We start from the raw sequence: 56231 nt of genomic DNA, 5'->3' as shown, positions 1-56231 counted from the left end.
GCCTTTGTTACCGGAAGTTACCGTAGACGGGGCCGATTACATATTTAAAGTTGAAGAAAAATACGCAGGAGAATTTGAAGAAGACCCCGTCGCTTTTCTCGAAAAACATTGTAATATAGAAGCTTTTCTTGATCTCGTTCGGGATGATAAGAACAGACATTACCAGTTAGAGATAAAAAGTACCAAAGGTAAAATGAAGGCCAAATACTGCAAGGAAGGAAATCTCCTCATGCTTTCCTACAGGTTAAAAGATGTGCTTTTGCCTATAGATCTGCAAAAGGAAGTTTACCGTCAGTATAAAGGCTGGAACATGACCCGTAATGTGCATGTTGCAAAAGGTAGAAAAGGAATTGTGCAGGAAGAATACTACAAAATCCGTCTTGAAAAAGGTGATGAGGTACAAAACCTGAAAATAGCTGTAAACGACTCAGAAGCTGTAGAAGTTGCGAGCATTTAAAAGTTGATAGTTGAGGCTCGAATAGAGACTGCCAAAGAAGAAATTCATTTTGCACCTGTAAAGGTGCAGGGTCTCTGCAATAGCAGGGATGAAGGGGTGTGAATGGCTTTTTTGACAGTCTCAAATTTTTTATCAGTATTGTCGAGTTAAATAAACTTTACAGGAGGCAAGGGGTTCTTGCAGCCTGCCTGCCGTTAGGCAGGCGAAGTTATCTAGCCCCTTTTCCCGTGCAACGATTACGCTGTAAGTTCCAGGTTTAGCACTACATATTCTTTGATTTTTAACAGCCAAAAAGGGCAAAATTAAAAGGTTTTTTCTGTCCTGTTTCTTCCATTTTAGGGGCAAAAAACGTAAATTTGAAGAAGTAATTTCAAAAAAGCTTCGCCCTTTGAAAGCTTTAATAATAGACGATGAAGCCCTCGCGAGAAAGCGGGTGATCAACCTTCTCAACAAGGTTCCGGAAATAGAAGTTTTGGGAGAATGTTCTAGTGGAATATCTGCCGTTGAGCAAATCAACTCCCTAAAACCCCAGGTGATTTTTCTGGATTTGGAGCTTAAAGATATGGACGGCTTTAGTGTGCTCGATAAAATTAGGATTGTTCCCCGGCCGGTCATCATCCTTCTCTCTGCTAATACTCCCGATGCCTGTAAAGCTTTTGACGCCAATGCCTGCGATCTGCTCTTAAAACCTTTTAAAGAAGAGCGGTTCTATAAAACCGTTTCAAAAATATTAAATACGGGGCTGCCCAAAGAATTAGACATAGACGAAAAGATCCAGAATCTGCTGGGTTTTTACAACAACCGCTCTACCGGCACAATCTTTAAAATCCCGGTGAAGCAGGGAAATACCACCATTCTGTTAGATCCACGGGATATTCTGTACATCATATCCTCGGGCTGTTATGCCGAAATTTACACTCCGAACCACAAATATTTGCTCAGGGAATCCCTCTGTGCCCTTGACGAAATCCTCGATCCCAACCTGTTCTTCAGAATTCATCGTTCTGCAATTGTCAACCTTGATCACGTGAAAGAGCTGGTGCATTCTGAATATGGTGAAATTGATGCAAAAATGGCCGACGGCCGACTCCTTCATACCAGCAAGGCCCAGAAAAAACCATTCCTGGAAAAGCTGGGAATTTAAAACTTTCACTTTACTTGTTGTAAATACTTCAGGCTAAGACGCATTAGGCTGAATATGACCCGCCTCATAAGTGAGTTGTTTTTAATTGGACATATTTGTCCTAATTAAGATTTTGATCTTCATTTCTGAAGCTCAAAAACATTTGAAAGTTTCCGAAGCAGCCAAAATAATGCTGAAGGATTCAGTTAAGTATAAATTTTATCCCAACCACAAGCTATGGAAAAAAAGAAACCCATAAAACGCCACGAATCACTCAAACCCCTTAGTCGCGACCACCACCACGGCCTGCTGCTCACCTGGAAGATACGGCAGGGAATAAAGCTAAATATTGAACCCCGGCGCATGAAAAGTTATACCGACTGGTTTAAGAACGAATACCTGTATCCGCATTTTGAAGCTGAAGAAAAGTTCGTTTTTCCGGTGTTAGGCAGTGAAGACCTGTTGGTAAAACGAGCTTTGGCCGAGCACCGCAGGTTGAGGAGGCTCTTTGATCAAAAAATCCATATTCTAAAATCGCTGAGCCTCATTGAAGAAGAGCTTGATAAACATATAAGGTTTGAAGAGCGCGTGGTGTTCAATGAGGTTCAAAAAATAGCAAGCCCAGGGCAATTTGAGGAAATTGAAAGAGAGCATCACGCCCAGCCTTTTTCCGACGATGACTGGCAGGATCATTTCTGGAATCGCAAAAAATAATAAGATGGCAGCAAAATACCCGGCTTTAGAGCCTTTGTCCGCAGAACACCGGCAGGTACTTCAGCTCTGTGAAAACATCAGGATTGGCCTGCGAAACAATATTCCAAAAAAGCGGATAAGAACTTATACCAACTGGTTTAAAACTAATTTTCTAGACCCTCATTTTGAACTGGAAGAGCAGCACATTTTCCCTCTTTTGGGCAACAATGTGCGCGTTAAAAAAGCCCTGGCCAATCACAGGCGCATCCATAAACTGCTTAGTTGCGATTGTGATAACGAAAGGGTGCTCAATTTACTGGAAGAAGAACTGGCTACCTACATCAGGTTTGAAGAGCGGGTTTTGTACAAAGAACTTGCTCAAAACCTTCACGCAGATGATCTTGAAATCCTGAAAAAATACCACGCTAATATCTCTTTTTCTGAAGAAGCCTGGAAAGATAAATTCTGGCTTTCATAAACTTCGGATGTAAAATTTTACTTCAAAATATTCTTTTTTCAGCATTACAAAGTTCTGTTAAGTTATTAGTTTTTTATAGATAAACTTCTGAAATTGAGGTTGTAAATCAAAAAAAAACAGAACCTTATGCTAAGTACAAAAGTTCACGCTTACCTCGATTATCTTATGGGCCTCCTGTTAATATTGCTGCCGTTACACCCGGTAATTCCCGAGGCAGCTTCCACTTTACTCGTCATTTTGGGCGCGGGAGTGATTCTCTACAGCCTTATCACAGATTATGAACTGGGCTTGCTCAAAATCCTGGCCATGAAAACCCACCTGGTGCTTGATATTTTGGGCGGCTTGCTGCTGGCCGTCTCTCCCTGGCTTTTTGGATTTTCAGATCAACTCATCTGGCCTTTCTTGGTGCTGGGAATTTTTGAGATAGGAGCAGGGCTTTTTACCGCGAGAAAACCACCTTTTGAAGCTAATCCCGCCCACAAAACTGCTTCAAAATAACAGGGTTCAGGCTGTGCGTGCTTTTTCTTCGGAAGATGAATTTCAGCTTTTAGATGCGGTTCTCTTCGGAAAAACTTCCGGCTGAAAATGCCATTTTTGGCAGCCCTTATTTCTGAAGCTTACATCTTCAGCTGAAATAATTGGAAATTTTTCCGAAGAAAAATCCTTCAAAAGTTACCTCAATAATCTGCGGGTAATAAAGTTGGTCTTTTGAAAATAACTGCCGTGGGCTGCGCCAAGGTTGAGTACGGTAGTGTAAAAGCCTGCCAGAATGAACATTGCAGCATAAGCAGGCGCAGTATAAACCGAACTGAGCAGGTACAAAGAAACCCCGACAAGAAGTACCGTGCAAAAGAAGGAAATCCACTGGTCGTCATCAACTTTCAGCTTTCTAAACACGAACCTAAGTAGCGGGTTGTTCTCTTCATAAGAAGTAGCCGATGAAAAGGATGCGATGTAAGAAAGTAGGAATTTAGAGGCAATTACTTCTAAAGCAACTAGAGTTGTGATTAGATCCATAGACGCTAAGTAGTCTGAAAATGAGGAAGCTAAATTAAGCTAAAAAAATTATTCTGCAAGTTTTTTTCTTCATTTTAAGTCGGTTACCTGCTTAAAATTGTTTTTCATCGAGAATTTACTGCTAAGGGTGTTGATACTCGAAAGAAATTTCTGTCGATTGTTATCGGGAAGCGCTTGAAAAAGCTCGCAGATAGGCGTATTTTTACGGAAGAATGAACCCCCATGAAAAAGCCTGTAAAGATTAGATTTTACGCTCCCCGGGAGGAGTTTTTAAACGTAATTACCCATGCCGCCGGACTGGTTTTAAGTGTGGTGGGGCTTTTTCTGTTAATCTTTAAAGCCCTCAAATTTGATGATGCGAAATTGTGCCTCAGTTTTGTCATTTTTGGGGCTTCGCTCATCCTGCTTTATTCGGCCTCCACGCTTTATCACAGCACCACAAACCTTCGAAAAAGGTTTACTTTTAAAGTCTTTGACCACATTGCAATTTTCATCCTTATCGCGGGCACTTACACGCCTTTTGCCCTGGTAACGCTGCAGGGGCGTACAGGCTGGATCATCCTGGGCGTGGTGTGGACCATCGCCCTGTTGGGTACAATCTTAAAGCTGTTCTTCACCGGCCGCTTTAAGATATTTTCTACCTTGCTCTACGTTGGTATGGGCTGGGTGATCGTTTTTGCCATTGAACCCCTTATGGAAAACCTTTCGGGGCCCGGCCTGTGGTGGCTTTTAGGCGGCGGACTCGCATACACGGTTGGTGCAATACTCTACAGCATTAGCAGGATAAACTACAACCACGCAATTTTTCACGTGTGCGTTTTGCTGGGAAGTTTTTGCCATTTTATGTCCATCTATCTTCATGTGCTTCCTTAAATTAAGCTGAAATTACCCTTTTTGAGAGGCTTAATGTTTACCTTTATGGTCAATGGGTTTCAGGTTTCAGAAATCCACTCTTGAAGTCCCTTAAAAACTGTTTTTACTGAAGCGATCCCAAAGTTCGGCAATATGAAGACATCACGGAAAAATGTACAGGTTAAAGAAGATCTTATCACCCGTGACTGGCTGGCAATAGACCGTACCCGCATGGCCAATGAGCGCACCTTCCTGGCGTACCTCAGGACTTTTATCGTGGTGTTGAGCTCGGGAGTGGCAATTATAAGGGTAGAAGCCCTGCAGGAGATGTTCGACCTCGGAATTTTCCTTCTTGTGATTGCACCTGTAATTCTGTTGATTGGTATTGGGAGGTTCCTGTATGTGAAAAGGCATATCAGGAAATATTTTCAGAAAAAAAAGGAGTGATATTTGGAATTTTTAAAAGCTAGGGTATATTCCAATTCTTCCGAAGTTTTTCTTGGCAGCAAAAAGGAGCTGTTTCTCAATTTAGAAGCCGTTTTATTATTTGCGAACTTTTGTTTTCTTTCCAAAGAGTTTCATCATGCTGGTCGATGAAATGAACCATAAAAGAAAACCGCTTAAAACGGTGATTAAACCCAGGAGGGAAAATGCGCGTAAAACATTCGTGTTAAAGTTATCGCGGGTGTCGTAATCCATCGTGTGGGTCATCCACAAAAAATCAAACCAACGCCAGTCTTTATGGCGTACCGATTTAAAACTGCCATCAGCGGCCGAAATGTAGGCTTTTACCTCATCCTGCCCGGCGTATGAAATAACGTAAGCCGGTAAGGGGCCAGCTCGGTATTCATGATGAGCTCCGGTTTTTGTGATTTTTTCAATTCCAGTGATCTTCATCCTGTCGAGCATGTGTTTTCTAGCAATTTCTACTGCTTCTTCTTCAGAAACTTCCTGCTTTTGCGCTCCACTTCGGGCGTGGATTAGTTTTTCATTGTTGACCCAGTAATAAGGTTCTCCTGCTATATCTTTTAGCTGAAGGGAGTTGATGTTCAGGCTGGGAGCCAGTTCAGAAATTCCTGTGAGCCCCGAAAATGCAGGATTTTGTAAACGGGTTTTTCTGAAGTGGTCGCCGTGAATCTCATCAATGTCTGTCCAGCTGAAGTACATTCCGCTAATGGTCCACATTAAAAACTGGATTCCCAGAAAGATCCCAAGGTACCTGTGAGCTTTTCTAATGGAAGAAGCTGTTTTTCGTCTTACAAATGGCATTTTACAGGTGCTGATTTTTTACAAGTATACTAAAATCTGTTTCAGCTGAAGGGGTCTTCTAAAAAATGCCTTCAGAAATTCCCTTTTTTGAGAGGTAATGATCTATGGCATCATTCAGGATTAATACGGCGATCTGCACCATATTTCTAAGTTCGTAAAAGGCCACTGTGCCTAAATTGAAAGGCCGGTAGTTTTCCAGCATGTCCTGCATATTCCGAAGTTTTTCAAGGGCTTCTAATTTTGCCATTTTTGGCGCCGAATGCAGGAGGTCATAATCCATAATCTCGTTTAGCCGCTGCCTAAGGCTGGCAATGATCTCATCATCTGCTTCTTCCGAAGAGGTCTCTTCCGAAATCTCCTCAAAATGCCGGGGAGCAGGGAGAAGGTCCAGTTCGTGCGTCACGGTTTTATAGGCTTCATGTGAATACACGAGGGCCTCGAGCAGCGAATTTGATGCCAGCCGGTTAGCACCGTGGAGACCGGTATGAACGCACTCTCCCGAGGCGTAGAGCTGCTTCACCGAAGTCTTTGCCTGCCGGTCTACCTCAATGCCCCCGCACTGGTAATGGGCTGCGGGTACAATGGGGATAAGCTCTGTGGCCAGGTTGATCCCAATCGAGCTACAGTAGGAAACTATAGTGGGAAATTTGGCTGCAAACTTTTCCTGGTCGAGGTGGCGGCAATCAAGGAATGCGTGTTTCTCTCCCGAATTTTTTAGTTCTTTCACTATGGCCTCAGAGACTATATCGCGGGTGGCGAGCTCTCCGCGCGAATCGGTTTTATAGAGAAACCTATTGCCTTTGTGGTTCACCACGTAAGCTCCAAAACCCCGAACCGCTTCAGAAATAAGGAAAAGCGGGTGTTTACCTGCTTCGTACAGGGCCGTGGGGTGAAACTGTATGTAATTCATGTTCTTTACTGCCGCCCCGGCACGCCAGGCCATTGCCACGCCATCACCCGTGGCGACAGTTGGGTTAGTAGTATTGCCAAAGACCATCCCGCAACCCCCGCTTGCCAAAAATGTGATTTTTGAGGTGATCCTGGTTTTTTCTGAAGTTATTTTATTCAATGCATAGATCCCCATACACCTGTCTTTTTCGGCATTCAGCAGGAGGTCTACCACAAAATAGTGGTCGTAAAAGTGGATATTGGGGAGCGATTTTGCATGAGAGATCAGCTTGCGCTGAATTTCAAACCCGGTAAGGTCGCGATGGTGCACAATCCGGCGGCGGGAATGGCCGCCCTCCAGCCCCAGCTCGAGAATTCCGTTCTTTCCGGAGTCAAAAGAAGTGCCCCAGGCCATGAGTTCCAGAAGTCTTTCGGGGGCCTGAGATACCACCATTTTAACCACTTCAGCATCATTGAGTCTGCGCCCGGCTTCAATGGTGTCCTGCACGTGCAGCTCAAAACTGTCCTGCACGCGGTCTAAGACCACGGCAATGCCGCCCTGGGCCTGGGCGGTGTTGGAGACCTGCATATTTTCTTTGGAAATAACAGCAACCCGAACGCTTGGCCGGGCTTCTGCAATTTTTATGGCAAAGCTCAAGCCTGCCACTCCCGATCCTATTACCAGTACATCTGTTGTCATCTAAGAAAGTTCTAACATGCGTTCAATGGGCCGCAGGGCCTTTTTCATAAGGTCTTGAGAAAGTGTTATTTCGGGGGTTTCTTCTGCGAGGCAGTTGTAAAGCTTTTCTAGGGTGTTCATTTTCATAAATGCACATTCGCTGCAGGCGCAGGTGTTGTCTTCTTTGGCAGGAGCCGGGATAAGCGTTTTCCAGGGAACATCTTTTTGCATTTGGTGAAGTATCCCGGCTTCGGTGGCTACGATAAAAGTGTCGTGTTCGGTATTCTTAACAAAGTTGAGCATGCCCGAGGTAGAGCCTATGTAATTTGCCACTTTTAAGATGTGATCTTCAGATTCGGGGTGCGCTATGATCTTTGCCGAAGGATGCTGCCCGTACAATTCCAGCAATTTATCAAGCGAAAAGGCTTCGTGAACTATGCAGGCACCATCCCACAGCAGCATTTTTCGGCCGGTCTTCTGCATAAGGTATTTTCCCAGGTTCTTGTCGGGCGCAAATATGATGGGCTTTTCGGGCGGAATGGAGTTGATCACCTTTTCGGCATTTGAAGAGGTGCAAACAATATCGCTAAGGGTTTTTATTTCGGCCGAGCAGTTAATGTAGGTCACCACTACATGATCTGGATATTGCTTTTTCAATTCCCTGAAGGCTTTTGGCGGGCAACTATCGGCAAGGGAGCAGCCGGCATTAAGGTCGGGTAAAAGTACCTTTTTTGAGGGGTTCAGGATCTTTGCGGTCTCAGCCATAAAATGTACCCCGGCAAACACGATGATATCGGCCGGTGTTTCAGCCGCTTTCTTTGCCAGTTCGAGTGAGTCGCCAATAAAATCAGCAACTTCCTGTATTTCGGGTTCCTGGTAGTAGTGTGCCAGGATTACCGCATTCTTTTCTTTTTTTAGTTGAGCCAGTTCCTCTTGTAACGTAAATTCAGGCGGTGTGCTTACTGTCATAAATTATCATCTGGGGATTCAAATTTTCAAAAAAGTATCTCCCGAAACCAGTCCGGTAGTGAGATCCTGCAGGCTTGTTTTTTCCACGACTTCCTTCAGGCTGTTGCGCACAGGCTTAAAACGGGAGTGAAAAGGGCAGGGGTGGTCTTCGCTGCAGTTGTGCAGCCCAAGGCTGCAGCGGGTATAGACTTTGTCTCCATCTATAGCCAGCACGATTTGGGAAACTTTGATGCTTGCAAGTTTTTCTTTTTCCACCTGGAAACCGCCATGGGCTCCTTTTGTGGAAATGATGATGCCGCTGCGCGATAACTTCTGAAGGGTTTTTGCCGTAAAAGCTTCGGGGGAATCAATCTCCCGTGCAATGTCTTTGAGGCTTGACCTTCTCCCTTTCTCAGATTCTGAAGCAATAAAGATAGTTGCCCTTATGGCATACTCGCAGGCTTTTGAAAACATGGTTCCTAATTTCAGTTTAGGTAACAAAAATAAGGACACTATAGTCTCTTTTTTATGACCACTGTCAGTAACCGGCACTTTTTACCCTTCTGGTTTCATGGATTTCAGAAGCAAATATTTGCGGGATGCTGAGCTTCAGTTGAAAAATGAATTTTAATATCGCAATTCAAATTTTTCCGTAGCTTAATTGCTGAAAAATAGCCTTTTACTGAAGTATTTTTGCTCCTTAATTCATAAATTTAAAGTAGCGGAAGGCTGGCAGGAATTGTGCTGAAGGTTGGGGTTGTGCCTGTATTTTCTGCCTGAGATTAATGCTTATCTAAAATGAAGATCTCTTTTAAAAAGATCATGCTTTTCCTGGGGCCGGCAATTTATTTGTCCCTACAGGCAATAGCACCCCCGCAATCTATGCCGCCCTTGGCCTGGGAGGTGTTGTGTGTCACCATCTGGATGGCACTCTGGTGGGTGAGCGAAGTGGTGCCTATCGCAGTTACTGCCTTACTGCCCATTGTGCTGTTCCCACTTACGGGAGCTTTATCTATTGGTGCAACCACAGCGGCTTATGGAGATAAATTTGTCTTTCTTTACCTGGGAGGCTTTCTCCTTGCCATTGCGATTGAAAAGTGGGAGCTGCACCGAAGAATTGCCCTTAGCATTATAAGCCTTATTGGTACCAATTTAAAGCTGATCATCCTCGGATTTATGATAGCCACGGCTTTTTTGTCTATGTGGATCTCCAACACGGCTACTTCCGTAATGATGCTGCCCATTGGGGCTGCGATCATTGCCCAGTTATGGGATGACCCACAAACAGAGCGCAATGAAAAAGCCATTTTTGGAAAGGCGCTCATGCTGTCTATTGCTTACAGCGCTTCTATTGGGGGAATTGCCACTTTAATTGGAACCCCGCCTAACCTGGTGCTGGCCGGGGTGGTTCAAAAATTCTACGGAATTGAGATCAGCTTTTACCAATGGATAAAACTCGGGTTGCCTATTTCCATAATGCTGCTGGCGCTCACCTGGAAATACCTCACCACATTTGCCTTTGACCTAAAAGGCATGAAACTCCCCGGAGGAAGAGCCGAGATTTCAAAACTGCTGAAGGAACTGGGAGCCATGAGCCGACAGGAAAAAATGGTGCTCGCTGTTTTTATACTCACGGCTTTAGGCTGGATCACCCGATCGTTTTTATTACAGCCTGTAATCCCGTTTATAGATGACACCATTATTGCCATTTTTGCCGGGATAGTGCTCTTCATGCTGCCGTCGGGTAAAGATAAGGGCCGACTTTTAGTATGGGAAGATGCGGTGAAAATTCCGTGGGGGATCATCATTCTCTTTGGAGGAGGAATGGCTTTGGCAAAAGCTTTCGAGGAAACCGGCCTAGCCGTGTGGATTGGAGGGCAGCTTAGCAGCCTTGAGAACCTGCCTCTCATCCTTTTGGTACTGGTACTTGTAACGGCCGTGAATTTTCTTACCGAAGTCACTTCTAACCTTGCAACCACCGCCATGCTACTGCCCATTTTAGCTCCCATGGCGCTTGCAATGCATATTCACCCTTACTTTTTACTTGTAGCGGCCACTTTAGCTGCATCATGCGCTTTTATGTTGCCCGTGGCTACACCTCCCAATGCAGTGGTCTTTGGGTCGGGACACCTAAACATAAAAGACATGGCAAAGGCAGGTATTTGGATGAACCTGTTGTCTATTCTGATCATCACTCTTATCATCTACTTTTTATTACCCGTAATTTGGGGAGTAACGGCAGATGAAATTCCTAAAGTCTTTTTCTAAGCTTTTTGAGGCGGCAGGTAGGAATTTTTGTCTTCTTCAGTAATCGCTCTTATCACTCTACACGGATTGCCGGCTGCAAAGACATTGGAAGGAATATCTTTGGTCACCACACTGCCCGAACCAATAACCGAATTCTCCCCAATACTTACCCCCGGGTTGATCACTACCTGCCCTCCAATCCAAACCTTATTCCCAATGGAAATAGGATATGCATGTTCCCATTCCTGAATTCTGATTTCGTGGTGTAACGGATGTCCTGCAGTAAAAATCCCCACGTTAGGGCCAATAAGTACAGAATCCCCGATGCTCACTTTGGCGCAGTCTAACACCACGAGATTGTAGTTGGTATAAAAATTATCCCCTATCTCAATATTATAGCCGTAGTCACAGCGAAAAGGCGGCTCAAAATAGTAGTTGTCTCCCATGCTCCCCAAAAGCTGCTTTAATATCTCATTCCGTTTTTCTACTTCGGAAGGAGGCAGGTTGTTGAACTTAAAGATGTGTTCTTTAACTGCCTGCCTTTCTGCAACCAGTACAGGGTCAAAGGCCTGGTAAGGCTCTCCTGCCAACATTTTTTCCTTCTCAGTTTTCATGAGCGGTTGGGAATTTTAATTTATCTGAGACCTGATTATCTGTTATTAAACAGTTTCGGGTACGCCTGTTTCGTAAGGATTGGTGGGATCATTGCTCCACTCAAACCAGCCGCCGTCATAAACCGAAACATGCGGCCAGCCCAAAAGCCAGGCGTTGAACCAGGCTTCACTGCCGCGCCAGCCCGTTCCGCAGTAGAAGGCGAGATGTTTATTGGGAGTGATTCCGTTTTGTTCCCAGTTTTCGATGATTTCGTGGAATTCCCGGGTGGTGTGGTCTACATTCCTATAGTTTTCCATGTGGTAGGCATCGCTTCCACAATCGGCAAAAATGGCTCCGGGAATACGGCCTTTGGCTTCAATATAATTGTAGCCGCTTACCTCGCCAATATATTCGGGGTAGCTGCGCACACACACCAGCTCGGCATCGGGTGAAGCTATGATTTCCTTGGCTTCGGGCACGTCTACGGCCAGCTCTGGATGCGCCGGAATCTTCACCCCAAACTCTTTTACGGCCTGCTTCGGAACATCTTCCCTGCTCACCTCAAAGCCCGCATCTTCCCATGACTGAAAACCGCCGTTGAGCACCCTTACGTCTTTTACCCCGGCGTACATCATGATAAAAGCATTTCTTATGGCTCCAATATCCCCGGCTGCACTTCCGGGAAATTCGTCATCATTATCGGGGAACATGAATTTTCCGTAGAGAATAACGGTGGTATCGGCGGTAATGCCGTGTTCTTCCAGGGCTTTTTTCAGTTCTTCGGGGCTGCGACGGTTCCAGGTTTCAGGTGATTCCAGGGCGTTGGTATCCATGTCTATCGCTCCGGGTATGTGGCCTGTTAAATATGCGTCCCTATTGCGGTAATGCGCATGTACCACCACATATTTATCGTTGTCATATTCAGCCGGTTTTCCTCCCGAGATCAATTCGTTCACCCAATGCGCCGATACCAGCTGTTTATACTTAGGAAGATAGCTCATGGGCAAGGTTTCATCAGAAACCCACTCATCAAGAAAGTGGTTAAAAACTGCTATTTTTGAATAGCCTGCTTTTTTAAAACTTTCGGCTACATTCTGCGCTTCATCACGATTGTACCCGTAGATGATAATTTCACGGGAAGCCTCAATTTTTTTGTGCCGCACAATCTCGATCCAGTCCATATAACCCGTCCATTTTGCCGGTAGCGATTTTGCGCCTTGTATATGTCCGCCGCGAGCTTCATTTTTCAGTTTCCAGCCGTTATAGGCATCAACCGGCCGCACGTCAATAACTAATGCTCCATTATTTTGTCTGTCTATAAGTTCCTGAGTAGTTACTTCCCTGAAGTTTGTCATTTTTCGGATTTTATGAGCAAAAAAAGAACTTCCGAAGAAGCTCTTATTTTTTGGTTTTTCCGAAGATAGCTAATTTCCCATTTTTTTGGAGCAGGCGGTGGCTTAAGAAATTCCTAAAACTTGCCGGGCGCAACTCTTTGTTACAAATTGATCTCCTTTTTATAAGATTTCTGGTGTTTTATACCGTCTTTATCTTCATGAGTACTCACTTCTATGATAAGTTTTTGATAAGCGTCAAAATTGCTGATGCCTTTTTTGGCAACAGCCTCAATTTCATTGGTTACTTCAGAAAAATCCCATCCTGAAGGCAGGCTGTCTCGCGTGATTTGGATGAAAAGCGTATTGTGAATTGGCGCTCCCGATTTTTCTGATTTTGAAGAACTGAAGGAAATTACTTCCGAAGGAATTATTGCTGAAATTTCCCTTTTTAGGGACTTTTTGTCTACTGCAAATTCCGGGGGAATACTGTCGTGAAGAACAATTGAGGTAGTGGTTTCCACGCAGCCACTTAGGCTTGTGAGCAGCGAAAACAGGATGAAGAAGCTCTTGATTTTCATATTTTGAGTTTAGGTGTGGCTGAGTTTGACCTTGCTGCAGTCTCTCTACTCTTTTTTCGATTTAGAAAAAAGGAATAGGCTAAGAACCCACAGCCTGCACCAAAAATACTTCCAGCTATGGAATTGAGGTTTTGGCTACCGAAAATGTACAGGGCTAAACCGGGCAGTATAAAACCTATCCCAATAGGGGTCCAGTTCTTCATTTATCTCAAAGTTTTATGGTAAGTAGCCGTGACAGGAATTTCGTTACAATTTTTTTCTGCGGAAATTGGATGAAGAATTTTAAGTAATATGAAGAATTATTCATAAAAATTTAAATTTCCACGGTATTAATTCAGGATGTGCGAAATCTTTGGCTCTTTGTCGGGAGACCTTCTTTGTGTGCCTGAAAAAGCTTAGTTTTGGGGTGATATGATTTAATTTCAGCATGAAGAATAACAGGCATTTTGTAATAGATTTTGACAGCACATTTACCCAGGTGGAAGCGCTCGATATTTTAGGGGAAATTTCCCTGGAGAACCACAATGAAAAAGAGGAGCGGCTTCAACGCCTTGTCGAGCTTACCAACAGCGGGATGGCCGGCGACCTCTCTTTTAGGGAATCTCTTGAACAGCGCCTGGCCCTGCTCAATGCCGAAGAAGAACACCTGCCACAGCTGGTAAACCGCCTGAGGAGCAAGGTCTCTACCAGTTTTATTAGAAACAGGGAATTCTTTGAAGAAAACCACGAGAATATTTATATCATTTCAAATGGGTTTAAAGAATTTATAGTGCCCATAGTAAAAGAATTTGGGGTGAGGGAGGAGAATGTCTTTGCGAATACTTTTAAACCTGATCATGAAGGCAAACTTACCAATTTTGATACCGATAATGTGCTCTCTTCAAACAACGGAAAAGTGGAGATGCTCAAGCGGCTTGACCTGCAGGGCGATGTTTACGTGATTGGAGACGGCTATACAGATTACGAGATCAAAGCCGCGGGCCTTGCCAATAAATTCTATGCTTTTACTGAAAATGTTGAACGCGGCAATGTTTTGGAAAAAGCCGATCATATCACACCAAGTCTTGACGAATTTCTATACCTGCATAAAATGAACAAAGCTATTTCTTATCCCAAAAATCGTATTAAAGTGCTGCTCCTCGAAAATGTTCACGAAGACGCCGTAAAGATCATGAAAAATGAAGGTTACAACGTGACCACTATTGCAGGTGCGCTGGATGAAGACGAACTTGCCGAAAAGATCAAAGACGTTTCGGTGTTGGGAATTCGCTCCAAAACGCAGGTGACCCAAAAGGTGCTTAAAAATGCCAACAGGCTTATCTCTGTGGGGGCTTTTTGTATTGGCACAAACCAGATTGACCTGGAGGCCTGCCTCAAAAAAGGCATCGCGGTTTTTAATGCCCCTTTTAGCAATACGCGCTCTGTTGTTGAACTTGCCATAGGCGAAATCATCTTTTTGATGAGAGGCCTGCCCGACAGGCTGGCCGAGATGCATGCCGGTAACTGGAACAAATCGGCTAACGGGAGCAGGGAAGTCCGCGGAAAAAAACTGGGAATTGTTGGCTACGGAAATATTGGCGCACAACTATCTGTGGTTGCAGAAGCTATAGGTTTTGACGTTTATTACTACGATTTAGTAGAAAAACTCGCTCTTGGAAATGCTACCAAATGCACCAGCCTTGAAGAGCTGCTTGAGGTATCAGATATAGTGACCCTTCACGTTGATGGCCGCAAGGAAAACCATAACCTCATTGGAGAAAAAGAGTTTGAGCTCATGAAAGAAGGTTCGTATTTCCTGAACCTTAGTCGGGGGCACGTGGTAGACCTGCAGGCTTTGAAAAAGCATCTTGACAGCGGAAAGATTCGTGGGGCCGGGGTAGATGTATTCCCCAGGGAACCAAAAACCAACGAAGAGCAGTTTGAATCGGAGCTACGGGGTGCCAAAAATGTCATTTTAACCCCCCATATTGGAGGAAGTACCGAAGAAGCCCAGGTGAACATCGGGAATTTTGTTCCGAATAAAATTATTGAATACATCAATACCGGAAGTACCACCAACAGCGTCAATTTCCCGAATTTACAGTTGCCCATACTCGAAAATGCCCATCGCCTTATCCATATTCACCACAACAGGCCCGGTATTATCGCGCATATCAACAACCTGCTGTCCCAGCACGATTGCAATATTGTGGGGCAGTATTTAAAAACCAACGAATCTATAGGCTATGTGATCACCGATATCAATAAAGCCTATAACGAAGAGGTTGTGGAAGAAATGAAAGGAATTGAAGGCACTATCAGGTTTAGGGTCCTCTATTAAAGGATTGATATTCAGTATTCAGTGAGCAGTGCTCAGTAGGCAGTGGTTCAGTTAAAAATATTCAATATTCAATATTCAATATTCAATATTCAGTGGGCAGTGCTAAGTAGGCAGTAGGCAGTGAAAGAATATTCAATATTCAATTTCCAATAAACAATATTCAACACCTTCCCGTTTGCAATTTAAAACATGACCAGGATCATGTTTTTGCTGTCATGTAATCTGCATCTTTGGGGTTTTGCCTTTAAAAACCTTAATACATGACATATAATTTAACGCCCCACCGGTTTCATATCCCGGTTATGGGGATAGCGTTTACCATAGATACGCCAATAAAGGTGGCCCACTACGGCATAACCTCGGCGCTGTCTATCATTGAAGACAATCTCATCGAAATGATGAGGAAGCATTACTACCAGGAGAACAATGAGACCTACGTTCCCATTGAAAAGCATGAAGAAAATTACCGCGTGCGCCGCATTACCGATTACCTCAACCTGGTAAACCGAAATGTGCAGTCAAAATTTGAAAAGCTCAAGTCTTCGGCTTTTGAAAAGGGCTCTGAGATCGTGAAGTATTTCGAGATGCTGCCCGAAGAAAGCGGCCTCAAAGAGAAATACCACCAGTTTTTGCAGGCCCATGGCGAGGCAAAAGCCGAGCTGGAAAGTTTTCTGAGGAAGCACATGAGCCCCGGTGGCATCGAGGTCAATATCATGACCAAAGTAGACAAGAACAATACCGGCAAAAGCGGGGAGATCTTACCAGATGGTTCTGATGCTCTTGGCGCCCTTAAAGCTTATGCCAAAAGTGATCTTGAAAATTCGGCTGTGATCTTTTCTGCGGGTATGAATCCGCGGTTGTTCAATTATCTTGAGAACTTCAGGGAATTTGATGCTCTGGGCTGGGGCCGGTTCAAAAAGAAGGTGATCATCAAGGTGAGCGATTATCGTTCGGCCTTAATTCAGGGGAAATACCTTGCCAAAAAAGGCATTTGGGTGAGCGAATTCAGGATTGAATCGGGCTTGAATTGTGGCGGACATGCTTTTGCCACCCAGGGATATTTGCTGGGCCCCATTCTGGAAGAATTCCGAAGTAAAAAAGATGAACTGGAGCAGGCGCTTTTCAGCCTTTATAATCCGGCGATACAGGCCAGGGGGGAAGAAGGTTTTGATAAGCCCCACCCCGTTAACATTACGGTGCAGGGAGGCATAGGCACTGCAGCCGAGCAACAGTTGCTTTACGGTTACTACGGCGTTAACGGCACCGGCTGGGGCACGCCATTTTTGCTGTGCCCCGAAGCTACAACTGTAGATGCGGGCACGCTTGAATTGCTTCGGAAAAGTAAAGAGAATGATGTGGTGCTTAGTAAAGCCTCCCCGCTGGGAGTGCGTTTTAATTACCTGAAAAATACCACAGCCCACGAAGAAAGGCAGCAAAGAATTGACCGCGGAAAACCCGGAAGCCCCTGTACAGAAAAGTACCTGGTCTCCAATACCGAGTTCACCAAAGAACCTATTTGCACAGCCTCGAGAAAATATCAAAAGCTTAAGCTGGAGCAGCTGGCAAAGGCCGGTTTGCCTGAAGAAGAATATCAACTGCAGGTAGATGACCTGCTAAGCAAAGAATGTCTTTGTATTGGCCTTAGCAACTCGGCCGGGATTAACTATAAGGTGCCAATTGTAGAAAAACTTGATGCCGTAACCATTTGCCCCGGCCCAAATATTGTGAACTACAGCAAGGAAGCCAGCCTGCAGGAAATGACCAGTCATATTTACGGAAGGCAGGAGTTGCCGGTAGATCCTCAACGCCCTCATATGTTCGTTAAGGAACTGCAGCTTTATGTGGAGTACTTAAAAGAGGAAATTAAGAACACCTTTAATCCGGTGCCCAGAGATATTAAGGGCTGGACGGGCTTCTGCAATAATTTGTTAGATGGTGTTTCTCATTACAGGAAACTTGCTGAACAGGAGCTTATTAAAAAGAAAGAAGCTTTTGAAAATGGCTTAAACAGATGGGAAGCAGCTGTGCTCGAGATCAAAGCCGGTCTGGAAAGCAGATAAAAAAGATTCCCTCCAAAAATGGCATTTTTGGAGGGAATCTTTTTTTAAGTCGTTCGTATTTAGTTTATGGCGAATAGCGCCTGGACGAGAGTTTAACCCTTATTCATTGATTTGAGTGAAGCGATCATTTCGGGGGCGGTGTTCACTACTTTTCTAATCTTTCCTGAAGGTTCAACAATAATATGTGTTGGATAGATGGAAAAACCCAAAGTATCTTCAATAAAAGCTTTTTGTTGGGGCACAACCGCATATTTGAATTTTCTTTCAGAAAGGAATTTTTGCAATTCGGTTTTGGTGTCGAGAGAAAGGCTTAGAAAAACCACATCTTTATTCTCGCTGTACTCTTCAACCAGTTGATTGAGCTGCGGCATCTCTTCAATACAGGGTTTGCAGTTAAGAAACCAGGTTTTTACCACCAAGGTTTTGCCTAAAAGGGCCTCTTTTGTATACGTTTTCCCATCGAGATCTTTCAGGTTAAAATCGGGGAACTGCTGGCCTTCCATAGTAAAATGTTTGTACTCGCGGTAACTGTCGGCCGAGATGGTGTAGCTAATATCTCCATCAGATTCTTTTGTGAGCTTAAACAGCTGATACTGATCACGCGCTGCATTTGATTTCTTTTCTATGGCGATAAATTCCCCTGTCAAAAGGGCTTCAAAAAATGCCTTTTTTGAGATGCTGTCGCCATCTTCACCAAGCGGCAAGAAATCGGATGACAAATCTATGTTGGTTTTGTGGTATCGCCACCACTTTGCCTGATCGTCGTGCAGGGAGGAGAACAGGAGGTCCATCTCGGTTATTTTTTCTTCTTCCTTACAGGAATACAGGAGGAAAAAAGTGGTGACCAACAGGAGCCGTGATACAGTAGAAATAGCGTTCAAAATATACCGTTTTAGTGGGGCCTAAAGATAAGGAATCTTCCAATAGCGGGAAGGCTTCAGGTTTGCAGTTTCTCCCTTTATGTTACTTCGGAAAAAGCCGGAAATAGCAGTGCACTACAGTTCAGGGAGGAATAAGAGTTGCCTGCAATAAAGTTACCCGGAGCTCTCAAAAACCTGAAAACCTCTGTACATTTTACGGGGCAGGCTTCCGAAGTAATTACTGAAATTAAAACCCACCTCTTCAATATTCTGTTTTTAACGATAAATGCCCGGGGAAAGCCAGGAATTTGTAGGGCAAAAACGTGTGAAATACCCTAAATTTACCAAAGCAAATGCACAGCTATGCTCGAAGAAGAACTAAGAGACGCCTACCATTTTATTTTTGAGGAAGCACTGCTGCAGGAGATGCTGAAGTTTGGCAGCCTTAAAAAAGTGCGGTCGGGCGAGGTAATTATTGATATTGGAGATTACGTAAAGCAGATGCCGTTGTTGCTCGAGGGCGCCATTAAGGTGATGCGCGAAGACAAAGACGGCGATGAACTTTTGCTGTACTTTTTGGAGCGTGGCGATACCTGCGCCATGACGCTGTCGTGCTGCCTGGGCCAAACCAGGAGCGAGATACGTGCCGTGGCCGAAAAAGATACCAGCCTGGTGATGATTCCCGTAGAAAAGATGGAAGAATGGACCGCAGCCTTTAAGAGCTGGCGGAATTTTGTGTTTGAAAGTTATCACAGCCGGCTAACAGAAATGCTTGATACCATTGATACCATCGCGTTTTTGCATATGGATGAGCGCCTTATGAAGTACCTGCAAGACAAGGCCAAGATCAATAAAAACGAACAGATACAGGTGACGCACCAGGAGATTGCGTATGACCTTCACACCTCTAGGGTCGTGGTGTCTCGACTTCTTAAAAAACTTGAACTCGATGGGAAAATTGAGCTTCAGCGCAACAGCATCATGGTCTATGACCTTTAAATGTGACCTTTGTTACAGACCCTGCAGCTATGAAAAGCTAATTTTGGGCTCAAAATATTTATGATGGGAATAACAGAAATTCTTGGGTATGTAGGAGCTTTAATAATTGGTGTGGTGCTGGGGCTTATTGGCGGGGGCGGTTCCATTTTAACTGTTCCGGTGCTGGTGTACCTGCTTTCTGTAAACCCTGTAACGGCAACAGCATATTCCTTATTTGTAGTAGGGGCGACCTCTTTGTTTGGATCGGTAAAAAACTTTCAGAAAAAAAGGGTAGACCTTAAAACCGCCCTTGTATTTTCCATCCCTGCTTTTATCGCTGTTTACCTTACCCGAAAATATTTAGTTCCGGCCATACCCGAAACCATCATTAGCATTGGAGACCTCACGATCACAAAGAATATTGGGATCATGTTGTTCTTTGCGCTTATCATGGTGATGGCTTCGGTCTCCATGATTCTGGAACCTTCAGAAAAAGATGCCAAACCAAAGCGGGTGAGGTATAACTATTTGTTCATCACCCTGGAAGGAGCAGTTGTGGGGGTACTCACCGGAATTGTAGGTGCCGGCGGCGGTTTTTTGATCATTCCGGCACTGGTGCTCATGGCAAAACTACCCATGAAGAAGGCGGTAGCCACGTCACTGGTGATTATTGCCGTAAAATCTTTGATAGGTTTTATTGGAGATGTGCAAAACCTGGAGATCAACTGGGGCTTTCTCCTGGTATTTACCGCCATCTCGATTGGCGGGATCTACCTGGGAATCTGGCTCAATAAGTTTATCGACGGAAAAAAGCTGAAGAAAGGATTTGGCTGGTTTGTGCTGGTGATGGGGCTGTATATTTTCTGGAAGGAAATTTTTTAAAGGATCCCTGAAAATGGCATTTTCAGGACCTTTTGCTCAACATAAATTCAATGTTAATGGAAAATCTTGATTTTGCACGTTTACAGATGGCCTTTACCCTCGGGTTTCATATCATCTTCGCCTGTATTGGGATGGTGATGCCTTTCTTTATGGTGGTCTCGCACAAGAAGTGGCTCAATACCCGCAACCCCCTGTATCTGGAATTGACCAAGGCCTGGCAAAAAGGCGTGGCTATTTTCTTTGTGACAGGAGCAGTTTCGGGAACTGCCCTTTCTTTTGAACTGGGTATGCTGTGGCCCGAGTTCATGAAACATGCCGGCCCTATTATTGGGATGCCTTTCTCGCTTGAAGGGGCAGCATTTTTTGTTGAAGCTATCGCCCTGGGGTTTTACCTCTACGGCTGGCACAAGCTGCCCAAAAAATTCCATTGGTTTACAGGGATTATTATCGGGATATCTGGTGTGGCATCGGGAATCCTGGTGGTGTCGGCCAATGGCTGGATGAATGCGCCAACGGGTTTTGATTATGTGAATGGGGAATATATCAATATTGATCCGGTGCAGGCCTTGTTGAACCCGGCCTGGTTCACCCAGGCTTTGCACATGACCTTAGCGGCATTTGTGGCCACGAGCTTTGCGGTGGCAGGAGTACATGCTTTTCAGGTTTACCGCAATAAAAGGCCCGAACTTCATAAAAAAGCGTTTAAAATCGCCATTGTATTTGGTGCGGTAGCTGCATTTCTTCAGCCTTTGAGCGGAGATTTTTCAGCAAAAGATATTGCAGAGCGGCAACCGGTGAAACTGGCTGCCATGGAGGCGCATTACGAAACTGATACCAATGTGCCGCTTTATATTGGAGGGATAGTAGATGAAGAAACACAAACAGTTTCTCATAAAATAGCAATTCCCGGGGCACTTTCTTTTCTGGCCTTCGGGGATTTTGATGCCGAAGTTGTGGGATTAAAGGATTTCCCGGCAGATGAACTTCCGCCGGTGGCAGTGGTGCACTACGCTTTCCAGGTCATGGTGGGAATCGGGACCCTGCTCATGCTGGCCGGGTTGCTTTATTTTATTAGCCTTAAGTACAAATCACTTTTAAAACGGAACTGGTACTGGCTGCTCTTTGTCTTTCTGGCCCCTTTGGGCTTTATTGCGGTAGAAGCAGGCTGGGTGGTGACCGAAGTAGGCCGCCAGCCATGGATCATTTACGGTTTTATGAAAACCAGCGAGGCCGTTACGCCCATGCCGGGAATGGAATTTAGTTTTTACATGTACGTGGTGGTGTACCTCGTGCTTGCCCTTACCGTCACCTGGCTGATGAGAAGACAGATCAAAGTACTTAATTCCGAAAAAGATTAGTTATGCTTTATGTAGTCCTTTTCTTCCTGTTATTTTCCCTGTTGCTTTACGTGTTACTGGGCGGTGCCGATTTTGGCGCGGGGATAGTAGAATTATTTTCTTCCCCACGAAATAAAAGAACCACCCGGGACACCATCTACAGGGTGATGGGGCCGGTGTGGGAAGCCAACCACATCTGGCTCATCATCCTTATCGTGATCTTATGGATAGCCTTTCCGGTTTACTTCAATGTGATCGTGATCTATTTGCACGTGCCTTTTGTGCTTGTTCTGCTGGGCATCACCATGAGAGGCGTCGCATTCATTTTTCGGCATTACGATGCCATTGTAGACGAGTCGCAGGTGTGGTATAACTGGATGTTCAGGATATCAAGCTTTATCACTCCGGTTTTTTTAGGTATGTCTTTTGGTGCCCTCATAGGCGGAAAGATCATTCTTGCTGAAGATTTTGCCAGGTACAGCTTTGTAGACCTTTACATGTTACCCTGGTTCAATGTCTTTACGCTTTTGGTGGGGCTTTTCTATGCGGCACTCTGTGCTTTTCTTGCCTCCACTTTGCTCATTGGTGAAACTGAAGGCGAGGTGCGAAAGATCTTCAGCCGTAAATCCGCTTATTTTACAATCGCCCTGGTTGTTCTGGGTTTTATTCTGATTATTTACGGCTATGTGCAAGACGTGAAGTTTATCAGGGATTTTATTCATAATCCCGTTTCACTGGCTGCAGTTGGGCTATCGGCCTTTCTTTTGGTTCCGCTATGGCGGGCCATTAACAGGCAAAACCGCATCGCCAGCAGGTACCTGGCAGGTTTGCAGGTGGTGCTGGTACTTTTTGCTGCCCTTTATGCCCATTTCCCATACATAATCATTACGGCAGAAAAAGAGCTGAGTCTGTTGGAAGGGCTGCCGCCTCAAAGCGTAATAAGTAATCTCGGGATGATGTTGATCATTGGAGGAGGTGTGATCCTCCCGGGGCTTTTTCATTTAATGAAGTCTTTCGGCATGATCAAAATTTTGAAGACTGGAGAAGACGAGATGGGAAAATAATTTTTAAATCTTTATTTTATTCTCATTATACCTTCCGGAAGGTGAAATTTACTCAGGTGTATATATTAATTCAGAAATATGGCTGTTCCCAAAAAGGATAAGATTTTTGTCGCACTTCAGGTTTTGCTTATGCTCGTGTGGTTCATTCCGGTAGCAGCCTGGCATTTTGAATTATCAAACAACCTTCACGGGCTGGGGCTGGGATTTGCTGTGATAGGTTTTGTGCTGGTGCTTATGGCCTTTGTGCAGCTTAATTCGGCCCTATCGCCTTTCCCCAGTCCTGTAAAAGGGGCAAAACTTATCACCAGCGGGGTTTTTGCCTTTGCGCGCCATCCCATTTATACCGGGATTATTTTTATGGCTTTTGGCCTTTCCATCTGGCTGGGTTCGGGTTATAAAATGCTTATTTCTTTGCTGCTGTACCTGTTGTTTTACTTCAAAAGCAGGTATGAAGAAAAACTGCTTTTAAAGATCTTTCCTGAATACGTATTTTATAAAAGGAATACCGGCAGATTTTTTCCTAAATTTAAAGGAAGAATTTGATAAGCCATGATGAACAGGTTTGGAAAAACCCCGGCCGGCAATCGCCTGCAGCGCATAAAGAACTCACCTAATTACCGGGAGGGCAGTTTTAAGAATGTAGAAGAAACTTCGGTAAACCCCGGAGATACCTCTGTGTTCACCATTCTCAAAAAGATGATTTTCAGGCCGTCTTCGGTGAGGCCTTCGGGCGAACTGCCGCACTTAAAACCCAGTCTCAAAAAGCTCCCTCCAAACAAACCGCAGTTGGTGTGGTTTGGGCATTCGTCATACCTGCTTCAAATTAATGGCTTTAGGGTGCTGGTAGACCCTGTTTTTAGCGGAAATGCATCTCCCTTTCGCTTCTTCGGAAAAGCTTTTGAGGGGGCAGATATTTTTAATGCTGAAGATATGCCGAAGATCGACCTGCTGGTCATTACACACGATCATTACGACCATCTGGATTATCCCAGCATCAAAAAACTGCTGCCAAAAGTTGAAAAAGTGGTCACTGCTTTGGGAGTTGGGGCGCACCTGGAAAGCTGGGGTGTCAAAAATGGCAAAATTTACGAGCTCGATTGGTGGGAGGCGGTGCAGCTTTGCAAGGGGGTGAAAATGACCTCCACCCCGGCGCGGCATTTTTCGGGCCGCAGCTTTAAACGGGCTCAAACCTTATGGTCTTCTTTTGTGCTCGAACTTTTTGACTTCAGGATATTTCTTGGTGGAGATTCGGGTTACGACAACAGCTTTAAGAAAATTGGGGAGAAATTTGGGCCTTTTGACCTTGCGCTGCTGGAGTGCGGGCAATTCGGGAAGTACTGGCCTCAAATTCACATGTTCCCGGAGCAAACGGTACAGGCCGCGCAAGACCTGCAGGCAAAAAAGCTGGTACCGGTGCACTGGGCAAAATTTGTTTTGTCATACCACCCCTGGAACGAGCCCATACAGCGTTTTGTCACGGCGGCCAGAGCATCGAAATTAAATTATGTATCTCCAAAAATCGGGGAAATTGTAGATCTTTCTTCGGAATATCAACAGGAGCCATGGTGGCTTTTTGAAGAAAACAAAACTGAACAATATGAACGGGAGTCGGCAACACTGGGATAAGGTATATTCTGAAAAAGCACCTACAGAGGTGAGCTGGTATGAACCCATGCCTCAAATCTCCCTTGAGCTTATAAGGAGCTGCGGAATTTCGGAAGACGCAGCCATAATTGATATTGGCGGAGGGGATAGTTTCCTGGCCGAATTTCTTATTTCCCTCGGCTATACAAATGTGACCGTGGTTGATATTTCTTCTAAGGCCATCGCCCGTGCAAAAGAACGCATGTGTGAAAAGGCCGATGAGGTGAAATGGATTGTAGCCGATGTTTCAAATTTTGAACCCGAGAGGCAGTACGACCTTTGGCACGACCGGGCTGCTTTTCATTTTCTTACTGCAGGGCAGGAAAAGCAGGCTTATTTGGAAAAGCTGAAAAATGCTGTAAAACCGGGCGGCTATGTAATTATGGGTACCTTTTCGGAACGAGGCCCTGAAAAATGCAGCGGGCTCGAAGTGCAGCGGTATTCAGTGAACAACCTGTGCCAGCTGTTTGAGAAGGAATTCAGTATGTTAAACGGGAAGAATGTAGACCACCAGACTCCTTCGGGAAAATCACAGAACTTTACTTTTTGCAGTTTTCAGAAGAAACAATAAAACAACTACCATGAAAGAAATGTGGGATGAACGCTACAGTACAGAAGAATATGTTTACGGCGAGGTTCCGAATGAATATTTTCATTCGAGATTTACGCAATTTGACCCGGGCGAAATTCTCTTTGCTGCTGAAGGTGAAGGCCGAAATGCAGTCTTTGCGGCAAAATGTGACTGGAAGGTAACAGCGTTTGACCAAAGTGAGGCAGGTAAAAGAAAAGCTTTAAAACTGGCTGAAAAACATAAGGTAGCCTTAGATTACAGGGTAGGGGACCTGCCCTCCCTGGGGTTTGAAAAAGGGGATTTTGATGCCATAGCCCTGGTCTATGCTCATTTTCCTGTGGAAGTGAGGAAAAAATACCACGAATTATTGATTTCCTATCTTCGAAGGGACGGATTGATATTCTTTGAAGGCTTCAGCAAAAAACATAAGAAATATCAGGAGAAAAACCCGAAGGTTGGGGGACCCAAAGAGGAAGCTTTACTATTTTCAATAGAAGAAATAAAAGAGGATTTTGGAAGCCTTAACTTCCTTGAACTGTATGAAACCGAAGTAGATTTAAAAGAAGGGACCGGGCATGACGGCCTGGGGGCAGTAATTCGGTTTGTGGCCCAGAAAAAGTAATAAGCTGTGCCAGCTTTTTTATGGCAAACATCAGGTTTGGGATATTATGGGTTTAGTAAACTGCTTCAGCTTGTGATATTTCCGGGAACAAGCTTATAATTAGCAGACAGGGTTTTGGGGAGAGCCTGCTTTTAAGTAAATTAGAGGTATTGAAATTATTTGGAAACCAATATGCAACTTATGAAAACCAGATTGCTCAACACCGTATTAATTTCTGCTATATTTTTGTTCTTCGCCTGTGGTGAAAGTACAAGTGTGGTAGAATCGGGAACTTACCAGGGAACCATCCAGGAAGTAGAACCCTCCAAAACGGAGATCTATGTGGAAACTGACGACAACCAGATACTCGAGCTGTATTTTACCGACAGTACCGAGCTTAGCCGCAATGGGAGCAGGGTAGAGTTTTCTGTACTTGAAGAAGGTATGGAAGTAGAAGTTGATGTGGAAAAAAAAGGTAAACGCCTTAATCCGCTTGCTGTGCGGGTGCTGCAATAAATATGGAAGAAATACCCGATTTTTGGCGGACAGAGGTTTTTCATCCTCTGTCTGTCCATTTCCCCATCGCCCTGCTGGTGGTAGCCTTCCTCTTTAAGGTGGTTGCGCTAAAATATTCAAGAGAAGTGTGGGAAAGAGGAGGGACGGTTTTATTGATAGCCGGGCTGGTCACGCTCTGGATCTCCGTTTTTACCGGTGATCTTGCCGATGGGATTGTCTCCCGAAAAATTTGCGATCCTACCATCTTAAAGGAACATGAGAATATGGCCTGGGCCACTGCCTGGTTCTTTTCTGCAGGCCTGGGGGTAGATCTTTTAAGACAGCTCAAATATCCCATTTTTAAGAATATGTTTTTCAGGTTGATCATGATTCTCCTGCTGGCCACCGGTACCGGTACCCTTACCTATACCGGCCATCTTGGGGCTAGCCTTGTGTACCAACAGGCTGCTGGGGTTTACGTTCCTTCACAGGATTGTGCGGAATTTGAATAGCTTAAACATTGAAAACCATCATGATAGTCTTCTGTAACTCTTGTTACGGATCATCCTTCCAAAAAAAGGTATTTTTGCTTTAGTTTTTTATCGGGAATGCCCGTAGCCGAAGAATTAAAATTACAAAACATGAAAATCAAACAATTTAAAGATAGTCCTCTCGCACATTATTCTTATGCCATAGTAAGTGATGGTAAAATGGCCCTGGTAGATCCGGGTCGCAACCCGTTGCAGTATTACCGGTATGCCGAAGAGGAAAATGCAAAAATTGTCGCTGTCTTTGAGACCCATCCTCATGCCGATTTTGTGAGTGCGCATTGCCAGATCCACGAACAAACAGGTGCCACTATCTATGTGAGCAAACTTCTTGGTGCCGATTATGCGCACAAGGCTTTTGATGAAGGAGAGTCTTTTAAAATGGGGCAGGTAAGTTTTAAAGCTCTTAATACCCCCGGACATTCACCAGACAGTATCACTATTGTTGCTGAAGATAAGGGGGAAGTAGCCCTCTTTACCGGAGACACGCTGTTTATTGGAGATGTAGGCCGTCCCGACCTTAGGGAGAAAGTAGGGAACATGACTGCCAAACGTGTAGAACTGGCAAAGGCCATGTACCATACCATGCAGAACAAATACAACGATCTACCGGGTGAGGCATTGGTTTACCCGGCACACGGGGCAGGTTCTCTCTGCGGAAAGAACATGAGCACAGCTTCCAGCAGCACCCTTGAGAATGAACGTAAATACAACTGGGCATTTCAGGAGCAGACAGAAGAAAAATTTGTGCAGACTATTCTACAAGACCAGCCATTTATTCCGCATTATTTCGGGTTTAATGTTGATGTGAACAAGACCGGAGCCGAGAATGTGCAGCAGACCAAAGCGGCCGTTAAACTTCAGCTTTTGGCAGATAAAGTGGAAGAAGGAATCACAGTGGTTGATGTACGTGATGGCGATATCTTTAAAAAAGGGCATTTATCGAACAGCATAAACATTATGGCCCGCAGTGAAAATGATAAATTTGAAACCTGGCTGGGGGCCATTGTAAAGCCTGAAGAACCTTTTTACCTGGTGGTAGAGGGCGTAGCGCAGGTGGGCGATATTTTGGAGCGTACGGCCAAGATAGGTTATGAAAAGCAGGTGAGGGGTATAGTGACCTTATCCCAAAATGTCGTGGAAAACTCTGCTCAGTTTGATCTTGAAGACTTCAAAGCCCATAAAGAAAAATACACCATTGTTGACATCAGGAATGAAAGTGAAGTAGCCCAGGAGAAGATCTTTGATGCCGCGATTAGCATTCCTCTAAACGAATTAAGGGAACGCGCTAACCAAATCCCTGCAGATAAACCTATCCTGGTGCATTGTGCAGGTGGTTACAGGTCTTCAGCCGGAAGCAGCATCCTTGAAAACCACTTTCCGAAGACAAAAGTCTATGATTTAAGTGAAGACATTAAAAAGTTCAGCTAACCTTCAAAGATGAAGTTTTACACCAAAATTCCGAAGCGGCTAAAATACTTTTACTTGCGCGAACTGGTTCAGTACAAATGGGCTTTTAGGCAGGGGGATTTTATACATGCCTGGCATCATCTTGAGCGGGCGCATATTATAGGGCAGGCTTACCCATATGAACATTCGTATGCTCACTGGCTTATGCTGAAGTTTGGGATAGCTGTAAAAGATGCCAAAGAAATCCTGGGGCAGTTGCCCCGCCTGCTGGTTGGAGGTGTTAAATCTTTTGTGGGAAAGATCCCTTTGGGAAATACAGGAGGCGCCAATGTTCCGCCTTTGCGGCCCATGCCCGTACCACAGGATATTCAGGAATTGTTCAGGTAATGAGGCTTGAAATATTGAGTGAAAAAGTCACCTTTGGGTGACTTTTTTTTTTGCCTGTTATTCAAAATTTCTTAAAAATCCCGGATTATTATTTTTTATATTTACCAAAAAGCGCATAAAAACCGCAGAAATGGAAGAAAAATATAAAGTAAAGGTAAACGACAGCATGCAGTTTGAGTTTAGCCGGGAACAAATAGAAGTTCTTGATTTACAGGCTAATGCTTCGGGCGCTGGCCACGTACTCCAAAAACATCGTTCGTTTACAACCAGCATTCAAAAATCCGATTTTTTAGAACGTTCGTATACAATAAGAGTAAATTCGGCAGCCTATGAGGTGAAAATTTTCAATGAGCTCGATCTGCTCATTGAAGACATGGGCCTTAGCCTTGCCGCTGCACAGGTGATCAACGACATTAAAGCCCCCATGCCCGGCCTAATCCTCGATGTACAGGTAACACCTGGAGATGAGGTGAAAGAAGGTGACTACCTTTTGGTCCTTGAAGCCATGAAAATGGAAAATACTTTGACCGCGCCACGTGACGGGGTCGTAAAGACCGTAGAGGTTCAAAAAGGGCAAACTGTAGACAAAAACCAGTTGCTTATTGAAATGGAATAAATTTTCGTTCAGGGTTTAAAATTTATAGTTTGTCATTCCACCCAAAGGGAGGAATCTTTTATGGTCGTTTAGCAGAATCAACTAAGGAAACAGAGGTAATAAAATGAAAAAGATATTAGTAGCAAACAGGTGTGAAATAGCCTTGAGAATCATGAAGACGGCCCAAAAAATGGGGATTAAGACCGTGGGCGTGTTCTCTACGGTAGATCGTAACGCGCCTCATGTGAAATTTGCAGATGAGGCCGTTTGCATAGGAGAAGCGCCTTCAAACCAGTCTTACCTGCAAGGGGACAAGATCATTGAGGTCGCAAAAGAGCTGGGTGTGGAGGGGATTCATCCCGGCTATGGTTTTTTAAGTGAAAACGCCGAATTTGCCGAAAAAGTAGAAAAAAATGGCCTTACCTGGATTGGTCCGGGTTCAAAGGCTATCAGGATCATGGGGAGTAAGCTGGCTGCAAAAGATGCGGTGAAGAAGTACGACATTCCCATGGTGCCGGGAATTGACGAGGCGATCACAGATCCCGATAAAGCCAGAAAAATAGCTTCGGAAATCGGATTTCCCATTTTGATCAAAGCATCGGCCGGAGGTGGCGGGAAAGGCATGCGCATCGTCGAAGAAGAAAAGGATCTTGAAGACCAGATGAAGCGCGCCATTAGTGAAGCCGAATCGGCTTTTGGTGACGGTTCTGTCTTTATAGAAAAATATGTGGGGAGTCCGCGGCACATCGAGATACAGGTACTTACCGATACCCACGGCAATTTTCTGCACCTTTTTGAGCGGGAGTGCAGCATTCAAAGGCGCCATCAAAAAGTGGTGGAAGAAGCACCTTCAGTAATTCTTGATGAAGACCTGCGGAAAAAAATGGGGGAAGCCGCTGTAAAAGTGGCCAGGGCCTGTGATTACGTGGGTGCAGGTACGGTAGAATTCCTCATGGACGAAAATAAAAACTTCTATTTTTTAGAAATGAATACCCGCCTGCAGGTAGAGCATCCCGTCACCGAATTGATCACCGGGATAGACCTGGTAGAGCAGCAAATAAAGATTGCCCGAGGCGAGGCTTTGGCATTTTCACAACAAGACCTAAACATTACAGGCCACGCCGTTGAGCTTCGGGTCTATGCCGAAGATCCTTTGGAAGATTTCATGCCCAGTGTTGGCCTGCTCGAAAAGTACCAGGGGCCTACAGGAGAAGGGGTGAGGCTTGACGACGGTTTTGAACAGGGCATGGAAGTTCCCATCTATTACGATCCCATGCTGGCCAAACTCATTACCTACGGAAAAACCCGTGAAGAAGCCATTCAGCGCATGCTGAAGGCCATTAGTGAATATGAAGTAAAAGGTGTTGATACCACTTTATCTTTTGGAAAGTTCGTATTTGAACACGAGGCTTTCAAAAGTGGCAATTTTGATACACATTTTGTGAAAAAATATTATTCCGCAGAAAAACTGGAAGCTCAAACCCGTGAAGAAGCCGAGCTTGCTGCCCTTGTGGCACTAAAGCAATATTTGAAAGACAGGGAACAACTGCGATTACCCAACAAGTAAAACCGGAAGCAAAATTTATGAGCGACAATACTAAAAAGCTGGAAGAGAAAATTGCCGAAGCCCTAAAAGGCGGCGGCGAAAAAAGAATAGCAAAACAACATCAACAAAAAAAACTTACTGCTCGTGAACGGGTAGATTATCTGCTGGATGAAGGTTCTTTTGAAGAGATCGGGATCCTTGTGACGCACCGTACCACCGATTTTGGGATGGAAGAGCAACAGTACTACGGCGACGGGGTGGTGACCGGCTACGGTACCATAAACGGCCGACTTGTTTATATTTTTGCACAGGATTTTACCGTTTTTGGGGGCTCCCTGTCTGAAACCCACGCCGAAAAGATATGTAAAGTGATGGACCATGCGATGAAGGTAGGTGCTCCCGTCATTGGGCTCAATGATTCGGGGGGAGCCAGGATCCAGGAAGGGGTGAAGTCGCTTGGAGGCTATGCCGATATTTTTCACAGGAATGTCCAGGCTTCAGGAGTTATTCCGCAGATATCAGCCATTATGGGGCCCTGTGCCGGCGGGGCAGTTTATTCCCCGGCCATGACCGATTTCACATTCATGGTTCAGGATACAAGTTATATGTTCGTTACCGGCCCAAATGTGGTAAAAACGGTGACCAATGAAGAAGTGACTTCCGAAGAACTGGGTGGTGCCAGCACCCACTCCACAAAAAGTGGGGTAACCCATCGCACCGCGGCAAATGATATCAGCTGTCTGGAAGACATCAAAAAGCTGCTGAGCTACATGCCGCAGAATAACAAGCATTGCCCTGAAAAACTGCCTTATGAATTTGGGGATGAGCTGCGCGAAGAGCTGGAATCTATAGTACCCCACAGTTCGCACAAGCCTTATGATATGCACGAGGTGATCAAAGGAATTATAGACGAAAATAGCTTTTTTGAGATCCATAAAAATTACGCCGATAATATTATTGTGGGTTTTGCACGCCTGGGCGGCAGGAGCATTGGTATTGTTGCCAACCAGCCTATGAGCCTTGCAGGGGTCTTGGATGTTGAATCTTCCAGAAAAGCGGCCCGTTTTACACGTTTCTGCGACTGTTTTAATATTCCGTTGCTCGTTCTTGTTGATGTGCCAGGCTTTTTGCCGGGAACAGACCAGGAGTGGAACGGGATCATTCTTCACGGCGCAAAATTACTTTATGCTCTTAGCGAAGCAACTGTTCCAAGGGTAACGGTAATTACGCGTAAAGCCTACGGCGGCGCTTATGATGTAATGAACTCCAAACACATTGGAGCCGATCTCAACTTCGCCTGGCCTACTGCCGAAATTGCCGTAATGGGCGCAAAAGGGGCCAGTGAGATCATTTTTAGAAAAGAGATCAAAGCTGCGGAAGATCCTGAATTAAAACTTTCAGAAAAGGAAAAGGAATATGCCGAAAAATTTGCCAATCCGTTTAAGGCGGCACAACGCGGATTTATTGATGAAGTGATCAAACCCAAAGACACACGGAGAAAACTTCTGAAAGCCTTTAGTATGCTGGAGAACAAGGAAATATTGAGAATTGACAGGAAACATGGAAACATACCACTCTAAAGGTTTATAGTTTAAAGTACAAGGGCTGTGGAGCAACCCCCGCCCTTTACTGCCTCATGTCTCAAGTCTAAAATCTCAAGTCTAATATCTCATATCTCCTATCTCAAATCTCCTATCTAAAAAATGAAGTTTCAAAAGATTGTCTGTGTAGACTACACCAAACTTGAACCCTGGGCACTGGAAGAGCTTCAGGAAATGAGTGAGGAAAAAATCGAAGTGTATGATGATTTTCCAAATTCAGAAGAGGAAGTCCTGCAACGAATAGGAGATGCCGATGCTGTTTTTGTTTCCTGGAAAACTGAAATTCCGGAGGCGGTGATCAGGCAGTGTGCAAACCTTAAATATATTGGTATGGCCTGCAGTTTGTACGATGACGAATCGGCTAATGTGGCGGTTAATTTTGCACGCAGCAGAGGGATCACCGTTACCGGGATTAGGGATTACGGAGATCCGGGGGTGGCCGAATTCATAGTTGCGGAATTGATAAGACTTTTTCACGGCCTGGGAGAGCATCAATGGAAAGAAATGCCGGTGGAGCTAACTGGTAAGAAAATTGGGATCATTGGCTTTGGGGTAACCGGCCAGTTGCTGGCAAATTGCCTTAAACCCTTTGAACCACAACTGTTTTACTACAGCCGCACCCGAAAGGAAGAGCTTGAAAACGGGATAAAATACCTGCCCCTGCAGGAATTATTGCAGACGGCAGAGGTGATTTCCCTTCATCTTCCCCGAAACACCGTACTTTTAAACAGGGCCGAATTTGACATTTTTGGCACCGGAAAGATCCTGATCAATACTTCCCTCGGGCTTCCTTTTGAAGCACCTGCTTTTAAGCACTGGATAAAAAAGGAGGGGAATTTTGCCATTTTTGACGGGGATGGGAAGAAGGAACTTTCCGCAGAAACTGAAGGGCTGTCACGGGTGATCGCATCGGGGAAGAGTGCCGGCTGGGCTGCCGAAACCCAGAGAAGGCTTTCAAAAAAAGTACTGCAAAATGCAAAAGATTTCCTGCAGTAATCCCGGTATCAGGTTTTCTAATGATTTGTCAAAAAAGGTGAGTATAGGAAGCCTTATCTTTGCCTAAAATTTTTCTATGGAAATGATCCTTGAACCCTGGCCCTGGTATGTGGCCGGCCCCTTAATCGCTTTGGTGATGTTCCTGCTCATCTTTATGGGCAAAAAATTCGGGATGTCTTCTAACCTTGAGACCATGTGCACGGTTTGTGGTGCCGGTAAGGTTTCGGGTTATTTCAAGGTAGACTGGAAAGCCAGCCGCTGGAACCTGCTGGTCATTCTGGGGGCGGCAATAGGAGGTTTTGTAGGCGCACATTTGCTGTCAAACGGCAAAGCGGTAAATATTTCAGAAGAAACTGTCTCGAACCTTCAAGAACTCGGTTTTATGAGTGCCGGGGAGGCTTATCTCCCCGAGAGGCTTTTCAGCCTTGAGGCTTTAAGCAGCATAGAATCTGTGGTGATCTTACTGGTGGGCGGGCTGTTGATTGGGTTTGGTGCCCGTTATGCTGCCGGGTGTACCTCGGGGCATGCTATTTCTGGTTTAAGTAACCTGCAGTTGCCGTCATTGATCGCCGTGATCGGTTTTTTTATAGGCGGGCTGGTGATGGTTCATTTATTATTTCCAATAATTTTTTAAGATGAGAAGAACAGCAGGTTACCTGGCAATAGGGATATTTTTCGGAATTGTGATGTACAAATCGGAAGCGGCATCCTGGTTTCGGATCTATGAGATGTTCAGGTTTGAATCATTTCACATGTACGGCATCATTGGCTCGGCATTAATTCTGGGAATTATTGGAATTCAAATCATCAAAAGAAAGCAATTAAAATCCTTTTTTGGAGATTCCATAAAAATAGCCTCTAAAGAAAGAGGCTTCAAAAAGTACTTTTTTGGAGGTATAATTTTTGGATTGGGCTGGGCTCTGGCCGGTGCCTGTCCGGGGCCAATATATACGCTTATTGGCGCGGGCTACATTTCCATCATTGTGGTGCTACTGGGGGCGCTGGGGGGCGCTTTTCTCTACGGATTGCTTCGGAAGAACCTGCCGCATTAATGGCTGATACCGGCTACAGGTGATCTCCCCACTATAGAAAGCTCGTAGATAACTCCTTCACGCCATTTTGTGCCGTCAAGCTTCTGAGATTGCAGTTTTTTCCGAAGTAAATTGCAAATTTCAGGCTTTCCTGAAGCTACACTAACATACTGAATGCTTTTATCTTCAGCAACAGAAAAGAAAACAGTGACAGTACTTCCTTCTTCCAGGTTTTGGTGGGCATCCCGAAGTATATGCTCAATTTCGGCAGAAAGGCCGTTAAGGTCGTAGATCTTTTTAATCCCTTCAGCATAAATAACAGTGCCTGCACTAATTGCTAAAGTCAGCAGTAATAATTTAAAAGGTTTCATAGCGCATATTTTTAAAAGTTAGTAATCAATTTCTTCGGGGGATTTTGATCTTTACTTAAAAGACTGCCTGATAATGAAAACGTTACAGGGGCGTCAGGTAATTTATGTAAATCTTTTCCTGTTAAAAAGACGGGTAGTCAAAAATGCTATTTTTGAAGATCATTTTCCCGTGACAAGTAGAAGGAAGGAAGTGAAATGTGGAACTTAACCGCCAGCAGCCGTATAGCGATCACAGTGACCGAGGTTATTACGTAGATCACATCTTGCGGCATTCCAATTTCGTAAAAAATGACAAAAGCCAGTCCGCCCACGATACAGGCGGTCGCATAGATCTCTTTTCTGAAGATCACCGGGATCTCGTTACAGAGAATATCCCTTATTACCCCGCCAAAAGTACCTGTCATGGCGCCAAGGGTAATAGAAATGATAGGGTTGAGGTCATTTTGAATGCCTATTTCAACACCTGTGATGGTGAAAATTCCCAGCCCGATGGAGTCGAACAGGAACAGCGATTTTTTGAGGTGGTCAAGCTTTCTTCTGAAGATAATGGCAAAAATAGTGACTACGCCAATGAGGTAGATATATATGGTATTCTCCATCCAGGTCACCGGCGTGCTACCTATCAAAATATCCCTGATGGTACCGCCTCCAATGGCCGTTACAAATGCGATGATAAAAATGCCGAAAAGATCGAGCCGGCGGTTCATTGCCGAAAGTGCCCCCGAAATGGCGAAGGCCACGGTTCCTAAAAGATCAAGGATATTGAATAAGGAAAGTTCGATCATGCCGCAAAGGTAGTGTAATAGCAGGAGCTTCTAAAACGGGTTGGTAATGGCTTAAGTTATTCCTGTATAACAAATCTGTATGTTCAAAGTCTTAAGTTTTCTTTGAAAGTTACTACTTTTACCGGAAGAAATTTTAATATCATGAGTGAAACCAGAGAGAGAATCAAGTGCCTTATTATAGGTTCGGGTCCTGCGGGTTATACCGCGGCCATATATGCTGCCAGGGCAGACCTTAAGCCCGTAATGTATACCGGAATGGAGCCCGGCGGACAGTTAACCACGACTACCGAAGTTGACAATTTTCCTGGCTATCCCGAAGGTGTTGATGGCCCTGCCCTTATGATGGACCTTCAGAAACAGGCTGAAAGATTTGGGACACAGGTGCGCATGGGAATGGTGACCGAGGTGCAGTTTAGTAAAGAACATGGCGGGGTTCACCAGGTATGTGTAGACAACTCAAACTGGATAGAAGCCGAAACCGTGATCATTTCGACGGGAGCTACGGCCAAATACCTGGGGTTGCCTAGTGAGCAACGTTTACGGGGTGGCGGTGTTTCGGCCTGTGCTGTTTGTGACGGTTTCTTTTACAAGAACCAGGAAGTAGCCATTGTTGGAGGAGGAGATACAGCTGCTGAAGAAGCCACTTACCTTGCAAATATTTGTACCAAAGTGACCATGCTGGTTAGAAAAGATGAACTTCGTGCTTCAAAAGCTATGCAGCACAGGGTATTTAATACTAAGAACCTGGAAGTGAGATTTAATTCTGAAGTTGATGAGGTGCTTGGAGAGCAGGTGGTAGAAGGTTTGAGAATAGTGAATAACCAGACAGGTGAAAAAGAGGACATCAAGATCACCGGATTATTTATTGCTATTGGGCACAAACCAAATACTGAAATCTTTAAAGGGCAACTTGATATGGACAATACAGGTTACCTTATCACATCTGGTAAAAGCACCAGGACCAATATCCCGGGAGTTTTTGCATCGGGAGATGTGCAGGATAAAGAATACCGACAGGCCATCACCGCTGCCGGTACCGGATGTATGGCTGCACTGGATGCAGAAAGATATCTTGCCACCGTAGAGAGCAATGAAGAAGTGAGTACAAAATAATTTTCTACCTAATTAAAACGAGAAAGGCTGCCAAATTTGGCAGCCTTTCTCGTTTTATTGAGATTATATTCAGCAATCCCGGGAAACCGAAGTTGAAGAAATGTTTTCAGTTGCGGCTTTATCCGGTAGCTCGTGTTTCACTTCCTCTTTGGTAGAAATCAAAATGGCGAGGAAGCCGGCGATGATAATTTCAATAAGTACACTCATTCTACAGAGATTGAATCGGTTTCAGGAGTTGATTGTTCTGTTTCAGGGAAATCTTCTTGAAAAGTATCCTCATTTGTTTCTCCAGTATCCCAGTCGGTTTCAGGTTCGCCCCAGGGGTCTTCTTCTTCGGCGGGGCAGTCAAGGCATTCAGCTCCCTCCCGGGTGATCTTAAGGTACTGTTCTTCATACCCGTTGTGCAAAATATCGCCAAAGTAATCTGAATTCCTGTGGAAGGAGTAAGTATTATCGGCAGCGTATAACACCGTGCCTACGGGCAGGAACAGGCTAACCTGTACCTTTTGCTCCCGGTATTTTTGTTCGGGGTTTGTGGTTAAGATACCGCTAAGGTCCAGGTTTCCGTTCGAGTAATTAGTATGATATTTTATTGCGGAAGCTCTTTCCCTGGCTTCGTCATAAGATTTGCCTTCGGCAATTTTGATGATCTCCATTCTTCCGGTTGAGTCTGTGGTAGATTTTACGATCAACTGTACATTCTGCGACCAGATCACTTTGTTTTCTTTGTCGTCATAGGAAATATTGAAATCACCAGAACGATAGGGAGTAGAATTGAACTGCGGATCTCCTATCATATTCACGTACAAAGTATCATTTGCCGTTACAGGAAGGTTTTCAGAAATTCTTACCTCGCCGTCAAAAGCCCTTTCGGTAGCCTGCTGAATTCCGAAGAAAATGAGTCCGAGTACAGAGATAATCCACAGGCCTAAAAGTACCAGTTTTGCCGTTCTTCCAATTGACCTCAGGTTTTTAACCAGGATCTTTAACCCTAGGATAAAGAGGAAGAAGAACGGGATTCCCACGGCAAAGAATGCGAGTAAGGAAATGAACCAGATACTATCGGCACCCGGGCCGGCAATTTCCACAAAATCTGTCCATGGTGCTTCAATGATTCCGAAGGTTCCTATGGAAAACAGCCCTATGAACAAACCTATAAGCGTGGCCCCGGCAATGAGGATGAGGAATATCCCTATGAGCTTTACGAACAGGTTGAGAATGAATTTAACGACATCACCTACTGCGGTCGCGGCCGAGTTTGCACCCGAGCGGGCCTTATAACCGTACTTCTCGTAGTTGATGTCTTTCATCTTTCCCGACACATCATCGAACCCCTCCCTTATTTTGCGTTCAATGTTGCTTATGGTCACCGGTTCGCCACGCATGGCGAGTTTATCGGCAGTGGTTCTGGCTTCGGGAACAAAGATCCAGAGGGCGATATAGATAAGGATGAAAGCACCTGTAGAGAAAACAGTGAGCAGGATCCAAAGAATTCTTATCCATAAGGCACTTATGCCGGTGTAATGACCAAGCCCAGATGATACTCCGCCAATATAACTGTTCTCGGTATCCCGGAAGAGTTTTTTGCCACGGGTTTTCTTATAGACCGGTTCATCTTCAAAAATTTCGTCATCTATAACGTAATCTTCAGGTTGCCCCATTACAGAAATCACCTCGTCAACTTCCCTAATGCCTATAACCTGTCTTTCATTTTTGATCTTTTCAGAAAATAGTTCGGCTATTCGGGCTTCAATATCATGAATGATCTCCTCCTGGCCAGAGGTGTTGGTGAGAGACCTTTTAATGGCCTCCAAATAGTGCTGCAGCCTGGCATAAGCATCTTCATCAATATGAAAGAAAATGCCGGCAAGATTTATATTGACTGTCTTATTCATGATTTTTAGGTTTTTGGGTGGTTACGATTGTTACTGCGGTTTGCAGTTCTTCCCATGTGTGGGTGAGTTCTTTAAGGAATATTTTTCCGGTCTCTGTGAGTCCGTAATATTTTCTTGGTGGCCCGCTGGTTGATTCTTCCCAGCGGTAGGAAAGCAGACCGGCATTTTTGAGCCGGGTAAGCAAAGGGTAAATTGTACCTTCTACCACCAGGAGTTTGGCGCCCTTCAAGGTGTCCAGAATTTCGGCTACGTATGCATCATTGTCTTTTAAAACAGACAAAATGCAGTATTCCAAAACACCTTTTCGCATTTGTGCCTTCGTGTTTTCAATCTTCATAGTGTTGGGTTTTGAATGTTGTTGAACTGTTCATTTTTTGATTGATTGATGATTGGTAAATAATTGATGAGATTATCTTTAAGCAGTTTCATTTTCAGGATCACCTGAAGCTGTAAATAAATCTTTTGGCTTACCGGCGTTTAAAAAATTTATGGCCAGTGGGTATTTGAAGTATTTCCCTTCGCCAGCCTTGATGGTAGCGGAAACTACTCCATAAATATTAAGTACAAAAAGAGAAATAAGCAGGAATGCCATCACCATAATATAAATGGTAACAGGGCCAGCTTCAACAGGGTTTCCAATCCATTGATGGTGATCATTAAAGTAGAAGGAATCTTCAAAGTTTATATTGAGCCCAATAAGAATTGCTCCTGCAACTCCTAACATAAGAAGAAAGATCGCATAGAGGAACAGGCTTATTTGGAAATTTAGTGCCTGTTTGCCATGCTCGTTTACAAAAGGATCATTCTTTTTTGCGGTCCAGAAGATCAAAGGGAAGATGAAATTTCCCAGCGGAAAAAAGAATTGGGTAAAGGTAGATAAGTGGATTAAAGCAGCCACTGTCTTGTCGGGATTTGTTGATTGATTGTTCATTATGATTGATTTTCTATTACAAATATATATCTTAAAGATGGTATTATGCAAAACAAAGTACTATAATTTTTTTCCGGAAGAGGAATTTAACATTTGAGCATGTTATTAAATTTGAATACTTTTAGAGAAATCTTTAACAAGTATGGAAGTTTCCTCCAAAAAACTGAATTCCTTTTTAATGTTCAAATTACCCAGTGCCTGGCTTTGCGGAGTAAGAGTGAAGGAGATTGATCAAAACCACTGTCATACAACAGTAAAGCACCGGTGGATCAATCAGAACCCTTTTAACTCATTGTACTTTGCAGTACAGGCAATGGCTGCCGAATTAAGTACCGGAGCTTTGGTAATGACTTCCATTAGGGCTTCAAAAAAGCCGATTTCCATGCTTGTTGCGCAGAATAAAGCAAAGTTCACAAAAAAGGCAACCGGAAAAATTAGCTTCATATGTAATGACGCTCACCTTATTTCGGCTGCCATAGAAGAGGCAATTAAGACAGGCGAGGGGCAGACCTTCTGGATGCGGTCTCACGGGGTGAATGAAGATGGCCAGGAGGTTTCAGTATTTGAATTTGAATGGACAATTAAAGTGAAGTAAGCAGTATTCAGTGCTCAGTGATCGGTTCACAGTGGGCAAGTAAATAGAAGATTAGAATATAGAAACCCAAACCTTGAAACTTTGAAACTTGAACCTTAAACCTTAAACCTTTATAAGATGAATGCACATGAAATAGATTACGAGATATTTGGAGAGGAGATGCAGTATGTAGAGCTGGAGCTCGATCCTCAGGAAGCAGTTATTGCCGAAGCAGGTAATTTTATGATGATGGACAACGGCATTAAGATGGACACTATTTTTGGGGATGGCTCCAAACAAAATGAAGGTTTTCTCGGAAAAGTTATGGGTGCCGGAAAGAGATTGCTCACCGGGGAAAGCCTTTTTATGACAGTTTTTTCTAATGAGGTTTCGGGTAAGAAAAAGATCAGCTTTGCGTCTCCTTATCCGGGGAAGGTGATTCCGTTAGACCTTACCGAATTTGGCGGTAAATTCATTTGTCAGAAGGATGCCTTTTTGTGTGCTGCCAAAGGAGTGGCTATTGGGGTGGAGTTCAGTCGCCGACTTGGCCGCGGGTTCTTTGGAGGTGAAGGCTTTATCATGCAGAAACTGGAAGGTGATGGGATGGCTTTTGTACATTCGGGTGGTACAACTGCAAAAAAAGTGCTGCAACCTGGAGAAAAGCTGAAGGTGGATACAGGCTGTATCATTGGTTTTACAAAAGAGGTAGATTACGATATTGAATTTATAGGAGGCATCAAAAACAGCCTTTTTGGAGGGGAAGGATTATTCTATGCCACCCTTACCGGCCCGGGAACTGTTTTTGTACAATCTTTGCCTTTTAGCAGGCTGGCGGGGCGCATACTGGCTGCAGCACCACAGGGTGGTGGGAAAGACAAAGGAGAAGGAAGTATACTGGGAGGCCTTGGGAATATGGTAAGTGGGGATAATCGTTTTTAGAGTGTTAAATTAGCTTCATCATGTACCTTATTTTAGAAAAAAGTTATATTTTTATACCATTAACGAAAACGATTTCGCTTATAGGTAACCACTACTTATTCTAACCAAGGTTAACTAATTTTATCATTATGGCAAGAGCGATGTTCGAGTACACCAAGACCGTACTAAGCAAAGTAAGTTTTGATGTCACTCTGTTCTGCAAAGAGGTGAAAAAGGCACTTCAACGATTATTACCTTATGAGATTGAAGAGTTGAAACTGTACATTTTTTCACTAATTCGGCAAAATCCCGAATTGAACCAATGTCTTATTTACTTAAATCCTTAAAATAAAAAGAGACAGCCTGAATAAAATTTCAGGCTGTCTCTTTTTTTATATACTATCTGTAATTTACTTCTTGTGAACGGGGCTTATAATCTGAACATTTTGAAAGGTTATGGCACCTTTAACCACCCCGGCTATAGTACTGCGAAGGGCTTCAATGATCTGCATCTTTAACTCGCTCTTGTTGTAGATAAGGCTTACTTCCCTTGCAGGAGATGGCTCTGCAAACATTTTAATATTCTTCTGGTCATCGCCCTTTAAATCTAGAGTGTGCAGGTAGGGGAGCAGTGTCATTCCCAATCCTTCATTGGCAAGTTTGATCATAGTTTCAAAGCTGCCACTCTCCAGCTGGAAGTGATCGTCGGTTGATTCTCGTGTGGCTTTACACAAATTAAGGATTCCGTCTTTAAAACAGTGACCATCTTCGAGCAGCAGGATATCGTCAAGATCGAGATCTTCAACTTCCAGTTTATTCTTTGAGTGCAATCTATGTCCGGCTGGGATGTAACCTACAAAAGGTTCGTAAAAAAGCACCTGTTCCTTGATATTTGGAAGGCTAAGCGGGGTAGCAGCAATCGCCGCATCAAGATGCCCGTCTTCCAGCTTCTCAATCATCGCTTCTGTGTGCAGCTCCTCTATCTTCAGCTTTACCTTGGGGTACTTCTTGATAAAATTGTTCAGGAACATAGGCAGTAACGTAGGCATGACCGTGGGGATCACTCCCAGCCTAAAAAGTCCGCCTACAAAGCCTTTTTGTTGATCTACAATGTCTTTGATCCTGTCACTTTCATTTACAATATTTCGCGCCTGCTGAACAATTTTTCTGCCGGTAGCAGTAAGTTCAATCGGTTTTTTGCTGCGGTCAAAGATCAGCACGTCCAGCTCATCCTCAAGTTTCTGGATTTGCATACTGAGGGTGGGCTGTGTTACAAATACTTTTTGTGCAGCTTTCGTAAAGTTTTGATGCTCGGCAACCGCTAAAACGTAATGTAACTGGGTAATAGTCATAGATGTCTATATTTAAGTAGCTGCAAAAGTATTTATTTTTTCTATAGGATTAACAAGAAAATTTATTCCAGGCTATAACGGGAAAGGCTTCAGTATTTTTTCTGAAGTTCTAAAACCTTATTACATCGCTCACAATAAAGGAATATCAGGCTTCAAAAATGGCATATTTGGAGCCTTTTTCAGCCTTTTTTCTGAAATTAAAAAGGCTGCCTTGAAAGCCATACGTTGTATACACCTGAAATCCTTCAGGAGCTTTTTTTTCTGAAAAAACCAGATTTAAAAGCTTCCAGGGATTCAAAATGACGTACAGCGGCTTTTAAGGCAGCCTTTCAGCAATAAAATATCCGAAGGATTACGCTCCCTGCAGGATGCTGTTAAGCGTATTGCTTGGTCGCATTGCTGAAGTCACTTTCTCTTCTTCGGGTTTGTAATATCCTCCTATATCTACAGGTGAACCCTGAGCATCAATCAATTCCTGAAGGATTTTCTCTTCATTATCCTGAAGTTTGCTGCTCACCTCTTTAAAATGTGCTTTTAGCTCCTGGTCTTCCTCCTGTTCTGCCAGTGCCTGTGCCCAGTATAATGCCAGGTAAAAATGGCTGCCCCGGTTGTCGAGTTCATTGACTTTTCGGGAAGGGGATTTGTCCTTTTCCAAAAATTCTTCCGTAGCCTTATCCAAAGCGTTGGCAAGCACTAAAGCTCTTTTATTCTCATATTTTTCACCCAGATGCTCAAGGGAAACAGCCAGGGCAAGGAATTCTCCCAAAGAATCCCAGCGCAGGTGGCCTTCTTCCACAAACTGCTGCACGTGCTTTGGAGCTGAACCTCCTGCACCAGTTTCAAACAAACCACCACCGTTCATAAGAGGAACTATAGACAGCATTTTTGCACTTGTACCCAATTCGAGGATAGGGAAAAGATCTGTAAGGTAATCCCTGAGTACATTCCCGGTTACAGAAATGGTATCTTTTCCGGCCTTTACACGTTCAAGCGTGTAATGAGTAGCATCTTCAACAGACATTATTTTGATCTCCAGGCCTTCAGTATCCTGATCTTTAAGATAAAGCTCTACTTTTTTAATGATCTCTGCATCGTGTGCACGGTCTTTATCAAGCCAGAAAACGGCAGGGGAATCTGTGGCGCGGGCGCGGCTTACCGCAAGCTTCACCCAATCCTGAACCGGTGCATCTTTGGTCTGGCAGGCTCTCCAGATGTCTCCTTTTTCAACGTCGTGTTCCATGAGAACTTCACCGGCTTCAGTAACAATTTGTACCTGCCCGGCTTCCTTAATTTCAAAAGTCTTGTCGTGCGAACCGTATTCTTCAGCTTTTTGAGCCATGAGTCCTACGTTTGGAACTGTACCCATAGTGGTAGGGTCAAAAGCGCCATTCTCTTTACAGAAGCGGATGGTAGTTTCGTAAAGATCGGCATAACTACTGTCTGGGATCACTGCTTTGGCATCCTGCGGGTTACCTTCGGCATTCCACATTTTTCCTGAAGTCCTTATCATTGCAGGCATAGAAGCATCAATGATCACATCACTTGGCACGTGCAGGTTGGTTATTCCCTTGTCGGAATTTACCATGGCCAGATCGGGCCCATCTTTGATATCCTGTTCGATCTTTGCATTGATCTCGTTCTTTTTATCTTCAGGAAGCTTGTTGATAGCGCTTAAAACATCACCAAGACCGCTGTTTGGATCGGCACCGGCTTTTTGTAGTTCAGCACCATAGGCTTCAAAAATGTCTTTAAAGAAAACTTTTACTGCATGGCCAAAAATAATAGGGTCTGACACCTTCATCATAGTCGCCTTCATGTGCAATGAAAACAACACGCCCTTATCTTTGGCGTCTTTTACCTGTTCTTCGAGGAACTTAATGAGGGCTTTTTTGCTCATAAAAGTCCCGTCAATAATTTCCCCTTTTTGAAGCTTTAGACCTTTCTTCAGAATATTGGTTTCTCCCGAAGCAGTTTTAAGCTGAATATTTACAGTGGTAGCTTCATCTAGCGTTACAGATTTTTCGTTGTGCCTGAAATCATCCCTGCTCATGGTAGCCACGTGGCTTTTGGAATCTTTGCTCCATTCACCCATGGAGTGTGGATGTTTTTTAGCGTAGTTCTTCACTGCCTTTGGGGCGCGACGATCAGAATTTCCTTCGCGTAGCACCGGGTTCACTGCACTACCTTTTACTTTGTCATATCTGGCCTGAATTTCTTTTTCCTCCTCTGTCTCGGGCTCATCGGGATAGTTAGGTAAGTTGTAGCCTTTTTTCTGTAGTTCCTGGATGGCAGCCTTTAACTGCGGAATGGAAGCACTAATGTTTGGCAGCTTGATGATATTGGCTTCAGGTTGCTTGGCGAGTTCCCCCAATTCAGCAAGATCATCAGAAACTTTTTGATCTTCATTCAGCCTGTCGGGGAACTGGGAAAGAATCCTTCCTGCCAGTGAGATATCCCTGGTTTCCAGTTCCACATTGGCGGGCCGGGTAAAAGACTCTACAATGGGAAGTAGGGAGTATGTGGCGAGGGCTGGAGCCTCATCTGTTTTGGTATAGATAATTCTGGTTGTCTTTGACATATTGGAAAATTTAATTTTTGATCAAGAGTGTGCAATTTAGCATTTTTCGGGCTTATTTCACAGGTGCAAAGGTTAAGATACTGCGCAGAACAGGCATAAAAAGTGCAAAAAAAAAAGCCATTTCACTATTTTCATAATGAAATGGCTCTAATGAAATAACAATTCTTTGCTGAATTTTTACATTCTCAAGTGAAATCTATATTTCACAAGCAAGTTGTTATTTCATCGGGACAATTTACATTTCCCAAAAGAGTGTGTGTAAATCATCCAAACGTTTTTACCGAATTAAACCAAACTATGACTGGCATATTGTTATTCAAAATGGTAAAAACTTATGTAAAGATCTTGCTCTACATGGAGTTAAGAAGAATTCCTGGCGACATTCTTAAACTTAAACTCTGTAATAAATTTACAAAAGAAAATAATTATGTGCAAATATTTAAGCTTCAGGAAGTTATAAAGTTTCCACATAGGTTGTTTTAACAAAAAAGCCTCAATAAATGAGGCTTTTCTAAGGAATATTTTGAAAGATTATCTTCTTCTTTCTTTAATACGTGCTTTTTTACCAGTAAGCTCTCTAAAGTAGTAGATTCTTGCTCTACGAACTTTACCTCGCTTGTTGATCTCAATTTTTTGAAGAGCCGGTAAATTAAGCGGGAAAATACGTTCTACACCAACAGTACCACTCATTTTACGGATTGTAAAAGTTTGAGAAGCTCCTGTTCCTCTTTTCTGAATAACAACTCCACGGAAGAACTGGGTACGGGTTTTTTGACCCTCAGTAATCTCGTAATAAACAGTAATAGTGTCTCCGGCTGAAAATTCAGGGAAATCTTTTTTTGTTACAAATTCGTCTTGTACAAATTTAATTAAGGATTCCATATTTCTAATGGTTTAAAAATAAAGTCTAAAGCAACATTCACGGTGATCGCCAGAGGTTGGTCCAGAACGAGTGCAAAAGTAATAAATTTTGTAATTCTAAAAAGTAATGCGATCAATTATTTTTCTTCCTCGCTAAGCAAGTCGGGACGAAGGGCCAAGGTGCGGGCATAGGCCTGTTCTTCCCGCCATTCTTCGATCTTTGGCGTGTTACCCGATGTTAGGATTTCGGGTACCTTCCAGCCTTTGTATTCGGCTGGCCGGGTGTAGATAGGGGGTGCAAGCAAATTATCCTGGAAAGAATCTGTGAGCGCTGAGGTTTCATTTCCCAGAACTCCCGGCAGGAGACGAATTATTGAATCGCATAACACCGCAGCCCCAAGTTCACCTCCCGAAAGTACATAGTCACCTATAGAGATCTCGCGGGTAACAAAATGTTCCCGCACTCTTTGATCTACGCCTTTGTAATGGCCGCAAAGAATGATGATGTTCTCCTTAAGGGAAAGTTCGTTGGCTATGCCTTGTTTCAGTGTTTCTCCATCGGGTGTCATGTATATGACCTCGTCGTAATCTCTTTTGGCCTTCAATGCTGTTATGCACTTGTCTATGGGTTCTATCATCATCACCATTCCGGCGCCACCGCCAAATTGATAGTCATCTATTTGTTTATAATTATCGGTGACGTAGTCGCGCAGGTTGTGCAGGTGTATTTCCACATGTCCTTTCTCAATCGCTCTTTTTAAAATGGAAGCTTCAAAAGGGCTCGTCAGGATCTCGGGAACTACAGTAATGATATCAAATCGCATGGAACAGGAATTTAGGCGGAAGAATTTTCAGCTTGTAAATTTAGCTAAAACCTAAGGAATATTGAGCTGTTACTTTGCGACTTTGAGCTGTTTGTTCTTTTCATCCTGAAGAAGACGTCCCAGTCTTTGTTCTTTTTCAAGGGATTTAGCACGGTAAGCATCGAACTCTTTTTCAAGTTCGGCCAGATTTTTACGGGCTTCGGCGGTGTGGATATGGCTTCTTTTGAACCTCACCACAAATAGGGCCAGTGCCAGTACCAGGATGCCCACAAGGCTCCACATGGCAATGTTGTAAGTAGCCTTGCTAAGCGACATTCCCAGCACGGCAATTTCGTCTTTCTCGGCGCTTAAAGTGGCAAGCTGCTCTTTGAGGTTCTCCAGTTCAGCCTCGAGAGTGGCAATTTTTGCATCCCGCGCTTTTAAAGTCTCTTTTGAAGAAGCTATTTCCTCCTTAAGTTCAATTATTCGATTGGAGGTTAGCTCCTGTAGGGTGGTAAGTTGATCTGTGTCAACTACTTTGTAGCCTTTAAAATTATTGGAGTTTGTAATTAACTCCTGAAATTTTTCAGCAATAGTTGCTTCGCCGGGCGTTTGGCCTACTGCGGCGGTTGCAGTTAATAGAAAAAAGAAAGCAAATAAAATATTTTTCATAGCAGGTATTAATTTCTTGGTCATTATCACAACGAACACCCAAAAATGATATTGTTGATTGAAGTTTAATTTTTTTCTTCTTTAACTTCCTGTAAATAAGCAGGAGCCAAAATTGCGGTGGCAAAATTAAAGAATAATCCCAGCCAGACTCCCTGAACCTCAACAATTTTTTAGTTAATTTTCTTCAGTTGCAGTTCAAACTTCAAAAGGCAACTTCAGAAGAAATTTCTTTTAGATTCATTCCTCTCAAAAAGGGTAAATTTTGGAGCCTTTCAGAAATAACCGGCAATAAAAAACCCGTTACCAGAGGCAACGGGTCCCGTCACTAATTAAACTCAGGTTAATAATAGGTAAACCTTCTAACTTTTGCAATGTATTTTGCCAAGCGTATTACCTGGTGGCTATAACCGTACTCATTGTCGTACCAAACATAAAGCACGATGTTTTTTCCGTCACCAGAAACTATGGTGGCGTTGCTGTCGTATATTGAAGGCTGTGCCGAGCCCACTATATCTGTAGAAACCAGTTCGTTCTCTATAGAATATTTTATCTGTTCAACCAGGTCTCCTTCCAAAGCATACTTTTTAATGATCTCATTTATTTTTTGCCTGGTTGTTTCGGTTTCCACTTCAAGGTTGAGGATTGCCAGAGAGCCGTTGGGCACCGGAACCCGAATGGCATTAGACGTGAGCTTGCCTTCAAAAACAGGTAGGGCCTTTGAAACGGCTTTCCCGGCACCGGTCTCGGTGATCACCATATTTAAAGCCGCCGCCCTGCCACGCCTATATTTTCTGTGCATGTTATCTACAAGGTTCTGGTCGTTGGTGTAGGCATGAATGGTTTCAAGATGGCCTTTTACCACGCCCAAATCTTCCTGTACTGCTTTTAGTACCGGAGTTATTGCATTTGTAGTACAGGATGCCGCCGAAAAAATGGAAACCTCATCTGGATTATGCTCCCTGTGATTTACCCCATGCACAATATTTGGAATCCCCTTACCGGGCGCCGTAAGCAGAACTTTTGAAGCTCCTTTTGAAGCCAGGTGCCTGTTTAATGCCTCCTCGTCTCTAAAGGCACCGGTGTTGTCAATTACTAGGGCATCCTTAATGCCATAGGTAGTGTAATCAATCTCTTCGGGTTCACTGGCGGAGATCATATGTACGGTGGTGCCATTAATGATAAGGCACTTTTTTTCTGAATTATACGATACAGTTCCTGAAAAGTCACCGTGTACAGAGTCATTTTTAAGAAGGCTGGCCCTTTTTTCAAGTACGGTCTCATCGATTTTTCCGCGGGTGACTATTGCCCTTAGCCTAAGCTGGCTGCCTTTGCCTGTGCGGGTCATGAGCTCACGTGCCAGTAATCTCCCAATGCGCCCAAACCCGTAAAGCACAACATCTTTTGGGGTAAGTTCTTCTACTTTTTTTGCATCCTTAAGTTTAGCCGATACAAAAGCTGTGGCATTTGAATATTTTTGGTCTTCGAGGTGGTATTCATAGGTGAGTTTCCCAATGTCCAGCTTTGCAGGAGGAAAATCGAGCCTTTTAATGGCTTCGGCAATCTCTACCGAGTCAAAAATGGAAATTGGCTTTTGTACAAATTCCCCGGCGTATTCGTGCAGGTCTAAAATGTCGCTCACATTGCGGTCAATAAGCTGATTTCGGAACAATACCAGTTCAATCGACTTATCATACCAGAGGTCACTCACCGTTTTGATGAATTGTACAGCTGCCCTGCGACGATCTGCCTGAAAGGCTAATTCTTTTTCGTAAACTTCGTTAGAGTTCATTTCCTGTTAGTGTTGTTTTTTAGGTTGGGGCAAAAATATATATTTCAAACGTTTTCGTAAAGGGTTTTAAACAAAAAAATGAGGCTGTTCACCAGCCTCATTTTAATTTGAAAATATTATGTATTGGGTTAGGAATTTTCTGAAACTGACTTCAGAAAAAACAATTCAGTAAATTCTAAAACCCTTTCAATTTTTGACATTTTTGGCAGCTTATCTCCAAACGTATTTTTGCTTTTCCCCATCGGGAGTTACAAAAGTTACTGAAATTGGTTGCCCCGGCGCTCTTTGCTCCATGATCTTTTCAACATCTTTGATGTTATTTACCTGGACATTATCTATGGCGGTGATTATTGTGCCATACAGCTGCTCATTTTGCATTTGAGGAGTAAGCCCCCTGGTGATCTTCACCCCGTGAGAGACTTTTCTCTGTTTCAGTTCATCTTCACTGGCATTAGTGACTTCAAGGCCAATGGCTTTTATTTGGTAAACTTCATATTTTGTAAGGGTCACATCAAATTCCCTTGGGTTGCCATCGCGAATTACCTGTACGCTAACCACATCATTTGGCCTTTTTGACCCTATATACCCAATCAAATCTGAAAATTTACTGATCTTCACATTATCGAGCTGGGTGATCACATCTCCCGATCGAATTCCTGCTTTGGCTGCACCGCTTCCGGCTTCTACCTGGTCTACATACACTCCTTCAGAAATCTGGATGTTGTATTCTCCCGGCAGGTTTGCTGCCTGTACACCTCTTATTCCAAGCACGCCCTGCTGTACATCGCCGTATTCAATGATATCTTCCACAATTTTCCTGGCGTTGTTAGAAGGTACTGCAAAGGCATATCCCACATAAGTTCCGGTTTGGGAAGTGATAGCGGTATTGATCCCAATAAGTTCTCCGTAGATGTTCACCAAAGCGCCACCGCTGTTACCGGGGTTTACTGCGGCGTCTGTCTGGATAAAGGAAGAAATGTTGGCATCCATGCCCAGGTCTCTGGATTTTGCTGAAATAATTCCGGCAGTTACGGTAGAGGTAAGGTTAAACGGGTTACCAACTGCCAAAACCCATTCTCCAATTTGTGCATTGTCAGAATTTCCGAAGGGCAGGTAGTCAAGGTTTTCAGCATCAATTTTCAGCAAAGCTATATCCGATTTTGGGTCGGCACCTATAACTTCTGCCATGTAGTTCTGGTTGTTGTTAAGGGTTACCTGGAGTTGGGTGGCGTTTTGTATCACGTGGTTGTTGGTGACAATATAACCGTCGGGAGATATGATCACCCCGCTTCCCGTTCCCTGTAAAGCCTGTGTGGTGCTCGAAGAAAAAGGGGACCTCCTCACCGTTGCCACATTTTTTACGTGCACCACGGCGTTGACCGATTTGTTGGCGGCTTCGGTAAAATCTGCATTGGCATCGGCAGGAAGCGAATTTATATTAACAGGGGTATAGGCCGGGATGCCGGCACTTTCCTGGACAAAGACATTATCTTCATCAATGAAAAGCAGGTATCCCGCAAGAGTAAGAACTCCGCTTAAAACAGAGATCATAAGAAAACTGGCAAATCTTTTCATGTTTGGTATGTGTTTTATTAATGTAGAAAAATTCACTTTTACCGGTACCTTTCATAATAATCCTTAATATTATCCATTCCCGCTTTTTTTCTATTATTGTATCTTTGGCCCCTCAAATCATCCAGATGAAGCTGAATTTCTATAAATACCAGGGCACGGGAAACGATTTTATTATGGTAGATAACCGTACTCCGGTTTTATCCAAAAATGATACCAAATTAATAAAGTTCCTTTGTGACCGTAAGTTTGGCATTGGAGCAGATGGGCTCATTCTTCTTGAAAAACCTGAAAATTCCCGTGATGACTTCAAAATGGTGTATTTCAATGCCGATGGTAACGAAAGCAGCATGTGTGGCAACGGCGGCAGGTGCCTAGTGGCATTTGCAAAATTCCTGGGAATTATTTCTGAAAAGGCTGCCTTTACGGCCATCGATGGTTTTCATGAAGCCGTGATAGAAGATGGGAAAGTAGGCCTTAAAATGATGGATGTGAAAGGAATTTCTGCAGTTGGAAATGCATTTTTCCTCAATACAGGTTCCCCGCACCATGTCATTTTTTCAGAAGGAGTAGAGCAAACCGATGTTAAAAGAGAAGGCGCAGCCATTCGATATTCTACCCAATATGAATCTAAAGGTGGCACAAATGTCAATTTTTCCTCATTTTTAGGGGCTTCAACTTTTAAGGTGCGCACCTATGAAAGGGGAGTGGAAGACGAAACCCTTTCCTGCGGAACCGGAGTTACTGCGGTGGCTGTTGCTGCGCATTACTCCGGAAAAACAGCTTCTAACAAAGTCAATTTAGAGACTCCGGGAGGGGAGCTTAGCGTGAGCTTTACGCCTGAAGGTGACAAATACACCAATGTGTGGCTAACCGGACCTGCACAACAGGTCTTTAAAGGCGAAATAACATGTTAACCCTTCACGGAAAACTCGTTTTTCTAAGGGCTTTGGAGCCCGAAGACCTCGAATTGCTCTTTGAGGTGGAGAACAACGAGGAGTTCTGGGAAGTGAGCGCTACCAGTGTACCTTTTTCGCGCTATGTGCTTAAACAGTATCTGGAAAATTCCCACCGCGATATTTATGAGGTTAGACAGCTAAGACTGGTGATTTGCGATAATTCTGCGGAAGCTGTGGGGTTGATAGATATTTTTGACTTTGACCCCCGAAACCGGCGTGCTGCCCTCGGAATCCTTATTATTAACAGAAAAAACCGCAAAAAAGGCTATGGCACCGAAGCTTTAGACTTAATTTGCAAATATTGTTTCACTCATTTGGGCCTTCACCAGGTTTATGCAAACGTGGGCAGCGATAATGCTTCGAGCAGGCTGCTCTTTGAAAAAGCCGGATTTTTACTCACTGCAAGAAAAAAGGACTGGAATTTGGTGGAAGGTGAATACAAAGATGAAATTACCTATCAACTGATCAATTAATGTACATCAAAAAAATCTTATTAATAATTGCCATTTTTGGCATCCTGGCGCTGGCAGGTTTTTCCTGGTACGTCTATAACGTGATCTTTTCGCCCAATACCGCTTTTTCTGAAGAAACAACAGAATTTTACGTGCCTACAGGATCAAATTATGCCCAGGTGAGAAGCATGCTCGAGCCCCGGCTTGAGGATATTGGGGAATTTGATATTGTGGCTCAAAAAAAAGGTTATACCAATAACGTGAAGGCCGGAAGGTTTATTCTGAAGAAAGGAATGAACAACAACGAGATTGTAAACACCCTTCGCAGCACAAACGAGCCGGTATGGGTGACTTTCAACAACCAGGAGCGGCTTGAAGATCTTGCCGGAAGGGTCGCAGCCCAAATAGAAGCCGATAGCCTTCAGCTGCTGGAAAGTATGCGAGATTCGGCATTTTTGAACCACCACGGATTTGAGAAGAGGAACGCGATTTCCATGTACATTCCCAATAAATATGAATTTTTCTGGAATACTTCCGCAGAAGAGTTTAGGGAGCGAATGAGAGAAGAGTACGAGCGCTTCTGGACCGAAAAAAGATTGGCAAAAGCCGAAGAAATCGGGCTTAGCCCCCATGAAGTTATGGTACTTGCCTCTATTGTGCAAAAAGAGACTGCCAAAGTAGACGAGCGGCCTAAAGTTGCCGGGGTGTATATGAACCGGATCAACAAAGGCTGGAAACTGGAGGCTGACCCCACCGTGATCTACGCCTTAAAAGACAGGCTGCAAAATTTTGATACCATTATTAAAAGGGTGTTGTATGTTGATCTTGAACTCGACTCGCCTTACAATACTTATAAATACAGGGAACTTCCTCCCGGGCCAATTGCCATGCCCGACATTTCTTCCATAGACGCGGTGTTAAACTATGAAGATCATGATTACTTTTATTTTGTGGCCGATGTTGAGAATTTTGGATACCACAAGTTCGCCAAAACACTTGCGCAGCACAATGTCAACAAACGCGCGTATGTTCAATGGATCAATAAGCAGAAAATCAACAGGTAAGCAGAAATATTCAGAAAAATCTCTCCACAATAAAACCCTTTTTGGCACGTTCTATGCTTTAAACCGGTCACCTGAGAAAAACAGGTTCTCAGGAAGTTTAACAGGCTGATAATTAGATTTTTAAAAAATGTAGTACATTTGTCGGCCGTTTCGGGGAAATCTTCGGGATTTTCCTGAGCAAAAACAAAAAGGATGAAGAAGAAAGTTGCAAAATTTTCAGTATTACCGGTTGTAGGGGCATCTATATTTTTCTATAGTTTCTCCACCAACAAAACAAAAGATCTGAATGCCGCTGTGCTTGAAGAATTCAGAACCGTAAATGAGGAGTTGAACTTTGATGTTCCCTATACTCCAGATGTTACAGTTTTTGATCCGCAGCTTAGGTCTTACCCTCAATTGGGAAAATCATACGTAGCGTTTAAAGAAGCTTTGGGCTTTAAGGAATCTGGCGGAGATTACAGTGTGGTCAATGAATTTGGCTACATGGGGAAATACCAGTTTGGTAGAGGTACCCTAAAATTAATCGGGATTAAAGACACCAACCTTTTCCTTAATTCCCCCGATCTTCAGGAAGCTGCGTTTTATGCAAATTCGTCACGAAACAAATGGATCCTGCGCAAGGATATTGAGAAGTTTCAGAATCAAATCGTGAACGGCATCAGAATAACTGAATCTGGTATCCTGGCAGCAGCACATCTTGCGGGGCCAGGAAATGTCAAAAAATTTTTAAGAAGCAATGGAGCCAACAGCTTTAGTGATGGCTTTGGAACTTCAATAAAATATTACTTTAAGAAATTTGAAGGTTTTGATACGTCTTTTGTCATCCCAGACAGGGAGGCGAAGGTTAATAATCCTTCTGTAATATAAAGATAGTGGGCCTTTTATGAAGGTCCACTTTTGTTTTCCGCCAGTCGGCAACAGTTTTGGTCACTACATATTCTGTAGGCAAAGTGAGATCGCAGGCAATACAGATACGGGTGCCGGGATGCAACACCTGAATAAGGTCTTCCAGCATTTTATTGTTTCGATAAGGAGTTTCAATAAAAGACTGCGCCTGGTTCCTGTCAAGCGAGATCTTTTCCAGATTTTTAATTTCCCCCTTTCGGGCAGCCTTATCAATGGGAAGATATCCGTTAAAGGCAAAATTTTGTCCGTTCATTCCTGAGGCCATCATCGCCAAAAGAATAGAGGAGGGGCCAACCATGGGAACCACCTGAATTCCTTCCCTGTGAGCAATTTTCACTACCTCTGCACCGGGATCTGCAACTCCCGGGCAACCTGCTTCACTTAATAAGCCCACATCTTTTCCTGTTTTACAGGCTTCCAAAAACCCTGAAACCTCGGCAGGATCTGTATGTTTGTTTAAAATAAAAAACTGAAGTGAAGGCTGAGATTTCTTCGGAACAAGTTTCTTTATCGCCCTGCGGGCGGTCTTTTCATTTTCTGCAATAAAAATGTCAAGTCGCTCTACCTGGTGTTGCACCGTAGCCGGTAGAACTTCAAGCGGTTCATTGTCACCCAGAGTGGTGGGCAGCAAATATAATTTTCCGGAATAGGAGAAGGGAGAGCTCAATCTATTTGTGTTTTTCAGCTATGATGGTGCAGGCTTCGTCCAGCATATCGTAAACTTTTTTGAAGCCGTTGGCACCACCGTGGTAAGGATCGGGAACTTCAACATTTTCTCCTGGAAAGACCTCATTGAGAATGAGAGAGACTTTCTCCCTGTCCTCTTCATTTCTTGCCAGGGACAGTACGTCGTGATAATTTGACATATCCATCACATAGATCCTGTCAAAATTATCAAAGTCTTCTACTGAAAATTGTCGGCCACGCTGGGAAGTAATATCGAGATTATTATCCCTTGCTATGTCTATCGATCTCGGGTCTGGGCAATCATCTACGTGATAGTTACTGGTTCCGGCCGAATCGACAAAAACTTTGTCTTCGTCAACTTTAGATTTTAGAATGCCTTCGGCCAGGGGTGACCTGCAAATATTGCCAAGGCACACCATCAGGATCCGGGTTTTCATATTAAAGAGTTAGTTTTTTGTTGATATCCTCAACAAATTTCTGGAATTGCTTATCGGTTGAAGCTAAATTGTCAACTGTTTTGCAGGCATGCAGTACGGTGGCATGATCTCTCTTTCCAATTTGAGAACCTATACTTGCCAAAGATGCCTTGGTGAACTTTTTTGCAAAAAACATGGCCAGCTGTCTCGCCTGCACAATGTGTCTTTTCCGCGTTTTGGATTGAAGGGTTTCCACATCCATCTGGAAGTATTCGCTCACCACCTTCTGGATATAATCTATGGAAACTTCGCGCTTGGTATTCTTTACGTAGTTGTCGACAATTTTCTTTGCCAGCTCAAGGGTGATATCTTTCTTGTTGAAGGAAGAATGGGCTATTAAAGAGATAATTGCGCCTTCCAGTTCACGGATGTTGGTCTTGATATTGTTGGCAAGGAATTCCACGATCTCTTCAGGCATTTCTACGCCGTCGCGATAAAGTTTGCTCTTGATGATCTGAACCCTTGTTTCGGTATCCGGGTGTTGCAGCTCGGCAGAGAGCCCCCATTTAAATCGGGAAAGTAATCGCTGTTCAATATCCTGCATATCTACCGGAGCCTTGTCACTGGTAAGGATAACCTGTTTCCGGTTTTGGTGAAGGTGGTTGAAGATGTGGAAGAAAACATCCTGGGTTCCGGCTTTTCCAGAAAGCAACTGTATGTCATCAACAATTAATACATCTATGATCTGGTAGAAATGTATAAAATCATTCCTATTGTTCTTTTTTACCGATTCAATGTACTGTTGCGTAAATTTTTCCGCAGAAATATAAAGCACGGTTTTCTCGGGATATTTATCTTTAATTTCTATCCCTATAGAATGTGCGAGGTGCGTCTTTCCCAACCCCACACCTCCAAAAATGAGCAACGGGTTAAAGGAAGTCTCCCCGGGTTTATTGGCCACTGCTAAGCCGGCAGATCTGGCAAGCCTGTTTGAATCCCCTTCTAAAAAGTTGTCAAAATTATAACTTGGATTCAGCTGGGATTCGATCTTCACATTTCTAATGCCCGGAATGATGAACGGGTTTTTTAACTCGGGGTTCTTGTTCTTAATAGGCACGTCAACTTCCTGGGAAGCAACATTAGAACGGTTGGTACTTGGTATCTTTTCTGTAAAAGGTTGTTTGTTTCCGTAAGTATTTTCCATTCTTATGACATACACCAGTTTTGCCTGATCCCCAAGCACCCTATTTAACGAAACTTTAAGAAGTTTAACATAGTGCTCCTCAAGCCACTCGTAGAAAAATTTTGACGGTACCTGAATGCTTAAGGCGCTGTCTGAAAGTTTCACTGCCTTGATAGGTTCAAACCAAGTTTTATACGCCTGTGGGGTAATATTATCTTTGATGAAAGTAAGGCAGTTATTCCAAACTGATTGCGCAGTTTCTGACAT

Annotated in this window: 61 protein-coding genes (1 of these 61 running past the window's edge); 36 read left to right on the top strand and 25 right to left on the bottom strand. The window is 43.9% G+C overall.

The genetic code is table 11. The annotated features are described in order from the left end of the window. From JRG66_RS00305 to JRG66_RS00285, 5 genes are all read left to right on the top strand, one after another. On the top strand, window positions 1-457 hold the 3' portion of the coding sequence (locus tag JRG66_RS00305; protein ID WP_265163741.1) for a hypothetical protein. It extends 95 nt beyond the left edge of the window; the window shows 457 of its 552 coding nt (coding positions 96-552); its start codon lies off the left edge, out of view; the stop codon is at window positions 455-457. A gap of 388 nt (window positions 458-845) precedes the next feature. Further along, the gene (locus tag JRG66_RS00300) at window positions 846-1601 is read left to right on the top strand and encodes a LytR/AlgR family response regulator transcription factor (protein ID WP_265163740.1); all 756 of its coding nucleotides are present in this window, start codon (window positions 846-848) and stop codon (window positions 1599-1601) included. Between the two features lie 216 nt (window positions 1602-1817). After that, window positions 1818-2294 carry a hemerythrin domain-containing protein gene (locus tag JRG66_RS00295; protein ID WP_265163739.1) on the top strand — a complete coding sequence of 159 codons (477 nt, stop codon included), beginning with the start codon at window positions 1818-1820 and terminating at the stop codon, window positions 2292-2294. Window positions 2295-2298: 4 nt separating this feature from the next. Next, a complete protein-coding gene (locus JRG66_RS00290) occupies window positions 2299-2751 on the top strand; it encodes a hemerythrin domain-containing protein (RefSeq protein WP_265163738.1) in 453 nt (150 codons plus the stop codon). 126 nt (window positions 2752-2877) lie between these two features. After that, window positions 2878-3249 (top strand): SPW repeat domain-containing protein, encoded by a 372-nt coding sequence (locus JRG66_RS00285; protein WP_265163737.1) that lies wholly within the window; start codon window positions 2878-2880, stop codon window positions 3247-3249. Window positions 3250-3423: 174 nt separating this feature from the next. On the opposite strand, the gene JRG66_RS00280 is transcribed toward JRG66_RS00285, so the two are convergent. Next, window positions 3424-3768, bottom strand: a complete 345-nt coding sequence (locus JRG66_RS00280; RefSeq protein ID WP_265163736.1) for a hypothetical protein — start codon at window positions 3766-3768, stop codon at window positions 3424-3426. Window positions 3769-3990: 222 nt separating this feature from the next. Between JRG66_RS00280 and trhA the strand changes: the two genes are divergently transcribed. Both trhA and JRG66_RS00270 read left to right on the top strand, forming a co-directional pair. Further along, window positions 3991-4641, top strand: a complete 651-nt coding sequence (gene trhA, locus JRG66_RS00275) for a PAQR family membrane homeostasis protein TrhA (RefSeq protein ID WP_265163735.1) — start codon at window positions 3991-3993, stop codon at window positions 4639-4641. A 132-nt stretch (window positions 4642-4773) separates the two neighbouring features. Beyond that, the gene (locus JRG66_RS00270) at window positions 4774-5067 is read left to right on the top strand and encodes a DUF202 domain-containing protein (protein WP_265163734.1); all 294 of its coding nucleotides are present in this window, start codon (window positions 4774-4776) and stop codon (window positions 5065-5067) included. Between the two features lie 96 nt (window positions 5068-5163). On the opposite strand, the gene JRG66_RS00265 is transcribed toward JRG66_RS00270, so the two are convergent. From JRG66_RS00265 to JRG66_RS00250, 4 genes are read right to left on the bottom strand one after another with little or no spacing between them, the layout of a single operon-like run. Next, complete coding sequence (locus JRG66_RS00265; protein ID WP_265163733.1) at window positions 5164-5889, bottom strand: hypothetical protein; 726 nt, start codon at window positions 5887-5889, stop codon at window positions 5164-5166. A gap of 58 nt (window positions 5890-5947) precedes the next feature. Further along, entirely contained in the window at window positions 5948-7477 is a 1530-nt protein-coding gene (gene nadB, locus JRG66_RS00260) for an L-aspartate oxidase (protein ID WP_265163732.1), read from the bottom strand. Continuing rightward, a complete protein-coding gene (gene nadA / locus JRG66_RS00255; protein ID WP_265163731.1) occupies window positions 7478-8425 on the bottom strand; it encodes a quinolinate synthase NadA in 948 nt (315 codons plus the stop codon). An 18-nt stretch (window positions 8426-8443) separates the two neighbouring features. Continuing rightward, complete coding sequence (locus JRG66_RS00250; RefSeq protein WP_265163730.1) at window positions 8444-8878, bottom strand: RrF2 family transcriptional regulator; 435 nt, start codon at window positions 8876-8878, stop codon at window positions 8444-8446. Window positions 8879-9202: 324 nt separating this feature from the next. Here JRG66_RS00250 and JRG66_RS00245 point away from each other — a divergent pair, with 324 nt between their 5' ends. Next, the gene (locus JRG66_RS00245; protein ID WP_265163729.1) at window positions 9203-10672 is read left to right on the top strand and encodes an SLC13 family permease; all 1470 of its coding nucleotides are present in this window, start codon (window positions 9203-9205) and stop codon (window positions 10670-10672) included. On the opposite strand, the gene JRG66_RS00240 is transcribed toward JRG66_RS00245, so the two are convergent. The 3 genes from JRG66_RS00240 to JRG66_RS00230 all read right to left on the bottom strand — a co-directional run bounded on the left by JRG66_RS00240 (window position 10669) and on the right by JRG66_RS00230 (window position 13157). Continuing rightward, window positions 10669-11265, bottom strand: coding sequence for a sugar O-acetyltransferase (locus JRG66_RS00240; RefSeq protein ID WP_265163728.1), 597 nt, complete (start codon window positions 11263-11265; stop codon window positions 10669-10671). The two genes, JRG66_RS00245 and JRG66_RS00240, sit on opposite strands and share 4 nt — an antisense overlap. Window positions 11266-11310: 45 nt before the next feature. Then, on the bottom strand, window positions 11311-12600 hold the full coding sequence (locus JRG66_RS00235) for a rhodanese-like domain-containing protein (RefSeq protein WP_265163727.1): 1290 nt from the start codon (window positions 12598-12600) through the stop codon (window positions 11311-11313). A 140-nt stretch (window positions 12601-12740) separates the two neighbouring features. Continuing rightward, window positions 12741-13157, bottom strand: coding sequence for a hypothetical protein (locus tag JRG66_RS00230; RefSeq protein ID WP_265163726.1), 417 nt, complete (start codon window positions 13155-13157; stop codon window positions 12741-12743). Window positions 13158-13584: 427 nt separating this feature from the next. On the opposite strand from JRG66_RS00230, the gene serA reads away from it, so the two are divergent. Both serA and JRG66_RS00220 read left to right on the top strand, forming a co-directional pair. Then, window positions 13585-15477 (top strand): phosphoglycerate dehydrogenase, encoded by a 1893-nt coding sequence (gene serA, locus JRG66_RS00225; protein ID WP_265163725.1) that lies wholly within the window; start codon window positions 13585-13587, stop codon window positions 15475-15477. A 260-nt stretch (window positions 15478-15737) separates the two neighbouring features. Next, window positions 15738-17537: a hypothetical protein gene (locus JRG66_RS00220; protein WP_265163724.1), complete on the top strand. Its 1800-nt coding sequence runs from the start codon at window positions 15738-15740 to the stop codon at window positions 17535-17537. 92 nt (window positions 17538-17629) lie between these two features. Here the strand turns inward: JRG66_RS00220 and JRG66_RS00215 are convergent, their stop codons facing one another. Next, window positions 17630-18418: a TlpA family protein disulfide reductase gene (locus JRG66_RS00215; RefSeq protein WP_265163723.1), complete on the bottom strand. Its 789-nt coding sequence runs from the start codon at window positions 18416-18418 to the stop codon at window positions 17630-17632. A gap of 342 nt (window positions 18419-18760) precedes the next feature. Between JRG66_RS00215 and JRG66_RS00210 the strand changes: the two genes are divergently transcribed. From JRG66_RS00210 to JRG66_RS00125, 18 genes are all read left to right on the top strand, one after another. After that, window positions 18761-19396 carry a Crp/Fnr family transcriptional regulator gene (locus JRG66_RS00210; protein ID WP_265163722.1) on the top strand — a complete coding sequence of 212 codons (636 nt, stop codon included), beginning with the start codon at window positions 18761-18763 and terminating at the stop codon, window positions 19394-19396. Between the two features lie 63 nt (window positions 19397-19459). After that, a complete protein-coding gene (locus JRG66_RS00205) occupies window positions 19460-20257 on the top strand; it encodes a sulfite exporter TauE/SafE family protein (RefSeq protein ID WP_265165472.1) in 798 nt (265 codons plus the stop codon). A 56-nt stretch (window positions 20258-20313) separates the two neighbouring features. Further along, window positions 20314-21615, top strand: a complete 1302-nt coding sequence (locus JRG66_RS00200; RefSeq protein ID WP_265163721.1) for a cytochrome ubiquinol oxidase subunit I — start codon at window positions 20314-20316, stop codon at window positions 21613-21615. A 2-nt stretch (window positions 21616-21617) separates the two neighbouring features. Beyond that, window positions 21618-22658 (top strand): cytochrome d ubiquinol oxidase subunit II, encoded by a 1041-nt coding sequence (locus JRG66_RS00195; RefSeq protein WP_265163720.1) that lies wholly within the window; start codon window positions 21618-21620, stop codon window positions 22656-22658. Between the two features lie 78 nt (window positions 22659-22736). Beyond that, window positions 22737-23201 (top strand): methyltransferase family protein, encoded by a 465-nt coding sequence (locus tag JRG66_RS00190; RefSeq protein WP_265163719.1) that lies wholly within the window; start codon window positions 22737-22739, stop codon window positions 23199-23201. Window positions 23202-23207: 6 nt separating this feature from the next. Further along, window positions 23208-24284, top strand: a complete 1077-nt coding sequence (locus JRG66_RS00185) for an MBL fold metallo-hydrolase (protein WP_265163718.1) — start codon at window positions 23208-23210, stop codon at window positions 24282-24284. Then, window positions 24256-24873, top strand: coding sequence for a class I SAM-dependent methyltransferase (locus tag JRG66_RS00180; protein ID WP_265163717.1), 618 nt, complete (start codon window positions 24256-24258; stop codon window positions 24871-24873). Before JRG66_RS00185 ends, JRG66_RS00180 begins: the two co-directional genes overlap by 29 nt. A 10-nt stretch (window positions 24874-24883) precedes the next feature. Next, window positions 24884-25495, top strand: coding sequence for a class I SAM-dependent methyltransferase (locus JRG66_RS00175; RefSeq protein ID WP_265163715.1), 612 nt, complete (start codon window positions 24884-24886; stop codon window positions 25493-25495). A 180-nt stretch (window positions 25496-25675) separates the two neighbouring features. Beyond that, entirely contained in the window at window positions 25676-25990 is a 315-nt protein-coding gene (locus JRG66_RS00170) for a hypothetical protein (protein ID WP_265163714.1), read from the top strand. Between the two features lie 2 nt (window positions 25991-25992). Beyond that, entirely contained in the window at window positions 25993-26481 is a 489-nt protein-coding gene (locus JRG66_RS00165; protein ID WP_265163713.1) for a DUF2231 domain-containing protein, read from the top strand. 129 nt (window positions 26482-26610) lie between these two features. Beyond that, entirely contained in the window at window positions 26611-27948 is a 1338-nt protein-coding gene (locus JRG66_RS00160; RefSeq protein WP_265163712.1) for an MBL fold metallo-hydrolase, read from the top strand. 9 nt (window positions 27949-27957) lie between these two features. Next, on the top strand, window positions 27958-28314 hold the full coding sequence (locus JRG66_RS00155; RefSeq protein ID WP_265163711.1) for a DUF3703 domain-containing protein: 357 nt from the start codon (window positions 27958-27960) through the stop codon (window positions 28312-28314). Window positions 28315-28444: 130 nt separating this feature from the next. Beyond that, window positions 28445-28930, top strand: a complete 486-nt coding sequence (locus tag JRG66_RS00150; RefSeq protein WP_265163710.1) for an acyl-CoA carboxylase biotin carboxyl carrier protein subunit — start codon at window positions 28445-28447, stop codon at window positions 28928-28930. A 103-nt stretch (window positions 28931-29033) separates the two neighbouring features. Further along, entirely contained in the window at window positions 29034-30476 is a 1443-nt protein-coding gene (gene accC, locus JRG66_RS00145; RefSeq protein WP_265163709.1) for an acetyl-CoA carboxylase biotin carboxylase subunit, read from the top strand. Between the two features lie 17 nt (window positions 30477-30493). After that, complete coding sequence (locus JRG66_RS00140; protein ID WP_265163708.1) at window positions 30494-32035, top strand: acyl-CoA carboxylase subunit beta; 1542 nt, start codon at window positions 30494-30496, stop codon at window positions 32033-32035. A 123-nt stretch (window positions 32036-32158) separates the two neighbouring features. After that, window positions 32159-33052 carry an NAD(P)-dependent oxidoreductase gene (locus JRG66_RS00135; RefSeq protein WP_265163707.1) on the top strand — a complete coding sequence of 298 codons (894 nt, stop codon included), beginning with the start codon at window positions 32159-32161 and terminating at the stop codon, window positions 33050-33052. A gap of 76 nt (window positions 33053-33128) precedes the next feature. After that, window positions 33129-33686 (top strand): YeeE/YedE family protein, encoded by a 558-nt coding sequence (locus JRG66_RS00130; RefSeq protein WP_265163706.1) that lies wholly within the window; start codon window positions 33129-33131, stop codon window positions 33684-33686. A 1-nt stretch (window position 33687) separates the two neighbouring features. Further along, window positions 33688-34104 (top strand): DUF6691 family protein, encoded by a 417-nt coding sequence (locus JRG66_RS00125; protein ID WP_265163705.1) that lies wholly within the window; start codon window positions 33688-33690, stop codon window positions 34102-34104. On the opposite strand, the gene JRG66_RS00120 is transcribed toward JRG66_RS00125, so the two are convergent. Further along, window positions 34101-34454: a hypothetical protein gene (locus JRG66_RS00120; protein WP_265163704.1), complete on the bottom strand. Its 354-nt coding sequence runs from the start codon at window positions 34452-34454 to the stop codon at window positions 34101-34103. The two genes, JRG66_RS00125 and JRG66_RS00120, sit on opposite strands and share 4 nt — an antisense overlap. A gap of 146 nt (window positions 34455-34600) precedes the next feature. Next, window positions 34601-35239: a trimeric intracellular cation channel family protein gene (locus JRG66_RS00115; protein WP_265163703.1), complete on the bottom strand. Its 639-nt coding sequence runs from the start codon at window positions 35237-35239 to the stop codon at window positions 34601-34603. A 141-nt stretch (window positions 35240-35380) separates the two neighbouring features. Here JRG66_RS00115 and trxB point away from each other — a divergent pair, with 141 nt between their 5' ends. Continuing rightward, window positions 35381-36352 (top strand): thioredoxin-disulfide reductase, encoded by a 972-nt coding sequence (gene trxB / locus JRG66_RS00110; protein ID WP_265163702.1) that lies wholly within the window; start codon window positions 35381-35383, stop codon window positions 36350-36352. 69 nt (window positions 36353-36421) lie between these two features. On the opposite strand, the gene JRG66_RS00105 is transcribed toward trxB, so the two are convergent. From JRG66_RS00105 to JRG66_RS00090, 4 genes are all read right to left on the bottom strand, one after another. Then, window positions 36422-36559 (bottom strand): hypothetical protein, encoded by a 138-nt coding sequence (locus tag JRG66_RS00105; protein WP_265163701.1) that lies wholly within the window; start codon window positions 36557-36559, stop codon window positions 36422-36424. After that, the gene (locus JRG66_RS00100; protein WP_265163700.1) at window positions 36556-38247 is read right to left on the bottom strand and encodes a PspC domain-containing protein; all 1692 of its coding nucleotides are present in this window, start codon (window positions 38245-38247) and stop codon (window positions 36556-36558) included. Before JRG66_RS00100 ends, JRG66_RS00105 begins: the two co-directional genes overlap by 4 nt. Further along, window positions 38240-38584 (bottom strand): PadR family transcriptional regulator, encoded by a 345-nt coding sequence (locus JRG66_RS00095; protein ID WP_265163699.1) that lies wholly within the window; start codon window positions 38582-38584, stop codon window positions 38240-38242. The genes JRG66_RS00100 and JRG66_RS00095 overlap by 8 nt, the downstream gene beginning before the upstream one ends. 78 nt (window positions 38585-38662) lie before the next feature. Then, complete coding sequence (locus JRG66_RS00090) at window positions 38663-39178, bottom strand: DUF4870 domain-containing protein (RefSeq protein WP_265163698.1); 516 nt, start codon at window positions 39176-39178, stop codon at window positions 38663-38665. 142 nt (window positions 39179-39320) lie between these two features. Here JRG66_RS00090 and JRG66_RS00085 point away from each other — a divergent pair, with 142 nt between their 5' ends. From JRG66_RS00085 to JRG66_RS00075, 3 genes are all read left to right on the top strand, one after another. Next, a complete protein-coding gene (locus tag JRG66_RS00085; RefSeq protein WP_265163697.1) occupies window positions 39321-39773 on the top strand; it encodes a DUF4442 domain-containing protein in 453 nt (150 codons plus the stop codon). A gap of 117 nt (window positions 39774-39890) precedes the next feature. Continuing rightward, the gene (locus JRG66_RS00080; RefSeq protein ID WP_265163696.1) at window positions 39891-40691 is read left to right on the top strand and encodes a TIGR00266 family protein; all 801 of its coding nucleotides are present in this window, start codon (window positions 39891-39893) and stop codon (window positions 40689-40691) included. A 128-nt stretch (window positions 40692-40819) separates the two neighbouring features. After that, window positions 40820-41017: a hypothetical protein gene (locus JRG66_RS00075; RefSeq protein WP_265163695.1), complete on the top strand. Its 198-nt coding sequence runs from the start codon at window positions 40820-40822 to the stop codon at window positions 41015-41017. A gap of 63 nt (window positions 41018-41080) precedes the next feature. Here the strand turns inward: JRG66_RS00075 and JRG66_RS00070 are convergent, their stop codons facing one another. The 7 genes from JRG66_RS00070 to JRG66_RS00040 all read right to left on the bottom strand — a co-directional run bounded on the left by JRG66_RS00070 (window position 41081) and on the right by JRG66_RS00040 (window position 50300). After that, a complete protein-coding gene (locus JRG66_RS00070; protein WP_265163693.1) occupies window positions 41081-42022 on the bottom strand; it encodes a LysR family transcriptional regulator in 942 nt (313 codons plus the stop codon). Window positions 42023-42374: 352 nt separating this feature from the next. Continuing rightward, complete coding sequence (locus JRG66_RS00065; protein WP_265163692.1) at window positions 42375-44600, bottom strand: NADP-dependent isocitrate dehydrogenase; 2226 nt, start codon at window positions 44598-44600, stop codon at window positions 42375-42377. 531 nt (window positions 44601-45131) lie between these two features. After that, window positions 45132-45482, bottom strand: a complete 351-nt coding sequence (gene rplS / locus JRG66_RS00060; protein WP_265163691.1) for a 50S ribosomal protein L19 — start codon at window positions 45480-45482, stop codon at window positions 45132-45134. 116 nt (window positions 45483-45598) lie between these two features. Continuing rightward, window positions 45599-46285, bottom strand: a complete 687-nt coding sequence (gene trmD, locus JRG66_RS00055; RefSeq protein ID WP_265163690.1) for a tRNA (guanosine(37)-N1)-methyltransferase TrmD — start codon at window positions 46283-46285, stop codon at window positions 45599-45601. 69 nt (window positions 46286-46354) lie between these two features. Continuing rightward, entirely contained in the window at window positions 46355-46936 is a 582-nt protein-coding gene (locus tag JRG66_RS00050; protein WP_265163689.1) for a hypothetical protein, read from the bottom strand. A gap of 340 nt (window positions 46937-47276) precedes the next feature. Further along, window positions 47277-48725, bottom strand: a complete 1449-nt coding sequence (locus tag JRG66_RS00045) for a glyceraldehyde-3-phosphate dehydrogenase (protein ID WP_265163688.1) — start codon at window positions 48723-48725, stop codon at window positions 47277-47279. Between the two features lie 210 nt (window positions 48726-48935). Continuing rightward, a complete protein-coding gene (locus JRG66_RS00040) occupies window positions 48936-50300 on the bottom strand; it encodes a S1C family serine protease (RefSeq protein WP_265163687.1) in 1365 nt (454 codons plus the stop codon). A gap of 125 nt (window positions 50301-50425) precedes the next feature. Here JRG66_RS00040 and dapF point away from each other — a divergent pair, with 125 nt between their 5' ends. From dapF to JRG66_RS00020, 4 genes are all read left to right on the top strand, one after another. Next, window positions 50426-51214: a diaminopimelate epimerase gene (gene dapF, locus JRG66_RS00035; RefSeq protein WP_265163686.1), complete on the top strand. Its 789-nt coding sequence runs from the start codon at window positions 50426-50428 to the stop codon at window positions 51212-51214. Beyond that, a complete protein-coding gene (locus JRG66_RS00030) occupies window positions 51208-51729 on the top strand; it encodes a GNAT family N-acetyltransferase (RefSeq protein WP_265163685.1) in 522 nt (173 codons plus the stop codon). The genes dapF and JRG66_RS00030 overlap by 7 nt, the downstream gene beginning before the upstream one ends. Beyond that, a complete protein-coding gene (mltG, locus tag JRG66_RS00025) occupies window positions 51729-52772 on the top strand; it encodes an endolytic transglycosylase MltG (protein WP_265163684.1) in 1044 nt (347 codons plus the stop codon). Before JRG66_RS00030 ends, mltG begins: the two co-directional genes overlap by 1 nt. A 192-nt stretch (window positions 52773-52964) precedes the next feature. After that, window positions 52965-53639, top strand: coding sequence for a peptidoglycan-binding protein LysM (locus JRG66_RS00020; protein ID WP_265163683.1), 675 nt, complete (start codon window positions 52965-52967; stop codon window positions 53637-53639). On the opposite strand, the gene JRG66_RS00015 is transcribed toward JRG66_RS00020, so the two are convergent. From JRG66_RS00015 to dnaA, 3 genes are read right to left on the bottom strand one after another with little or no spacing between them, the layout of a single operon-like run. After that, a complete protein-coding gene (locus JRG66_RS00015; protein WP_265163682.1) occupies window positions 53617-54345 on the bottom strand; it encodes an SAM-dependent methyltransferase in 729 nt (242 codons plus the stop codon). The genes JRG66_RS00020 and JRG66_RS00015 overlap by 23 nt on opposite strands. Before the next feature lies 1 nt (window position 54346). After that, window positions 54347-54802: a low molecular weight protein-tyrosine-phosphatase gene (locus JRG66_RS00010; protein WP_265163681.1), complete on the bottom strand. Its 456-nt coding sequence runs from the start codon at window positions 54800-54802 to the stop codon at window positions 54347-54349. A gap of 1 nt (window position 54803) precedes the next feature. Next, entirely contained in the window at window positions 54804-56231 is a 1428-nt protein-coding gene (gene dnaA / locus JRG66_RS00005; RefSeq protein WP_265163680.1) for a chromosomal replication initiator protein DnaA, read from the bottom strand.

The sequence above is a fragment of the Salinimicrobium tongyeongense genome, assembly GCF_026109735.1.
In the GTDB taxonomy this organism is placed as follows: Bacteria; Bacteroidota; Bacteroidia; order Flavobacteriales; family Flavobacteriaceae; genus Salinimicrobium; species Salinimicrobium tongyeongense.
The sequence above is the reverse complement of the archived record's forward strand: the minus strand, read 5'-3'. Positions and strand labels throughout refer to the sequence as shown.

Bases quoted from the DNA above. Each gene is read 5' to 3' on its own strand.
- JRG66_RS00295 (WP_265163739.1), top strand. From the start codon at position 1,818: ATGGAAAAAAAGAAACCCATAAAACGCCACGAATCACTCAAACCCCTT.
- JRG66_RS00290 (WP_265163738.1), top strand. From the start codon at position 2,299: ATGGCAGCAAAATACCCGGCTTTAGAGCCTTTGTCCGCAGAACACCGG.
- JRG66_RS00285 (WP_265163737.1), top strand. From the start codon at position 2,878: ATGCTAAGTACAAAAGTTCACGCTTACCTCGATTATCTTATGGGCCTC.
- JRG66_RS00280 (WP_265163736.1), bottom strand. From the start codon at position 3,768: ATGGATCTAATCACAACTCTAGTTGCTTTAGAAGTAATTGCCTCTAAA.
- trhA (WP_265163735.1), top strand. From the start codon at position 3,991: ATGAAAAAGCCTGTAAAGATTAGATTTTACGCTCCCCGGGAGGAGTTT.
- JRG66_RS00270 (WP_265163734.1), top strand. From the start codon at position 4,774: ATGAAGACATCACGGAAAAATGTACAGGTTAAAGAAGATCTTATCACC.
- JRG66_RS00265 (WP_265163733.1), bottom strand. From the start codon at position 5,889: ATGCCATTTGTAAGACGAAAAACAGCTTCTTCCATTAGAAAAGCTCAC.
- nadB (WP_265163732.1), bottom strand. From the start codon at position 7,477: ATGACAACAGATGTACTGGTAATAGGATCGGGAGTGGCAGGCTTGAGC.
- nadA (WP_265163731.1), bottom strand. From the start codon at position 8,425: ATGACAGTAAGCACACCGCCTGAATTTACGTTACAAGAGGAACTGGCT.
- JRG66_RS00250 (WP_265163730.1), bottom strand. From the start codon at position 8,878: ATGTTTTCAAAAGCCTGCGAGTATGCCATAAGGGCAACTATCTTTATT.
- JRG66_RS00245 (WP_265163729.1), top strand. From the start codon at position 9,203: ATGAAGATCTCTTTTAAAAAGATCATGCTTTTCCTGGGGCCGGCAATT.
- JRG66_RS00240 (WP_265163728.1), bottom strand. From the start codon at position 11,265: ATGAAAACTGAGAAGGAAAAAATGTTGGCAGGAGAGCCTTACCAGGCC.
- JRG66_RS00235 (WP_265163727.1), bottom strand. From the start codon at position 12,600: ATGACAAACTTCAGGGAAGTAACTACTCAGGAACTTATAGACAGACAA.
- JRG66_RS00230 (WP_265163726.1), bottom strand. From the start codon at position 13,157: ATGAAAATCAAGAGCTTCTTCATCCTGTTTTCGCTGCTCACAAGCCTA.
- serA (WP_265163725.1), top strand. From the start codon at position 13,585: ATGAAGAATAACAGGCATTTTGTAATAGATTTTGACAGCACATTTACC.
- JRG66_RS00220 (WP_265163724.1), top strand. From the start codon at position 15,738: ATGACATATAATTTAACGCCCCACCGGTTTCATATCCCGGTTATGGGG.
- JRG66_RS00210 (WP_265163722.1), top strand. From the start codon at position 18,761: ATGCTCGAAGAAGAACTAAGAGACGCCTACCATTTTATTTTTGAGGAA.
- JRG66_RS00205 (WP_265165472.1), top strand. From the start codon at position 19,460: ATGGGAATAACAGAAATTCTTGGGTATGTAGGAGCTTTAATAATTGGT.
- JRG66_RS00200 (WP_265163721.1), top strand. From the start codon at position 20,314: ATGGAAAATCTTGATTTTGCACGTTTACAGATGGCCTTTACCCTCGGG.
- JRG66_RS00195 (WP_265163720.1), top strand. From the start codon at position 21,618: ATGCTTTATGTAGTCCTTTTCTTCCTGTTATTTTCCCTGTTGCTTTAC.
- JRG66_RS00190 (WP_265163719.1), top strand. From the start codon at position 22,737: ATGGCTGTTCCCAAAAAGGATAAGATTTTTGTCGCACTTCAGGTTTTG.
- JRG66_RS00185 (WP_265163718.1), top strand. From the start codon at position 23,208: ATGATGAACAGGTTTGGAAAAACCCCGGCCGGCAATCGCCTGCAGCGC.
- JRG66_RS00180 (WP_265163717.1), top strand. From the start codon at position 24,256: ATGAACGGGAGTCGGCAACACTGGGATAAGGTATATTCTGAAAAAGCA.
- JRG66_RS00175 (WP_265163715.1), top strand. From the start codon at position 24,884: ATGAAAGAAATGTGGGATGAACGCTACAGTACAGAAGAATATGTTTAC.
- JRG66_RS00170 (WP_265163714.1), top strand. From the start codon at position 25,676: ATGAAAACCAGATTGCTCAACACCGTATTAATTTCTGCTATATTTTTG.
- JRG66_RS00165 (WP_265163713.1), top strand. From the start codon at position 25,993: ATGGAAGAAATACCCGATTTTTGGCGGACAGAGGTTTTTCATCCTCTG.
- JRG66_RS00160 (WP_265163712.1), top strand. From the start codon at position 26,611: ATGAAAATCAAACAATTTAAAGATAGTCCTCTCGCACATTATTCTTAT.
- JRG66_RS00155 (WP_265163711.1), top strand. From the start codon at position 27,958: ATGAAGTTTTACACCAAAATTCCGAAGCGGCTAAAATACTTTTACTTG.
- JRG66_RS00150 (WP_265163710.1), top strand. From the start codon at position 28,445: ATGGAAGAAAAATATAAAGTAAAGGTAAACGACAGCATGCAGTTTGAG.
- accC (WP_265163709.1), top strand. From the start codon at position 29,034: ATGAAAAAGATATTAGTAGCAAACAGGTGTGAAATAGCCTTGAGAATC.
- JRG66_RS00140 (WP_265163708.1), top strand. From the start codon at position 30,494: ATGAGCGACAATACTAAAAAGCTGGAAGAGAAAATTGCCGAAGCCCTA.
- JRG66_RS00135 (WP_265163707.1), top strand. From the start codon at position 32,159: ATGAAGTTTCAAAAGATTGTCTGTGTAGACTACACCAAACTTGAACCC.
- JRG66_RS00130 (WP_265163706.1), top strand. From the start codon at position 33,129: ATGGAAATGATCCTTGAACCCTGGCCCTGGTATGTGGCCGGCCCCTTA.
- JRG66_RS00125 (WP_265163705.1), top strand. From the start codon at position 33,688: ATGAGAAGAACAGCAGGTTACCTGGCAATAGGGATATTTTTCGGAATT.
- JRG66_RS00120 (WP_265163704.1), bottom strand. From the start codon at position 34,454: ATGAAACCTTTTAAATTATTACTGCTGACTTTAGCAATTAGTGCAGGC.
- JRG66_RS00115 (WP_265163703.1), bottom strand. From the start codon at position 35,239: ATGATCGAACTTTCCTTATTCAATATCCTTGATCTTTTAGGAACCGTG.
- trxB (WP_265163702.1), top strand. From the start codon at position 35,381: ATGAGTGAAACCAGAGAGAGAATCAAGTGCCTTATTATAGGTTCGGGT.
- JRG66_RS00105 (WP_265163701.1), bottom strand. From the start codon at position 36,559: ATGAGTGTACTTATTGAAATTATCATCGCCGGCTTCCTCGCCATTTTG.
- JRG66_RS00100 (WP_265163700.1), bottom strand. From the start codon at position 38,247: ATGAATAAGACAGTCAATATAAATCTTGCCGGCATTTTCTTTCATATT.
- JRG66_RS00095 (WP_265163699.1), bottom strand. From the start codon at position 38,584: ATGAAGATTGAAAACACGAAGGCACAAATGCGAAAAGGTGTTTTGGAA.
- JRG66_RS00090 (WP_265163698.1), bottom strand. From the start codon at position 39,178: ATGAACAATCAATCAACAAATCCCGACAAGACAGTGGCTGCTTTAATC.
- JRG66_RS00085 (WP_265163697.1), top strand. From the start codon at position 39,321: ATGGAAGTTTCCTCCAAAAAACTGAATTCCTTTTTAATGTTCAAATTA.
- JRG66_RS00080 (WP_265163696.1), top strand. From the start codon at position 39,891: ATGAATGCACATGAAATAGATTACGAGATATTTGGAGAGGAGATGCAG.
- JRG66_RS00075 (WP_265163695.1), top strand. From the start codon at position 40,820: ATGGCAAGAGCGATGTTCGAGTACACCAAGACCGTACTAAGCAAAGTA.
- JRG66_RS00070 (WP_265163693.1), bottom strand. From the start codon at position 42,022: ATGACTATTACCCAGTTACATTACGTTTTAGCGGTTGCCGAGCATCAA.
- JRG66_RS00065 (WP_265163692.1), bottom strand. From the start codon at position 44,600: ATGTCAAAGACAACCAGAATTATCTATACCAAAACAGATGAGGCTCCA.
- rplS (WP_265163691.1), bottom strand. From the start codon at position 45,482: ATGGAATCCTTAATTAAATTTGTACAAGACGAATTTGTAACAAAAAAA.
- trmD (WP_265163690.1), bottom strand. From the start codon at position 46,285: ATGCGATTTGATATCATTACTGTAGTTCCCGAGATCCTGACGAGCCCT.
- JRG66_RS00050 (WP_265163689.1), bottom strand. From the start codon at position 46,936: ATGAAAAATATTTTATTTGCTTTCTTTTTTCTATTAACTGCAACCGCC.
- JRG66_RS00045 (WP_265163688.1), bottom strand. From the start codon at position 48,725: ATGAACTCTAACGAAGTTTACGAAAAAGAATTAGCCTTTCAGGCAGAT.
- JRG66_RS00040 (WP_265163687.1), bottom strand. From the start codon at position 50,300: ATGAAAAGATTTGCCAGTTTTCTTATGATCTCTGTTTTAAGCGGAGTT.
- dapF (WP_265163686.1), top strand. From the start codon at position 50,426: ATGAAGCTGAATTTCTATAAATACCAGGGCACGGGAAACGATTTTATT.
- JRG66_RS00030 (WP_265163685.1), top strand. From the start codon at position 51,208: ATGTTAACCCTTCACGGAAAACTCGTTTTTCTAAGGGCTTTGGAGCCC.
- mltG (WP_265163684.1), top strand. From the start codon at position 51,729: ATGTACATCAAAAAAATCTTATTAATAATTGCCATTTTTGGCATCCTG.
- JRG66_RS00020 (WP_265163683.1), top strand. From the start codon at position 52,965: ATGAAGAAGAAAGTTGCAAAATTTTCAGTATTACCGGTTGTAGGGGCA.
- JRG66_RS00010 (WP_265163681.1), bottom strand. From the start codon at position 54,802: ATGAAAACCCGGATCCTGATGGTGTGCCTTGGCAATATTTGCAGGTCA.
- dnaA (WP_265163680.1), bottom strand. From the start codon at position 56,231: ATGTCAGAAACTGCGCAATCAGTTTGGAATAACTGCCTTACTTTCATC.